At 61.0% G+C, this 54,990-nt stretch carries 60 protein-coding genes and 2 tRNA genes (1 of these 62 only partly in view); 38 read left to right on the top strand and 24 right to left on the bottom strand.

Going from position 1 to position 54,990, the window contains the following annotated elements; genetic code table 11:
- Positions 1-2,375 carry the 5' portion of a type I DNA topoisomerase gene (gene topA, locus HB676_RS29885; protein WP_213742077.1) on the bottom strand. It extends 376 nt beyond the left edge of the window, so the window shows 2,375 of its 2,751 coding nt (coding positions 1-2,375); it begins with the start codon at positions 2,373-2,375; the stop codon falls past the left edge of the window.
- A 223-nt stretch (positions 2,376-2,598) separates the two neighbouring features.
- Here topA and HB676_RS29880 point away from each other — a divergent pair, with 223 nt between their 5' ends.
- On the top strand, positions 2,599-2,841 hold the full coding sequence (locus tag HB676_RS29880) for a hypothetical protein (RefSeq protein WP_213742136.1): 243 nt from the start codon (positions 2,599-2,601) through the stop codon (positions 2,839-2,841).
- A gap of 91 nt (positions 2,842-2,932) precedes the next feature.
- Here the strand turns inward: HB676_RS29880 and HB676_RS29875 are convergent, their stop codons facing one another.
- Positions 2,933-3,400: a helix-turn-helix domain-containing protein gene (locus HB676_RS29875; RefSeq protein ID WP_213742076.1), complete on the bottom strand. Its 468-nt coding sequence runs from the start codon at positions 3,398-3,400 to the stop codon at positions 2,933-2,935.
- Positions 3,401-3,517: 117 nt separating this feature from the next.
- On the opposite strand from HB676_RS29875, the gene HB676_RS29870 reads away from it, so the two are divergent.
- Together HB676_RS29870 and HB676_RS29865 are read left to right on the top strand one after the other, a co-directional pair.
- Positions 3,518-4,291, top strand: a complete 774-nt coding sequence (locus HB676_RS29870; RefSeq protein WP_213742075.1) for a glucose 1-dehydrogenase — start codon at positions 3,518-3,520, stop codon at positions 4,289-4,291.
- A gap of 82 nt (positions 4,292-4,373) precedes the next feature.
- Positions 4,374-4,640, top strand: a complete 267-nt coding sequence (locus HB676_RS29865) for a hypothetical protein (protein WP_213742135.1) — start codon at positions 4,374-4,376, stop codon at positions 4,638-4,640.
- 76 nt (positions 4,641-4,716) lie between these two features.
- Here the strand turns inward: HB676_RS29865 and HB676_RS29860 are convergent, their stop codons facing one another.
- On the bottom strand, positions 4,717-5,325 hold the full coding sequence (locus HB676_RS29860) for an FMN-dependent NADH-azoreductase (RefSeq protein WP_213742074.1): 609 nt from the start codon (positions 5,323-5,325) through the stop codon (positions 4,717-4,719).
- Positions 5,326-5,402: 77 nt separating this feature from the next.
- On the opposite strand from HB676_RS29860, the gene HB676_RS29855 reads away from it, so the two are divergent.
- A complete protein-coding gene (locus HB676_RS29855; RefSeq protein ID WP_249780532.1) occupies positions 5,403-5,804 on the top strand; it encodes a helix-turn-helix domain-containing protein in 402 nt (133 codons plus the stop codon).
- Here HB676_RS29855 and dprA read toward each other — a convergent pair.
- Together dprA and HB676_RS29845 are read right to left on the bottom strand one after the other, a co-directional pair.
- Complete coding sequence (dprA, locus tag HB676_RS29850) at positions 5,801-6,871, bottom strand: DNA-processing protein DprA (RefSeq protein WP_213742128.1); 1,071 nt, start codon at positions 6,869-6,871, stop codon at positions 5,801-5,803. The two genes, HB676_RS29855 and dprA, sit on opposite strands and share 4 nt — an antisense overlap.
- A gap of 33 nt (positions 6,872-6,904) precedes the next feature.
- Positions 6,905-7,507: a hypothetical protein gene (locus HB676_RS29845; protein WP_213742072.1), complete on the bottom strand. Its 603-nt coding sequence runs from the start codon at positions 7,505-7,507 to the stop codon at positions 6,905-6,907.
- Between the two features lie 380 nt (positions 7,508-7,887).
- Here HB676_RS29845 and HB676_RS29840 point away from each other — a divergent pair.
- Positions 7,888-7,982: transfer RNA gene (locus HB676_RS29840), tRNA-Leu, on the top strand.
- A gap of 22 nt (positions 7,983-8,004) precedes the next feature.
- Positions 8,005-8,463, top strand: coding sequence for a hypothetical protein (locus tag HB676_RS29835; RefSeq protein WP_346347453.1), 459 nt, complete (start codon positions 8,005-8,007; stop codon positions 8,461-8,463).
- A gap of 236 nt (positions 8,464-8,699) precedes the next feature.
- Here HB676_RS29835 and HB676_RS29830 read toward each other — a convergent pair whose 3' ends face one another.
- A complete protein-coding gene (locus HB676_RS29830; RefSeq protein ID WP_213742071.1) occupies positions 8,700-8,957 on the bottom strand; it encodes a helix-turn-helix transcriptional regulator in 258 nt (85 codons plus the stop codon).
- Positions 8,958-9,065: 108 nt separating this feature from the next.
- Here HB676_RS29830 and HB676_RS29825 point away from each other — a divergent pair, with 108 nt between their 5' ends.
- Positions 9,066-10,052, top strand: a complete 987-nt coding sequence (locus HB676_RS29825; protein ID WP_213742070.1) for an IS1595 family transposase — start codon at positions 9,066-9,068, stop codon at positions 10,050-10,052.
- Here the strand turns inward: HB676_RS29825 and HB676_RS29820 are convergent.
- The 4 genes from HB676_RS29820 to HB676_RS34305 all read right to left on the bottom strand — a co-directional run bounded on the left by HB676_RS29820 (position 10,049) and on the right by HB676_RS34305 (position 11,623).
- Entirely contained in the window at positions 10,049-10,528 is a 480-nt protein-coding gene (locus HB676_RS29820) for an ImmA/IrrE family metallo-endopeptidase (protein WP_213742069.1), read from the bottom strand. The two genes, HB676_RS29825 and HB676_RS29820, sit on opposite strands and share 4 nt — an antisense overlap.
- Positions 10,525-10,902, bottom strand: a complete 378-nt coding sequence (locus tag HB676_RS29815) for a hypothetical protein (RefSeq protein ID WP_213742068.1) — start codon at positions 10,900-10,902, stop codon at positions 10,525-10,527. Before HB676_RS29815 ends, HB676_RS29820 begins: the two co-directional genes overlap by 4 nt.
- A gap of 109 nt (positions 10,903-11,011) precedes the next feature.
- Positions 11,012-11,458 carry a hypothetical protein gene (locus HB676_RS29810; protein ID WP_213742067.1) on the bottom strand — a complete coding sequence of 149 codons (447 nt, stop codon included), beginning with the start codon at positions 11,456-11,458 and terminating at the stop codon, positions 11,012-11,014.
- 39 nt (positions 11,459-11,497) lie between these two features.
- Positions 11,498-11,623, bottom strand: coding sequence for a hypothetical protein (locus HB676_RS34305; protein WP_346347452.1), 126 nt, complete (start codon positions 11,621-11,623; stop codon positions 11,498-11,500).
- 241 nt (positions 11,624-11,864) lie between these two features.
- Between HB676_RS34305 and HB676_RS29805 the strand changes: the two genes are divergently transcribed.
- Together HB676_RS29805 and HB676_RS29800 are read left to right on the top strand one after the other, a co-directional pair.
- Positions 11,865-12,518, top strand: a complete 654-nt coding sequence (locus HB676_RS29805; RefSeq protein WP_213742066.1) for a hypothetical protein — start codon at positions 11,865-11,867, stop codon at positions 12,516-12,518.
- Between the two features lie 124 nt (positions 12,519-12,642).
- A complete protein-coding gene (locus tag HB676_RS29800; protein WP_213742065.1) occupies positions 12,643-13,887 on the top strand; it encodes an amidase in 1,245 nt (414 codons plus the stop codon).
- A gap of 3 nt (positions 13,888-13,890) precedes the next feature.
- Here HB676_RS29800 and plsY read toward each other — a convergent pair whose 3' ends face one another.
- Genes plsY through HB676_RS29785 form a run of 3 tightly spaced genes read right to left on the bottom strand, consistent with a single transcriptional unit; the run spans position 13,891 to position 16,782 of the window.
- Complete coding sequence (gene plsY, locus HB676_RS29795) at positions 13,891-14,484, bottom strand: glycerol-3-phosphate 1-O-acyltransferase PlsY (protein ID WP_213742064.1); 594 nt, start codon at positions 14,482-14,484, stop codon at positions 13,891-13,893.
- 38 nt (positions 14,485-14,522) lie between these two features.
- The gene (locus HB676_RS29790; RefSeq protein WP_213742063.1) at positions 14,523-15,824 is read right to left on the bottom strand and encodes a dihydroorotase; all 1,302 of its coding nucleotides are present in this window, start codon (positions 15,822-15,824) and stop codon (positions 14,523-14,525) included.
- Positions 15,825-15,828: 4 nt separating this feature from the next.
- Entirely contained in the window at positions 15,829-16,782 is a 954-nt protein-coding gene (locus tag HB676_RS29785) for an aspartate carbamoyltransferase catalytic subunit (RefSeq protein ID WP_213742062.1), read from the bottom strand.
- A gap of 190 nt (positions 16,783-16,972) precedes the next feature.
- On the opposite strand from HB676_RS29785, the gene HB676_RS29780 reads away from it, so the two are divergent.
- From HB676_RS29780 to HB676_RS29765, 4 genes are all read left to right on the top strand, one after another.
- Positions 16,973-17,122: a hypothetical protein gene (locus HB676_RS29780; RefSeq protein WP_213742061.1), complete on the top strand. Its 150-nt coding sequence runs from the start codon at positions 16,973-16,975 to the stop codon at positions 17,120-17,122.
- A 90-nt stretch (positions 17,123-17,212) separates the two neighbouring features.
- Positions 17,213-17,962, top strand: a complete 750-nt coding sequence (locus HB676_RS29775) for a M15 family metallopeptidase (protein WP_213742060.1) — start codon at positions 17,213-17,215, stop codon at positions 17,960-17,962.
- 67 nt (positions 17,963-18,029) lie between these two features.
- On the top strand, positions 18,030-19,673 hold the full coding sequence (locus HB676_RS29770) for an acyl-CoA dehydrogenase family protein (RefSeq protein WP_213742059.1): 1,644 nt from the start codon (positions 18,030-18,032) through the stop codon (positions 19,671-19,673).
- 97 nt (positions 19,674-19,770) lie between these two features.
- Positions 19,771-20,592, top strand: coding sequence for a CPBP family intramembrane glutamic endopeptidase (locus tag HB676_RS29765; RefSeq protein WP_249780531.1), 822 nt, complete (start codon positions 19,771-19,773; stop codon positions 20,590-20,592).
- Between the two features lie 2 nt (positions 20,593-20,594).
- Here HB676_RS29765 and ruvX read toward each other — a convergent pair whose 3' ends face one another.
- Positions 20,595-21,077, bottom strand: coding sequence for a Holliday junction resolvase RuvX (gene ruvX / locus HB676_RS29760; RefSeq protein WP_213742058.1), 483 nt, complete (start codon positions 21,075-21,077; stop codon positions 20,595-20,597).
- A gap of 157 nt (positions 21,078-21,234) precedes the next feature.
- Between ruvX and gatC the strand changes: the two genes are divergently transcribed.
- From gatC to gatB, 6 genes are all read left to right on the top strand, one after another.
- Positions 21,235-21,522, top strand: a complete 288-nt coding sequence (gatC, locus tag HB676_RS29755; protein WP_213742057.1) for an Asp-tRNA(Asn)/Glu-tRNA(Gln) amidotransferase subunit GatC — start codon at positions 21,235-21,237, stop codon at positions 21,520-21,522.
- A gap of 32 nt (positions 21,523-21,554) precedes the next feature.
- The gene (locus tag HB676_RS29750) at positions 21,555-21,761 is read left to right on the top strand and encodes a hypothetical protein (protein WP_213742056.1); all 207 of its coding nucleotides are present in this window, start codon (positions 21,555-21,557) and stop codon (positions 21,759-21,761) included.
- Positions 21,758-23,230, top strand: a complete 1,473-nt coding sequence (gene gatA, locus HB676_RS29745; RefSeq protein ID WP_213742055.1) for an Asp-tRNA(Asn)/Glu-tRNA(Gln) amidotransferase subunit GatA — start codon at positions 21,758-21,760, stop codon at positions 23,228-23,230. Before HB676_RS29750 ends, gatA begins: the two co-directional genes overlap by 4 nt.
- Positions 23,227-23,526 (top strand): hypothetical protein, encoded by a 300-nt coding sequence (locus HB676_RS29740; protein ID WP_346347451.1) that lies wholly within the window; start codon positions 23,227-23,229, stop codon positions 23,524-23,526. The genes gatA and HB676_RS29740 overlap by 4 nt, the downstream gene beginning before the upstream one ends.
- Positions 23,527-23,653: 127 nt before the next feature.
- Entirely contained in the window at positions 23,654-25,036 is a 1,383-nt protein-coding gene (locus tag HB676_RS29735; RefSeq protein ID WP_213742053.1) for a patatin-like phospholipase family protein, read from the top strand.
- A gap of 148 nt (positions 25,037-25,184) precedes the next feature.
- Complete coding sequence (gene gatB / locus HB676_RS29730) at positions 25,185-26,669, top strand: Asp-tRNA(Asn)/Glu-tRNA(Gln) amidotransferase subunit GatB (protein WP_213742052.1); 1,485 nt, start codon at positions 25,185-25,187, stop codon at positions 26,667-26,669.
- A 46-nt stretch (positions 26,670-26,715) separates the two neighbouring features.
- On the opposite strand, the gene HB676_RS29725 is transcribed toward gatB, so the two are convergent.
- Positions 26,716-26,862, bottom strand: coding sequence for a hypothetical protein (locus HB676_RS29725; protein WP_213742051.1), 147 nt, complete (start codon positions 26,860-26,862; stop codon positions 26,716-26,718).
- A gap of 1,324 nt (positions 26,863-28,186) precedes the next feature.
- Here HB676_RS29725 and HB676_RS29720 point away from each other — a divergent pair.
- Complete coding sequence (locus HB676_RS29720) at positions 28,187-28,456, top strand: hypothetical protein (protein ID WP_213742050.1); 270 nt, start codon at positions 28,187-28,189, stop codon at positions 28,454-28,456.
- A 33-nt stretch (positions 28,457-28,489) separates the two neighbouring features.
- Positions 28,490-28,825, top strand: coding sequence for a hypothetical protein (locus HB676_RS29715; protein ID WP_213742049.1), 336 nt, complete (start codon positions 28,490-28,492; stop codon positions 28,823-28,825).
- A gap of 126 nt (positions 28,826-28,951) precedes the next feature.
- Here HB676_RS29715 and HB676_RS29710 read toward each other — a convergent pair whose 3' ends face one another.
- The 3 genes from HB676_RS29710 to HB676_RS29700 all read right to left on the bottom strand — a co-directional run bounded on the left by HB676_RS29710 (position 28,952) and on the right by HB676_RS29700 (position 32,024).
- The gene (locus HB676_RS29710) at positions 28,952-30,109 is read right to left on the bottom strand and encodes an AAA family ATPase (protein ID WP_213742048.1); all 1,158 of its coding nucleotides are present in this window, start codon (positions 30,107-30,109) and stop codon (positions 28,952-28,954) included.
- Between the two features lie 67 nt (positions 30,110-30,176).
- A tRNA-Ser gene (locus HB676_RS29705) sits at positions 30,177-30,270 on the bottom strand.
- A 608-nt stretch (positions 30,271-30,878) separates the two neighbouring features.
- A complete protein-coding gene (locus tag HB676_RS29700) occupies positions 30,879-32,024 on the bottom strand; it encodes a tetratricopeptide repeat protein (RefSeq protein ID WP_213742047.1) in 1,146 nt (381 codons plus the stop codon).
- A 680-nt stretch (positions 32,025-32,704) separates the two neighbouring features.
- Between HB676_RS29700 and HB676_RS29695 the strand changes: the two genes are divergently transcribed.
- Entirely contained in the window at positions 32,705-33,715 is a 1,011-nt protein-coding gene (locus HB676_RS29695) for a transporter (RefSeq protein ID WP_213742046.1), read from the top strand.
- Between the two features lie 167 nt (positions 33,716-33,882).
- Here the strand turns inward: HB676_RS29695 and HB676_RS29690 are convergent, their stop codons facing one another.
- Positions 33,883-36,105, bottom strand: a complete 2,223-nt coding sequence (locus tag HB676_RS29690; RefSeq protein WP_346347450.1) for a lytic transglycosylase domain-containing protein — start codon at positions 36,103-36,105, stop codon at positions 33,883-33,885.
- Positions 36,106-36,361: 256 nt separating this feature from the next.
- On the opposite strand from HB676_RS29690, the gene dapA reads away from it, so the two are divergent.
- From dapA to HB676_RS29670, 4 genes are all read left to right on the top strand, one after another.
- Positions 36,362-37,252 (top strand): 4-hydroxy-tetrahydrodipicolinate synthase, encoded by an 891-nt coding sequence (dapA, locus tag HB676_RS29685; protein WP_213742045.1) that lies wholly within the window; start codon positions 36,362-36,364, stop codon positions 37,250-37,252.
- 65 nt (positions 37,253-37,317) lie between these two features.
- Entirely contained in the window at positions 37,318-37,734 is a 417-nt protein-coding gene (gene mscL / locus HB676_RS29680; RefSeq protein ID WP_213742044.1) for a large conductance mechanosensitive channel protein MscL, read from the top strand.
- Position 37,735: 1 nt separating this feature from the next.
- The gene (smpB, locus tag HB676_RS29675) at positions 37,736-38,209 is read left to right on the top strand and encodes an SsrA-binding protein SmpB (RefSeq protein WP_213742043.1); all 474 of its coding nucleotides are present in this window, start codon (positions 37,736-37,738) and stop codon (positions 38,207-38,209) included.
- 102 nt (positions 38,210-38,311) lie between these two features.
- Complete coding sequence (locus tag HB676_RS29670; protein WP_213742042.1) at positions 38,312-38,890, top strand: peroxiredoxin; 579 nt, start codon at positions 38,312-38,314, stop codon at positions 38,888-38,890.
- 118 nt (positions 38,891-39,008) lie between these two features.
- Here HB676_RS29670 and HB676_RS29665 read toward each other — a convergent pair whose 3' ends face one another.
- On the bottom strand, positions 39,009-39,707 hold the full coding sequence (locus HB676_RS29665; RefSeq protein ID WP_213742041.1) for a uracil-DNA glycosylase: 699 nt from the start codon (positions 39,705-39,707) through the stop codon (positions 39,009-39,011).
- A complete protein-coding gene (locus HB676_RS29660; protein WP_213742040.1) occupies positions 39,685-40,314 on the bottom strand; it encodes an NYN domain-containing protein in 630 nt (209 codons plus the stop codon). Before HB676_RS29660 ends, HB676_RS29665 begins: the two co-directional genes overlap by 23 nt.
- A gap of 355 nt (positions 40,315-40,669) precedes the next feature.
- Here HB676_RS29660 and rpoZ point away from each other — a divergent pair, with 355 nt between their 5' ends.
- The 9 genes from rpoZ (at position 40,670) to recO (ending at position 49,206) form a co-directional block, all read left to right on the top strand.
- Complete coding sequence (gene rpoZ / locus HB676_RS29655; protein WP_024512695.1) at positions 40,670-41,062, top strand: DNA-directed RNA polymerase subunit omega; 393 nt, start codon at positions 40,670-40,672, stop codon at positions 41,060-41,062.
- A 262-nt stretch (positions 41,063-41,324) separates the two neighbouring features.
- The gene (locus HB676_RS29650; RefSeq protein WP_213742039.1) at positions 41,325-43,625 is read left to right on the top strand and encodes a bifunctional (p)ppGpp synthetase/guanosine-3',5'-bis(diphosphate) 3'-pyrophosphohydrolase; all 2,301 of its coding nucleotides are present in this window, start codon (positions 41,325-41,327) and stop codon (positions 43,623-43,625) included.
- 165 nt (positions 43,626-43,790) lie between these two features.
- Entirely contained in the window at positions 43,791-44,555 is a 765-nt protein-coding gene (locus tag HB676_RS29645) for a pyridoxine 5'-phosphate synthase (RefSeq protein ID WP_213742038.1), read from the top strand.
- Positions 44,552-44,971: a holo-ACP synthase gene (gene acpS / locus HB676_RS29640; RefSeq protein ID WP_213742037.1), complete on the top strand. Its 420-nt coding sequence runs from the start codon at positions 44,552-44,554 to the stop codon at positions 44,969-44,971. Before HB676_RS29645 ends, acpS begins: the two co-directional genes overlap by 4 nt.
- A gap of 280 nt (positions 44,972-45,251) precedes the next feature.
- Positions 45,252-46,010, top strand: a complete 759-nt coding sequence (lepB, locus tag HB676_RS29635) for a signal peptidase I (RefSeq protein ID WP_213742036.1) — start codon at positions 45,252-45,254, stop codon at positions 46,008-46,010.
- Complete coding sequence (gene rnc / locus HB676_RS29630; RefSeq protein WP_213742035.1) at positions 46,007-46,819, top strand: ribonuclease III; 813 nt, start codon at positions 46,007-46,009, stop codon at positions 46,817-46,819. The genes lepB and rnc overlap by 4 nt, the downstream gene beginning before the upstream one ends.
- Before the next feature lie 13 nt (positions 46,820-46,832).
- Positions 46,833-47,783, top strand: coding sequence for a GTPase Era (gene era, locus HB676_RS29625; RefSeq protein WP_213742124.1), 951 nt, complete (start codon positions 46,833-46,835; stop codon positions 47,781-47,783).
- Positions 47,784-47,823: 40 nt separating this feature from the next.
- The gene (locus HB676_RS29620) at positions 47,824-48,207 is read left to right on the top strand and encodes a hypothetical protein (RefSeq protein WP_213742034.1); all 384 of its coding nucleotides are present in this window, start codon (positions 47,824-47,826) and stop codon (positions 48,205-48,207) included.
- 231 nt (positions 48,208-48,438) lie between these two features.
- Positions 48,439-49,206 carry a DNA repair protein RecO gene (gene recO / locus HB676_RS29615; RefSeq protein WP_213742033.1) on the top strand — a complete coding sequence of 256 codons (768 nt, stop codon included), beginning with the start codon at positions 48,439-48,441 and terminating at the stop codon, positions 49,204-49,206.
- A 7-nt stretch (positions 49,207-49,213) separates the two neighbouring features.
- On the opposite strand, the gene HB676_RS29610 is transcribed toward recO, so the two are convergent.
- Positions 49,214-49,456 (bottom strand): hypothetical protein, encoded by a 243-nt coding sequence (locus HB676_RS29610; protein ID WP_249780530.1) that lies wholly within the window; start codon positions 49,454-49,456, stop codon positions 49,214-49,216.
- A 122-nt stretch (positions 49,457-49,578) separates the two neighbouring features.
- Between HB676_RS29610 and parC the strand changes: the two genes are divergently transcribed.
- Positions 49,579-51,834: a DNA topoisomerase IV subunit A gene (gene parC, locus HB676_RS29605; protein WP_213742032.1), complete on the top strand. Its 2,256-nt coding sequence runs from the start codon at positions 49,579-49,581 to the stop codon at positions 51,832-51,834.
- 274 nt (positions 51,835-52,108) lie between these two features.
- A complete protein-coding gene (locus HB676_RS29600) occupies positions 52,109-52,948 on the top strand; it encodes an N-acyl homoserine lactonase family protein (RefSeq protein ID WP_213742031.1) in 840 nt (279 codons plus the stop codon).
- 21 nt (positions 52,949-52,969) lie between these two features.
- Here the strand turns inward: HB676_RS29600 and HB676_RS29595 are convergent, their stop codons facing one another.
- Positions 52,970-53,203: a hypothetical protein gene (locus tag HB676_RS29595; RefSeq protein WP_346347448.1), complete on the bottom strand. Its 234-nt coding sequence runs from the start codon at positions 53,201-53,203 to the stop codon at positions 52,970-52,972.
- Between the two features lie 11 nt (positions 53,204-53,214).
- Positions 53,215-54,399: an MFS transporter gene (locus tag HB676_RS29590; protein WP_213742030.1), complete on the bottom strand. Its 1,185-nt coding sequence runs from the start codon at positions 54,397-54,399 to the stop codon at positions 53,215-53,217.
- A 126-nt stretch (positions 54,400-54,525) separates the two neighbouring features.
- Here HB676_RS29590 and arsC point away from each other — a divergent pair, with 126 nt between their 5' ends.
- A complete protein-coding gene (gene arsC, locus HB676_RS29585; protein WP_213742029.1) occupies positions 54,526-54,933 on the top strand; it encodes an arsenate reductase (glutaredoxin) in 408 nt (135 codons plus the stop codon).
- The last annotated feature ends 57 nt before the right edge of the window (positions 54,934-54,990 follow it).

Raw genomic sequence — 54,990 nt, 5'->3', positions numbered from 1 at the left:
ACACCGCCAAGCGTCGGGTGATCGCCAAGCGGCTTGCCGGGATCGGCGCCGAAGCGGCGGCCGCTCGGGCCCTTGGCGATTTTCTCGGCAATCAGCGTGACCGCGCGATTGAGGCCGATGTCGAATACCTCGTCGCCGGCCTCGAGGCTGGCATAGGTCTTCTCATGGCGCACGAACGGACCGAAGCGGCCGAGACCCGCTGTGATCGGCTCGCCGGTCTCCGGGTGTTTGCCGATTTCGCGCGGCAGCGACAGCAGTTTCAAGGCGAGCTCAAGCTCGATATCGCCGGGCGACATGTTCTTCGGGATGCCCGCGCGCTTGGGCTTTTCGCCCTCGGCGTAATCCTTTTGATCGCCGAGCTGGATGTAAGGGCCGAACCGGCCGGCCTTCACCACGACGTCCAGGTCAGACACCGGATCCTTGCCGAGGATGCGATCCACACTGGCTTCGCTGTCGGCGGCGAGCGGACGGGTGTAGCGGCATTCCGGATAATTGGTGCAGCCGACGAAGGCGCCGAACTTCCCGGCCTTGAGGTTGAGCTTGCCGGTGCCGCAGGTCGGGCACTGGCGGGGATCGCCGCCATCCTCGCGCGGCGCGTAGATGTGCGGACCCAGCATGTCGTCGAGCGCATCCAGCACCTGGGTGACGCGCAGGTCCTTGATCTCGTTGACCGCGCCGATGAAGTCGCCCCAGAAATCCTTCAGCACCTGCTGCCAGGAAATCTCGTTGTTGGAGATGCGGTCGAGTTGCTCTTCGAGCGCGGCGGTGAAATCATATTCGACATAGCGCGCGAAGAAATTTTCCAGGAACGCGACCACGACGCGGCCCTTGTCCTCGCCGTGCAGACGTTTCTTCTCGAGTTTGACGTAGCCGCGGTCTTTCAGCACCTGCAGGATCGAGGCATAGGTCGAGGGACGGCCGATGCCGAGTTCTTCCATGCGCTTGACCAGCGACGCCTCGGAAAACCGTGGCGGCGGTTCGGTGAAGTGCTGGGTGACCGCGAGTTCCTTGCGCTTGAGCGCCTCGCCCTCGCTCATGGCGGGGAGGCGGCGCGAATCCTCGTCGTCGGCGTCGTCGTCGCGGCCTTCCTGATAGAGCGCGAGGAAGCCGTCGAATTTCACCACCTGGCCGGTGGCGCGCAGTTCGAGCACGCGCGATCCCGCTTTCGCTGTGATGTCGACAGTGGTGCGTTCCAGTTCGGCCGATTCCATCTGGCTCGCGATGGTGCGGGTCCAGATCAGCTCATAGAGCTTGGCCTGATCGGTATCGAGGCGGTGGCGCATATCGGCCGGGCGGCGCGACAGGTCGGTCGGCCGGATGGCTTCGTGCGCTTCCTGGGCGTTCTTGGCCTTGGTCTGATACTGGCGCGGGGCGTCCGGCACATAAGCGTTGCCGTAATCCTCGCCGATCACCTTGCGGGCCTGCGTAATCGCCGAGCCGTCGATCTGCACGCCGTCGGTTCGCATATAAGTAATGAGGCCAGTGGTCTCGCCGCCGATATCGATGCCCTCATACAGCCGCTGCGCGATCCGCATGGTGTGCGCGGGCGCAAAACCCATCTTGCGGCTGGCTTCCTGCTGCAGCGTCGAAGTAGTGAAGGGCGCGTGCGGATTGCGGCGCGCGGGCTTCGCTTCGACCGTCGAGACCGAGAAGTTGGCGGCCTCGATCGCCTTCTTGAGATCTTCCGCCTCGGCGCCGGTACCGATGTCGAGCCGCTGGATCTTCTTGCCGTCGGCGCCGATCAGACGCGCCTCGAAGGCGTCGCCGCGCGGCGTGGTCAGGGTTGCGACCAATGACCAGTATTCGCGGGGTACGAATTTTTCGATTTCGAGTTCGCGGTCGCAGACCAGCCGCAGCGCCACCGACTGCACCCGCCCGGCGGAACGCGCGCCCGGCAATTTACGCCACAGCACCGGCGAGAGCGTGAAGCCGACCAGATAGTCCAGCGCACGTCGCGCCATATAGGCATCGACCAGCGCGCCATCGATCTGGCGCGGGTTTTTCATCGCGTCCGTCACCGCCTGCTTGGTGATGGCGTTGAACACCACGCGTTCGATCGTGTGATCCTTGATCGCACGCTTCTCCTTCAGCACCTCCAGCACATGCCAGGAGATTGCTTCGCCCTCGCGATCAGGGTCGGTTGCGAGGATCAGCTTGTCGGCGCCCTTGAGCGCTTTGGCGATATCATTGAGTCGGCTGGCGGCTTTGGGGTCGACTTCCCAGATCATCTGGAAATTGGCGTCCGGATCGACCGATCCGTTCTTGGCCGGGAGGTCGCGGACATGGCCGAAAGAAGCCAGAACCTCATAGGAGGCGCCGAGATATTTGTTGATTGTCTTGGCTTTCGCCGGCGACTCGACAATGACGATATTCATGTCATTCCAATAGCTTACGGGAAAAATAAAGGCCGGTTCCGCGAGACTCGCGTCGGCCGTTTCGAAGCGAACATGGGTGCAGGAGAGGCCTCTGTCAAATCGCCAGATGTTGAACTCGTGCCCGATGGCAGCGTGCTACCGTCCAAAAAGTTGTGAAATACCGTCCTAGAGTTGCGCTCTCGAAAAGGGTATCTTTCAATATTACACGGCATTGGATGTTTTTTTGACCAAGAAAGCTGCCCGGCGGACACGAGCATCCCTCCAGAAGGGTGCGGGATCGCCAACCGACGAACTGCCGGGAGACGGTGGGCCTGACGAGGCCACGGCGTTCATTGCGGAGACCGCAGCCGCCTTGGCCAAGCTCGCGCGCCGGCACAGGCTCGGCATGCTGGTGCGTTTGCTTGAGATGGCGCAGATGGAAGCGGAGGAACGCGTCCGGCTTCGCGGCAAGCGCAATTTGTCTTAAGGCTCCGTCATTGCGAGGAGCAACGCGACGAAGCAATCCATGCTTTCTTTGTTGCGCTATGGATTGCTTCGCTTCGCTCGCAATGACGGCTTTAGGCGCTTCGGCGGCGTTTCAGCTTCGGATTGGGCCGCAATTCGGTATCGCCAAGGCCCAGTAGCCGGCCGTCATCGGCGTGCAGTTCGAGTTTTCGCACCGGCCGGCCGGTGTGGCGATCGACCAGCAGTGTCGCAATTCCGCTGACGTCGCCGAACTCCTCGCTCCACTGCCGCAGCGCGACCAGCACCGGAAATACGCCGCGGCCCTTCGGGGTCAGCAGATATTCCTGATAGGCGCTGCCATCGGAGGCGGGCGCGGTCGTCAGGATGCCGTGATCCACCAGGGTGCGCAGCCGCACCGTGAGAATATTCTTCGCGCAGCCCAGGCTCTTCTGAAATTCGCTGAAGCGGCGTTTCCCCAAGAGCGCGTCGCGAATGATCAAGAGCGACCACCAGTCGCCGAGCACGTCGAGCGATCGCGCTACCGGGCAGTCGGCGTCTTCAAAACTTGTCCGTTTCACCATGCCCATCCTTTCCGGAGCGCCCGGCTCCGATCACGGCGTTGTGTAGTTGCAATATGAAACCATGTACCCTAGATGGCAACTTAGTTTAATAATGCAACCACTTCACAGGAGATCATCATGCGGCTCGCGGGCAAGACGGCACTGATTACAGGCGGAAACAGCGGTATCGGGCTCACGACGGCCAAGCTCTTCATTGCGGAGGGCGCGAAAGTCGCCATCACCGGCCGCAATCAGGCGACGCTGGAAGCGGCCGCCAAGGAATTGGGGCCGAACGCGATCGCCATCGTGGCCGACGCGACCGATATCGCGGCGACCGAAAAGGCCGTCGCGCAGGCGGCCGCCAAATTCGGCAAGCTCGACATTGTCTTCGCCAACGCCGGCATTGCCGCCAACACGCCGGTCGGCGGGACGACGCTCGAAACGTTCGAGTCGGTGCTCAAGACCAACATCACCGCCGTGTTCTTCACCGTGCAGGCGGCGGTCCCCCATCTTAATGACGGCGCCTCGATCATCCTCAACGGTTCGGTGATCTCGGTGCTCGGCAATCCCGGCTATGCTGCGTATGCCGCCAGCAAGGCCGGCGTGCGGGCGATGGCGCGGGTGATGGCGTCGGAACTCTCGCCGCGTCGTATTCGCGTCAATGTCGTATCGCCCGGCGGCACCAGCACGCCGATCTGGAATCGCAACGCGCCGACGCCGGAAGCGATCGTGGCGCTGGAAAGCCACATCTCGAAAGCCATTCCGCTCGGACGCTTCGGCAAGCCGGAGGAGGTCGCCAAGACCGTGCTGTTCCTGGCCTCCGACGATGCATCGAACATTCAGGGCGCGGAGATCTTCGTCGATGGCGGTACGACGGGTTCGCCGGCAGGCGCGCCGATCTATCGCGGGTAAGGATTTTCAGGAAGTCATAAATCCGGTCGGTGCAATTCGATGAAAATTCCATCGAAGTTGTGCTGACCGGATTCATCATCCAGTGGATATTTTCAAATTCAGTGCTGAGACGTTGAACCTTTGCCGCAGTGCACCGACCCCTTTATGGGCCGGGATATTTGAGCACTTTTGCATCGGGGAATTTGAAATGCCGAAAGCCGCACGCATCTCTCAATCGATACTTGTGTCAACGGCGTCACCGCAGCAATTAGACGATCATCCGCTCGTGCCCATCGCGTTATTCTCCGGAATTGGTCTCCTGGCATCGCTGATCGCGATCCTGATGGATGTCCCCGGCGCCTGGTACTAACTCCGCTTAATTGTAGTTTCCCTCGGCGACACCGGCCCGCCGCCGTAGTTCGGCGACGGACTGGGTCTCATCTCAATCAGGCCGCGTTGAGATTGGTTGCGGCGTGCAGCGCGCCGGCCAGCGCTTTCTCGCGATGTTCCGGTCCCATCTGGATGCCGTCAGCCGGAATGAATTCGAGGTTGGTGACGCCGATGAAGCCGAACACCCAGCGCAGATAGGTCTCAAGGTGTTCGCCGACGGCCATGGGCGTTCCGGCGCCGTAGAAGCCGCCGCGCGAGACCGCGATGATGGCGCGCTTGTTGCCCGCCAGACCCTCGACGCCCTGCGCGCCGTATTTAAATGTCTTGCCCGCGACCACGATGCGGTCGATCCAGGCCTTGAGCTGGCTCGGGATGGTGAAATTATACATCGGCGCCCCGAGCACCACGATGTCGGCGGCAAGGAACTCCTCCATCACGGCCTGACCGGCGGCGAGGTCTTGCGCAAGCGCGGCTTCCGGCGGCGCGCCCTGGGCGGCGGCAAGATGCGAGCCGGACAGATGCGCCAGCGGGGTCGAGGAGAGGTCGCGGTAGGTAACGGTCAGATTTGGCGTTTCCAGCCGGAGCCGGTCGACAATCGCCGCCGAAACCTGGCGGCTGACGGAGTGGGGGCCGAGGACGCTGGAATCGATATGCAGGAGTTTCATGGTGGTCACCCTTGGTATATGTTTGTAACTCGGACTATATGAGTGACTGTCCGCAAACCCCGCAAGAAGGCACATTTTTGAAACCCGAGCACATCAAAGTGCCTGTCCTGCCACCCCTCGCGCATCAGGAAAGCGATTGCCGCGGCGTGGCCTCGATCCTGGCAAGGGTCGGGGACAAATGGAGCGTGTTCGTCATCATGCTGCTCGGCAACGGCCCGCGGCGCTTCAACGAGATCAAGCGCATGGTCGGTGGCATCTCGCAGCGGATGCTGACCCTGACGCTGCGCGGACTGGAGCGCGACGGCCTCGTCACGCGCACGGTATTCCCCACCATTCCGCCGCGGGTCGATTACGAACTGACGGATCTGGGGCGAGGGCTGTGGCAGCCGGTGGAAGCACTGGGCAAATGGGCCAGCGAGCATCAGATCGAAATCGAAGACGCGCGAACGCGGTTCGACCGGCGGAATGACGCGGATTAAATCAGCGACACCAGCCCGCCGCCGTGACGCTCCAACCGTCCGGCCAGTTCCAGCTCCAGCAGCACCGTGCGCACGATCGCGGGTGACGTGCCGGCCATCCGGATCAGATCGTCGAGCAGCAGCGGTGTCGGTCCGAGCAAGCCGACAATGCGGGCGCGATCGCCAGCCTCAGGTTCGAAATTTATCGGCGCATTTTCGTCGGGTTCGCGCAGCTCGATCGGCCGGCCCATGATCGGCTCGACGGCCTGGATCACGTCGGTAGCCTCCGTGATCAGCGTCGCGCCTTGCTTGATCAGATCATTGGTACCGGCGGCGCGCGGATCGAGCGGCGAGCCCGGCACCGCGAATACTTCGCGGCCCTGTTCGGCGGCGATGCGCGCGGTGATCAGCGATCCCGAACGATGCGCGGCTTCCACCACGACCACGCCGAGCGCCGCGCCTGAAATGAGCCGGTTGCGCCTCGGAAAATCGCGGGCGCGCGGCACGTGCCCGAGCGGCATTTCGGAAATCGCGCCGCCCGATGCGAGGATCGCGGCCAGCAGATCCACATGCTCGGGCGGATAGATCTTGTCATGACCGCCGGCCAGCACCGCCATGGTGCCGCCCGCGATACTCGTGCGGTGCGCGGCCTGATCGATGCCGCGCGCCAGTCCCGAGGCGATCACAAATCCGGCGTCGCTGAGATCGCGCGCCAGGGTGCCAGCGAATTTCAGTCCCGCACCCGAAGCATTGCGCGAGCCGACAATCGCGATCATCGGCCGCATCAGCGTGCCCAGCGCGCCGCGCACGCCGAGCAGAGGCGGCGCATCGTCCAGCATCGCCAGCCGCGGCGGATAACCGGCTTCGCCCGGCGCCAGCAGGCTGACACCGAGTTTTCTGGAGGCCGCGAGTTCAGCGCGGGCATCTTCCTCGCTGTAAATCCGGCCGGGACGATCGGCACCGCCGCGTCGCGCCAGATCGGGCAGGCGTTCCAGCGCCGAACGCGCGCTGCCGAAATGATTGATCAGGGAACGAAACGTATGCGGCCCCGGTATTATGGCGCAAACGCCACAAACCTTGTTGTTGATATGATCGGCGTCATTCGCCGCGGTCTTAGGAGATTACGATTCCGAAGTAGGTAGAGTCGCCTTAGGACGATAACGGGCCACTCCTCCCGTTTGGGACTCTTCTTCAGCCGCGACGGGCGCCTCCTTGGAAGGCGCTGACGTCTTTCTCGGACGTCCACGCTTCTTCTTTGCCTTTTTCTTCCCCGTTGCTTGCGCGCCTTCATCCTTTGCGCGCGGGTACCATTTCAGCAAACCATATTCGTTGTTCGGCAGACGATGAAATATTGCCGACGCCTTCCGCAACGTATTGCGGACGCCTGTGATAGCGTTGTTCTCAATTTTAGTATCAAACTTAAAGCCACCCTGCTTCAGCGCCTCGTAAATTTCGCGCGGGCTTGCAGGCCCAAGGCCAGCAGCCTTTCGCATCTCTAGATATTCTCTAGAGGCCGTTGTGATGACCTTTCCATAGAACGTATCCGCTTGAATAGAACTCAGCGTTTGCGGAGCGCTGCTGGTCTGAATGTCGGCATACATCGGCGGCTCGCCAGCGAGTTCGCACAGGCGATTGATCATCGATTTCGTTTCGGAGATTTTCTTCTCTAATTCGGCGAGGTCTTTTTGAAGAGCATCAATCGCCGGCAAAAATTGTTCGCGCATAAAACAATCCTACTTAAAAACATTGAATAACGCTGTTTTCTGGCGTGATCGTATAGCACTAATTCGGGTCGTAAACAAATCTTTCCCCGTAAAATTGAAATTGGCCGCCGCGGGGAGAAACGAAATGGCGATTCATACCATAACAACCTAGTAATTTTTAACCCGTTGAAAATGAAAGAAAAAAAGAAAGAAAGAAGAAATTAAGATTTGCAATCCATCCATTTCGTTTCTCCCCGCGGCGGCCAATTTCAATTTTACGGGGAAAGATGATGTGCTCCATAGCTTGCTTCCGCAAATACGATGACGGTTTTGTTGCAAGCCAGGATTAGGGATGATATGTAAAAAGCCGGGCATTGGGTGCCCGGCTTTTAAACCACCATGGAGCGGTGGCAGAGGTAGGTTGATTGCAGCCGACTTAAAATCGGTAGTCCGACGTTCGCGCGTCGGATCGTGGGTTCAAATCCCACCCGCTCCGCTTATATTCGGAAGGGCGTTAAGTGCGCCACGACGTTGATATTAAAGCAGATTCCGAGGTCGCCGTCAACATTGCGGAACGGCATGCTATGGCTGTCAAAAAGGTTGATTTAGTAATTTGTGCCCTCCCGTGCGACACGGTGAATTGCACAATCGAAACTGAATTAGAGGCTGGCGAGGTGATTCTCAGCCGTGCCGCCCAAGCCCACGCCGAGCGGCGCCATCCGGTGGATTATCCGCTGTGTCTTCCCCACTTGGCGGTAGTCGTCGCCGATCCGCTTTATATCGGGGATGATCTACAGAATGAGGGAATCGAGTTGATTGCCAGGGTCCCTGCAATCGGTGAGTTTGTCCTGGTCGCCGTCAATATCGTCCCCGACGCTTCCGGCCGGTACCATATCGCCAGTTTTTACATGGTATCGGAGAAGAAGATCGCGAGCCGACGCGAAAAAGGCTACTTAAAGGTCGCCAAAAAAGCCTAAGGGCCCCCGAAGGAGCCCTTAGACCAGATTAGGCCGGAAACGAAATATTGCCGGGATGCCCACTTCCGGATCTCTTCACTGATTGCTCAGCTACTTTGCCTAGTTGCCTAGGCGCGTGAGGAGGCCGTTCTCACCTCAAAACCCGTTTCCACTACAGACAACTAACACTCTTTGGGGTTGGTTTCAATATTTTTTAGATGGGAATAGAAAATAGAAGAACGAAAAGTGAATGAGAATCAACTATTTGGGCCATTTGAAGAATTACCCAGCGTCTTTTTATTGATCCCAATGGGAGCACCGAGGGGATCGAAAATTAGGTCAACCCCGCCTGATTCCAAGGCTTTTTGGATCGCACTTAAGTTGTTCGCAATCGGAGTTCGGTTCCCGCTCTCAAAGTCTTTAACGGTGCTAAGACCGACGCTCGCCTTTTTGGCTAAGTCCTGTTGGGACCAGCCTAACCAACCTCTTGCAGCGCGACTTTGCTCGGGTGACATCAGTCGTAACTAGGGATCAAAATCATTTTTGTCAACGTCAGCTATTTTAGTTGACGTAATCTAAATCGGCCAATATAGCTACAGTCAACCAAAATGGTTGAGGTAGTCATGGCCCAGCATTTCTTACTTTCCCGCGAAGCAAAGACCCTCAGCCTTCCCGCTATTCTCAAAATGGCCGATGCAGAAATCGAAACTACGTTCCGCAAGGTTCGTTGGTCTGCAACGGACGGCGCGCCGGTTTGCCCCTGTTGCGGCGGACTTGACGCTTACGATTGCAGGCGCCCGCAAGGCGCGCCGCGCTTCCGCTGCCGCGCCTGCCGCAAGGATTTTAGTATCACGTCCGGGACGCTGTTCGCTTGGCACAAGATGCCACTGCGCTCCTATCTGTTCGCAATCGCGATTTTTGCAAACGAAGTGAAGGGCAAGAGCGCACTCGCATTGTCTCGCGATCTTGGTACGTCATACAAAACCTGCTTCGTGCTGGCGCACAAGTTGCGTGAAGCAATGGCCGAAGAAATGAAGGGCCGCGTTGTTGGCGGTGAAGGCAAAATTGTTGAAGTCGATGGCGGTTATTTCGGTGGATACGTGAAGCCTGCCAATCGGAAAGAGGACAGGATCGACCGTCGATTTTCTGTCAATCAAAACGGCAAGCGCAAGGTCGTTGTCATCATTCGCGAGCGTGGCGGCAATTCGGTCCCGGCAGTGTTCAATACCGAAAGCGCGGCGGCCTCATTCATCAAAGCGCGCGTTGCCAAAGGCACCACGGTTCACGCCGACGAAGCCGGTTCATGGGATGGTCTGCATGAGCGTTTCGAAATGAAGCGCATCAACCATTTAGAGGCGTACAGCGCGGACGGCGCTTGCACCAATCAGGCGGAGTTATTTTTCTCCCGCTTACGCCGGGCTGAGGTTGGCATTCACCACCACATTGCTGGCGCGTATCTTCTCCGCTATGCGCAGGAGTCATCATGGCGAGAGGACAACCGCCGCGTCTCGAATGGGGATCAGGTAACCCGCATTGCCTCGCTGGCATTGAAGCGCGGCAAGTCTGTAGACTTCACAGGGTATTGGCAGCGGCATATTCCAGCGAATTAATCGGCTATACCGAGACGAATCCGAAGTGCCTCCACCGATACTTGAAGCTGTCTTGCCATTTCTGGAATAGGAGTTTGTTTTGCCTGCAACTGATCCAGTAGCACTGTCGGCATCAAGATTATGGCTGCAAAGCGATTAGCCTGCGTTTCATATTCAGGGCGAATCTTGCCGCCATACTGGCCGATACGTTCGCTTCGATATGCGGCATCGTCAACTATGCCGTCCCCAATGATATCGCGATGATAGACGTAGTGGCCTAGCTCGTGCGCCGCTGTAAATCGCCGACGAACAAGCGAATGATCGGAGTTCACTACTATGCGGTAGCCACCACCATAGGCCTCAATTAGCCCTGAAACCGAAGACGGCTTGGGCATTTCTTTATATTCAACGCCAGCCTCTCTAATAATTGCCTGTACATCCACAGGGGCTCCCTTAGCCCAATGACGTTCTGCGATTTGAAAGATATTGGTCGTCATGGCTTGTCTTCTTTCGACATCTCTGCCGCTATCTCATCACCGGACGTCTTGATGCCCTGCAATTCAAATCTCACTTGCTGTTGAACGAGACTGGGTAGCATCGCCTCAGTTCGTTCCCGGGCGGCCTTTTCAGCACTTTCCCGCGTTTCACGTCTCAAAAATTCAAATCCCCAAATGGCCGCAACGGCCGCAAAAATTGCCCCGACGGCAATCATGACGCCTAACGCGGTCAATAGGATCGTGACGAAGTCTTTATATTCAATGACCGGGGTAGTCGGACTGCTCAGGTCGCCGCGTGCAACGAAATGCAGGATGAGGACTGTTTGTCCGCAAACAAATAAAACGGTGACCAGATTTAGCGCGCGTCCTAACATTTCCCCACTATCATTATGGCCGTGGGCTTGACACCCAACATATAGGGACGGTGTAGCGATTCGGCTACACTAAACAGCAAGCGGCATGACGGAGCAATGGGTTGTCTCACTAAGAGGTCGTCCCGCGCAGGCTCCACCGCGTCGGCGTACCCTCGCCAACCACGGCCGTTCCGTCCCGCTTCTGCAATGCCGCCAGAATGGCCGCCTGTACGTTGATGGCCTGCTGGCGGGTCGGCTGGGGCGTCTTGCCCTCAAGTACAGCGTCTGTGATCTCCCGGCACGTCAACGGCTTGCCAGCCCGCCGCATGGCGTCAACGGCACTGCGAAACATCGTCCCGCGCTTGAACCAGGGATTGCCGATCACCCGCCGCTTGATGGATATCCCCCGGACGTTCACTTCCGGGTCCAACATCTTCATGACGGCTTCAACCTGGATCATCTGGGCGCGGAGCTTGTCGCCGGACTTCTGGTTGCTGTCGATCTTGCCGCCCAATTCAGCGTGAAGCTGGGTCAGGGTCTTTAGCGCGTGGTATGGTAGTATCTTTCCAACTGGCATGGTCGTCTCCTTTGATCGCGGAGACGTAATTCTTGCCCGTCAAAATTCTTGTGGCGTTTGCGCCATAATACCGTGCGGCCCGACGCGGTCCGAGCGAATGAGCCGCAGCCAGTCGATGCGCTGGGCGTCTGTGAGATGGGGCGTGTTGGGAGTTTGTTTATCCATTCGGTCCTCGGCGGGCAGAATGGATCAACCTGAGGGCGTGGGGAAGGGGGCGCCGATCCTGGTCCCGGTTGGTAGAATAGAGGCGACCCCGCTAGACTAGCAATCATATTTTGCGGTCCATAAGCTACGCCGCGAAGGTCACGCGGCTTGAGCCTATCTAAAAGCAAATAACCGTTGCTAAATAGCCGCGATGGATGCGACTCACAGTGAAAACACCACAGCTTCCAAGAGGGTGAGACGGATGTTTGGTCTCGATCTAGACGCTTGGAATGTTGTGATGGTTTCATTTCTTGGCGTCGCCGCAATTGCGGCGGTTGTCGTCGGCATATCGACCGCTGTCATAATAAAGTTGCAGAAACAGTCCGAATTAGAATCCAATGAGCGGATAGCTTCGCTTGTGACCCAGGGCGACGAACTGCGCAAGGATACGGCTGAGGCAAACAAAGGGGCAGCTCAAGCCCGACTCGAATTGCAAAAGCTACAAGCTTGGCGAATGGTCAACCCTGAGAAGTTCAACTCCGAACTGGTTGGCGTTGAAGCTCCCACCTCAATTGAAATTCTGTATGTGCCGGAATGCTCGGACTGCTTCATGGTTGCAGGTATGATCGCCGTTCTGCTCAAAGACAAGAACTGGCCGTATTCTCTCTCCGAACTAAAGAAATTGCAGTCACCGCCCGATTGGATGAAGGGCTTCCCAGCGACCTTGCAACATCGCGCCAACCCCACGGGAGTCAGCGTCCTGTCCAAAACCGCAGCCGGCAATCCGCAGGAAATGACACCAGCCAAGGCCCTGATGTTTGCGATTGGAAAATCGCTAGACGCGGGAGGTTTCATTGCCGCCGATGAAGCGATACCAGATGGCACTGTCAGAGTAGTTATCGCGCCAAAGATATAGGCCGCCAGCATTACGAGTATGGTCTGTTCCTATGTGCATGTACTCGGCGGTCACGCTTGTGGCGCTTGCCCGATCTTCATCCGCTTCGTAAAACCACTCCAGTCCACGTCAGGAAACCCCACCGATGATCTCGCTCGCCGATCTCCAGCGCCGCATCGATGCCGGCGAATTGTCTCCCGATGCGGCGATTGCCCAGACGCGGGAGGCGATCGGGGCGCGGGAAAAGACTGTCGGCGCGTTTGTTCGGCAGAATGAGAACGCCAGCGCTGCGAGCGCCGATCCGTTGCGCGGCATCGCCGTCGGCATCAAGGACATCATCGATACCGCTGACTTGCCGACCGAGATGGGCTGTGCGGCGATTTACGGCGGCTGGCAGCCGCGTGCGGATGCGCCCATCGTGATGATGCTCAAGCAAGCCGGCGCGACCATCATCGGCAAAACGACCACCACGGCATTCGCGGCCAACGATCCGACGCCGACGGTCAATCCACACAATACCGGTTACACGCCCGGTGGATCGTCGTCGGGTTCGGCGGCAGCGGTGGGCGGCGGCATGATTCCGCTGGCGCTGGGAACGCAGACCGGCGGCTCGGTGATCCGGCCGGCCTCGTTCTGCGGCGCGGCCGCCATCAAACCGTCGTTCAATCTGTTGCCGAAGACCGGCGTGAAATGCTTTTCGTGGACGCTGGATACGCTCGGGCTGTTCGCGGCCGGCGTCAGCGATCTGGCGCACGGGCTTTCGGCCATCACCGGCCGGCCCGAATTGTTACCGGGCGCCGCGCTGCAGGCGCCGCGCATCGGCATTGTGACACAGGATTTTGCCGGTGCGCCCGAGGCGGCGAGCGGAGAGACGTTGCAGGTCGCGGCCAAGGCGGCGGAGCGGGCCGGGGCTTCGGTTCGCACGCTGGCATTGCCGGAGATCATCGGCGAGGCGTGGCGCGCTCATAACATCGTGCAGTTTTTCGAGGCGCATCTCGCGATGGCCTGGGAATATCGCACCAAATACGACCTCGTGCCGCCGCTGCTGCGCAAGCGACTGGACGATACGCGCGACATAACCCCCGCAGCCTATGACAATGCCTGCGCGATTACTTACCGCGCCCGTGCTGCATTGGCTGAGGTGTTCAAAGAGGTCGATGTGCTGCTGACATTCTCGGCGCCCGGCGCCGCGCCTAAGGGCCTGGATTCGACCGGCGATGCGCGCTTCAACCAGCTCTGGACCCTGATGGCCGTTCCCTGCGTCAACGTTCCCGCCATCATCGCGGAGGGCGGATTGCCGGTGGGGGTGCAGGTGATCGCGGGCGTGGGCGACGATGCCAAAGCGCTGGCGGCGGCGCGTTTCGTGGAAGACGCGCTGGCGCGACGATAAGGATTACTTCGCGCCGATCCGCCCTTCGGTGCCGGCTTGCAGCCGCTTGATATTTTCGCGGTGCATGTAGAACAACAGCAGCGTCAGCACGACGAACAGCGATGCCAGCGCGGCGTGGCCGAACCACCACAGGAAGATCGGCGTGACGAAACTGGCCACCAGCGCTGATAGTGACGAGTAGCGCGAGGTCAGAGCAACCGCGAGCCACATCACGCAGAACACCACGGCGGCCGGCCAGAACAGGCCGATCAAGACGCCGATATAAACCGCGACGCCTTTACCGCCTTTGAAATTGAGCCACACCGGAAACAGATGGCCGAGAAAGGCGCCGAGCGCAGCTAGCATCGCCGCATCAGGACCGCCGTAATAGCCCGCGATGATCACCGCGACCGTGCCCTTGAGCATGTCGCAAAGCAGCGTCGCCGCGGCGAGACCCTTGCGGCCGGTACGCAGCACATTGGTGGCGCCGATATTGCCGGAGCCGATCGAGCGGATGTCCTGCGTGCCCGCGAGCCGTGTGAGGATCAGTCCGAACGGGATCGATCCCAGCAAATAACCCAGGATGAAAGCGACCGGCAGGAACGCGTTAAGCGACATCTGCGCTGCTCCTTCTGCGCCCGCGAATTTGCCGCGCATTAGACATGCTCGAACACGGTTCTTCCGCCCACGATAGTCCGCACGACGCGCCCCGAGAACCGGGCTTCGTCGAACGGCGTGTTCTTGCATTGCGATTTCAGATCGGCGGGGTCGAGCACCCAGGGCGTATCGGTATCGATCACGATCACGTCGGCCGGCGAGCCCGCGCGCAGTGATCCGCCGGGCAGGCCGAGCAGCTCAGCGGGGCGGGTCGACATTGCGCGGATCAGGGTTTTGAGGTCCGTCTCGCCATTATGGACCAGCCGCAGCGCGGCCGACAGCATGGTCTCGAGCCCGATCGCGCCGGAGGCGGCTTCGGCGAACGGCAGGCGCTTGACTTCGACGTCCTGCGGATTGTGATCGGACATGATCACGTCGATCAGGCCCGACGCGACGGCGGCGACCAGCGCCAGCCGATCGTCCTCGGTGCGCAACGGCGGCGACAGTTTCAGGAACGTCCGGTACGGGCCGATGTCGTTTTCATTCAGCGTCACATGGTTGATCGAGACCGAAGCCGAAACGGCCAGACCGGCATCGCGGGCGCGCTTGAGGATTTCCAGCGATTCGATGCAGCTCAGCGACGCCGCGTGATAGCGCCCGCCGGTCAGTGCCACGAGACGCATGTCGCGCTCCAGCATCACGGCTTCCGCCGCGTTGGGAATGCCGCCGAGGCCAAGGCGCGCGGCGAACTCGCCCTCGTTCATGACGCCTTCGCCGACCAGATGCGGATCTTCGGTGTGGTGCACGATCAGTGCGTCGAAATCGCGCGCATAGGTGAGGGCGCGGCGCATCACCTGCGCATTGGTGACGCTGCGGTCGCCATCCGTGAACGCCACGGCGCCTGCTGCCTTCAACAAGCCGATCTCGGTCATTTCCTCGCCGCGCATGCCTTTGGTCAGCGCCGCCATCGGGTGGATGTTGACGATCGCGGTATCGCGGGCGCGGCGCAGCACAAAATCCACCGTCGCGGAATTGTCGATGACCGGCGAGGTATCCGGCTGGCAGACGATGGTGGTGATACCGCCGGTCGCCGCCGCCTGGCTCGCCGAGGCAAAGGTTTCGCGGTGGCTGGCGCCGGGCTCGCCGACAAAAGCGCGCATGTCGATCAAGCCGGGCGCGACGATCCGGCCGGCGCAATTGATGATGTCGGTGCCTTCGGGCACGCCGGCGGCGCCGATGCCGCGCTTTGAGTCGCGGATCATGCCGTCGGCGATCAGTACGTCGCCGGGACCGTCGAAGTCGCGGGAAGGATCGACGACGCGGGCATTGGCAAGCAGGATCGGGCGGCGGTCGGTCAGCATGATGTCACGCGTTCGGCAGGTTACGGGCGAGTGCTTCGAGCACCGCCATCCGCACCGCCACTCCCATTTCGACCTGTTCGCGGATCAGCGATTGCGCGCCGTCGGCGACGATAGAGTCGATTTCCACACCGCGATTCATCGGCCCCGGATGCATCACCAGTGCGTCGGGTTTGGCATAAGCGAGCTTCTTCTGGTCGAGACCGAAATAATGAAAATACTCCTGGCTCGACGGCACGAATGATCCGTTCATGCGCTCGCGCTGCAGCCGCAGCATCATCACGATATCGGCGCCGTTGAGCCCCTCGCGCATGTCGCGGGCCACCTCGACGCCCATCCGCTCAATGCCGCGCGGCAACAGCGTGGAGGGGGCGACGACGCGTACCCGGGCGCCCATGGTGTTGAGCAGCAGGATATTGGAGCGCGCGACGCGCGAATGCATCACATCGCCGCAGATCGCGATAACAAGCCCTTCGAGCCGGCCCTTGTTGCGGCGGATCGTCAGCGCGTCGAGCAAGGCCTGCGTCGGATGTTCGTGCGCGCCGTCGCCGGCATTGATCACGGAACCGTCGACCTTGCGCGCGAGCAATTCGACCGCGCCGGAGGCATGATGCCGGACCACCAGAATATCCGGGTGCATCGCGTTGAGCGTGACCGCCGTGTCCATCAGCGTCTCGCCCTTGCGGATCGAGGACGAGGACACCGACATGTTCATGACGTCGGCGCCGAGCCGTTTGCCGGCCAGTTCGAATGAGGATTGCGTGCGGGTCGAGGCCTCGAAGAACAGATTGACCTGGGTGCGACCGCGAAGCGAGGTGCGCTTCTTGTCGACCTGGCGGTTGAGCTCGACATATTCCTCGGAAAGGTCGAGCAGCCCGGTGATCTCGGGCGCAGAAAGGCCTTCGATTCCCAGCAAATGCCGGTGACCGAGGACGAAGGTCGATTTCGATGCAGGGGTCATTAAAACGAGAGCTATAGGGGCGGATGGCGGATCGGGCAAGCGCGAATAGGGCGCCCGTGAGTTATCCCCTGAGATGTCTCACTTTCGTCCAGCAGTCACATGCCGGTCCGGCCGTGGTTTCCCGCGGAATTAGCGCCATAAAACGGAACTTGCGTCGTCCGCTGGCATTGTCCTGTTCAAGGAGAAGCACATGGCCGACAACAAGAATCCGAACGAGAAGCAGTCCGGCGAAAAACCGGAGGGAAAGTACCATTACAACCCGGGCAATCAGTCCGGCAAGGAAGCCGAGATCGTCCCCAAGGAGGACGCAAAAAAAGAGGGTGAACCGAGACGCGCATAGCGTTCAGCCATAGTGATAAAGAGGCCGCCTCAGTTGGCGGCCTTTTTCATTATATGCTGTCCAGCTATCCGAGAGGGAGTCGGCCTAATCGTGAAACCTTATCTGATCGCGCTCGTTGTCATCGCATGGTTGTCGCCGGCCCGGGCGCAGACCTTGCCGGGCGGCTTCGTCTTTTTGCGCGACATCGATCCCGGCATTCTCCAGGACATCCGCTATGCCGGGCCGAATAATTTCGTCGGCCGGCCGCTCCCGGGGTACGACGCGGCCGAATGCGTGGTGAAGCGCGACGTCGGACTGGCGCTTAAACGCGTGCAGGCGGAACTCGCGCCGCAAAAACTGTCCTTGAAGATGCTGGATTGCTACCGCCCGGCGCGCGCGGTGCATGAGATGGTGCTGTGGGCGCAGGACGGCCGCAAGACGCCGGCCGAGCATCGGTACAATCCCGCGTTCAGCAAGCAGGACCTATTCCGGCTCGGCTATATCGCCGAACATTCCGGCCATTCGACGGGTGCGGCGGTCGATCTGACGCTGGTTGATCTGACCGCCGGTCGTTCGCCGGCCTTCGATCCCAACAAGGCCTATGCCGATTGTACCGCGCCCGAAGCCGCCCGCGCGCCCGAAGGCAGCGTCGACATGGGCACCGGTTATGACTGTTCCGATCTGAAAGCGCATACCGCGGCCAGTTCGATCACGCCGGCCCAGCGCCGGTGGCGAAATACGTTAATTACCGCGATGGCGAAGCAGGGGTTTGTGAACTACGCCAAGGAATGGTGGCATTTTTCGCTGCCGGGCAGGGCAGGTCCCGCCTATGATTTTCCGATCACAACGCACCGCAACTAGCCTTTGCTGGCGTGAAGTTGAGCCTGTTCCGGCGTAAGCTGATTCTTGGGATGCCGAGGGAAAAGCCATGACGCAGGGTTCATTCGCGACGCATGAAGTGCTGAACCAGTCGCCGCCATTCTGGGACGTCAATTTGTTCGCGGTTGATAAGCCCCTGATGGACGCGGTCGCGGTCAATGGCGGTGGTTCCGCGCAACAGGAATTGTCCGGGTTCGGGCAGCACTGGGGATCAGCCGCGATGGCTGAGCGGGGCAGAGTCGCCAACGAGAACACGCCAAAACTGAAGACGTTCGACTCCCGGGGCAATCGGCGTGACCAGATCGAGTTTCATCCGGCCTATCATGAATTGATGGCGCACAGCGCCCATGCCGGTGTGCACAATTCAACCTGGACTCCTGAGGGCAAGCCCGCCGGCGGCGCGGCCGAGGTGGTGCGTGCGGCAAAGTTCTATATGGCGGCCCAGGTCGAGACCGGGCATCTGTGCCCGATCACCATGACCCGGGCGTCGGTCGCGGCTTTGGCGACGCAGCCGGATCTGCTGGCGAAGACGATGCCGGTGATCGCGACGCGCGCCTATGATCCGACCTTTGCGCCATGGCCGGCCAAGCGCGGCATGACGCTCGGCATGGGCATGACCGAGAAGCAGGGCGGCACCGATGTGCGCTCCAACATGACGCGCGCAGTCCGTGACGGCGACGCCTATCGCATCACCGGGCATAAATGGTTCATGTCGGCGCCGATGTGCGATGCGTTCCTGGTATTGGCGCAGGCCGATGAAGGGCTGACATGCTTCTTCATGCCGCGCTTTACGCCGGACGGATCGGTCAATTCGATCGCGTTCCAGCGCCTGAAAGACAAGCTCGGCAACCGCTCCAACGCTTCGTCCGAAGTCGAATTCAACGGCGCCTATGCGGAACGCGTCGGCGACGAAGGCAAGGGCATCCGCACCATCATCCAGATGGTGCAATTGACGCGGCAGGATTGCGCGATCGCCTCCGCCGGACTGATGCGCTCTGGATTGGCGCATGCGCTGCATCACGCGCGGCATCGCAGCGTGTTCCAGAAACATCTGGCCGATCAGCCGCTGATGCAGGCGGTGCTGTCTGACATGGCGCTGCATGTCGAGGCTTCCATTGCACTGGTCATGCGGCTGTGCCGCTCGTTCGACCGCGCGCCGGATGACGCGGGCGAGGCCGCCTATATGCGGCTGCTGACGCCGGCGATCAAATACTGGGTCTGCAAGAGCGCGCCGGGATTTTTGTACGAGGCGATGGAGTGCCTTGGCGGCAACGGCTATGTCGAAGAGGGCATTCTGGCGCGGCATTACCGGGAATCGCCGGTCAATGCGATCTGGGAAGGCTCGGGCAATGTGATGTGCCTCGATGTGTTGCGCGCGCTGTCGCGCGAGGCGGAGGCGGCGACAGCGGTGTTGCAGGCTCTCGCGGGCGAAACGGCCGGCTTGCCGGGGGCGGCCGAGGCGGTCGCGTTTATCGGCAAGACGTTCCGGCGGCCGGACGGCGAACGGGTAGCACGGCTGGCGGTTGAGAAATTGGCGCTGCTGGCTGCCGCGGCTGCGCTTAATCAAATATCGCCCCGCCACGCCGAATTGTTCGCGGCCACCCGGCTTGCCGGGAATCATCCGAGCATGTACGGCGCGGTCGATCTCGCTCCCGACGATGTCAGGGGATTGTTGGAGCGGGCGCTGCCGTGAATGCTTACCGAACCGTCATTGCCGGACTTGATCCGGCAATCCATCTCTTCATCAGACTCTTTATGAAGATGGATGGATGCCCGGATCAAGTCCGGGCATGACGACAACTGAAAGCCCGCTGATGGATTCCCTCGATCCCGCAAGTCCCGCCGCGCTGACGCCGGACGCGCCTGCGCCCGTCACTCCCGCGCAACGTCCGCCACGGATCTGGAAGTTCTGGGGCACCGCGTTATGGGGCCTGTTCATCTTTGCCGCGATGTTTTTGGGACAGTTGGCGGTGGTGGCCTGGTTCGTGCTGCGGCAGGACGGCCCGATCGATGTCGCGGCCGCTACGCGTGTGCTCGGCAGTGGCTTGACGATTTCGCTGTCCGTGATCACGGGTCTCCCGGCCGTCCTGGCCGCGCTGTGGCTCGCGATCCGCCTGTCGCGCACGCCGTTCGCCGATTATCTCGCGCTGCGCGGCATGAAATGGACCGAGCTTCTGATCGGCATCGTCGCACTCGTCGTACTGGTTCTCGGCTGGGACCAACTGTCGCGCGCGACGGGGCGCGACGCCACGCCGGGCTTCATGATGGATGTGCTGAAATCGGCGAGCGCCGACGGCGCGCTATGGCTTCTGGTGATCGCCTTCTGTGTCGCCGCACCCGTCACCGAAGAACTATTCGCGCGCGGCTTCCTGTTTCGGGGCTGGTCGGAGTCATTTCTCGGACCGTACGGCGCAATCCTGCTGTCGTCTGTCGTGTGGACCTCGCTGCACCTGCAATATGAATGGTTCTTCTTCGGCGAAGTGTTCTCGATCGGGCTGTTGCTGGGGTATCTGCGCTATCGCACCCGCTCGACCTGGCTGACGATCATCCTGCACGGGCTCAATAATCTTGGCGCGGTCGTGCAGACCTTTCTGCTGGCGGGGACGAATTAGCTTCAGTCCGTTTCGCGCAGCCGGGCCAGCCGATCCAGCGCGCCCTGCAGAATAAAAATCGCGGCGTGTTCGTCGATCACCTCTGCGCGCCGGGCGCGGCTCATGTCCATACCGATCAATTCGCGTTCGACGGCAACAGTCGAGAGCCGCTCGTCCCACAGCGCGATGGCCAGACGGGTGAGGGCAGAGAAATTGCGGGCGAAAGCGCGGGTCGATTGCGCGCGCGGGCCCTCGCTGGCGTCCATGTTGATCGGCAGGCCCAGCACAAAACCCACGGCGTTGCGCTCGGCGGCAATCGCGATCAGGCGTGCCGCATCGGCCTTGAACGCCTTGCGCTGGATGGTTTCGACGCCGGTGGCGAGCCGGCGATCGGGATCGGACACCGCGACGCCGATGGTCTTGGTGCCCAGATCGAGCCCGACCAGCGCGCCGCGTTCCGGCCAGTGCGCGACAGCGTCGATCAGCGGTAATATGGGGGCAGGCATCGCTTCGCATACCACGCGGGCGGCAAGCTGGCCAAACGAGGCGCCGTTTGAGGGTTTCGAGCCCAAATTGGCCGGTTAGGGGCCCCTCGCGGTTGCGGCGCAAAACCACCCTCTGCTATACGGCAGGCTGAAAATCGCCATTCGAGGCACTATTATAATGTCGGTCGATGCTGCCACCGTCCGCCGTATCGCGCATCTGGCGCGAATTGCGGTCACTGAACCGGAAATACCGCATCTGCAGGGCGAGCTGAACGCGATGCTGGCCTTTGTCGAGCAATTGTCCGAGGTCAATGTCGAGGGCGTCGAGCCGATGACCTCGGTGACCCCGATGGAAATGAAAAAGCGCGCCGACGTGGTCAATGACGGCGAGATCGCCGACGATGTGGTCAGGAACGCGCCGGAAACCCAGGATCACTTCTTCCTGGTGCCGAAGGTCGTGGAATAAGCGATAGCGTTTTCGAGCGAAGTGGAAATCCGATGTGCATGCTCTGCGACGATGAAAAGGCCTACGCGGCCTATATGAATTATATCGACGCCATGGAGCGTCAGGGCAAGGCGGCCGATCCCGACAAGGCGATGGATGCCGTGCTCGACCAGTTGGAAGCCGACGACAAGAAGCGCCGCGACGATCCGGCCAACGACAAGACACTGTCTCCCTTCTTCTGCAGCCCGGTTAATAAATGACCGATTTGACATCGCTGACTATCGCGCAGGCCAAGGCCGGCCTCGCGAGCAAATCCTTTACGTCGCTTGAACTGACCGACGCGCATCTGTCGGCGATCGAGGCTGCGCGCGCGCTCAACGCCTTTGTGCTGGAAACGCCGGATCAGGCCCGGGCCATGGCGCGTAAGGCCGACGCTGATATTGCCAGGGGCGACGGCGGTCCGCTCGCGGGCATTCCGCTCGGAATCAAGGACCTGTTTGCGACCAGGGACGTGCGCACCACCGCGTGCTCAAAGATCCTCGGCAATTTCGTGCCGCCATACGAATCCACCGTTACTTCGCAGCTCTGGCGCGACGGCGCCGTGATGCTCGGCAAGCTCAACAACGACGAATTCGCGATGGGTTCGTCGAACGAGACCTCGTGCTTCGGTCCGGTCGTTAATCCGTGGCGGCGCGAGGGTTCCAACACCACGCTGGTGCCGGGCGGCTCGTCCGGCGGTTCGGCGTCGGCGGTGGCGGCGCTGTTGTGCATGGGCGCGACCGCGACCGACACCGGCGGATCGATCCGCCAACCGGCGGCGTTTACTGCGACCGTCGGCATCAAGCCGACTTATGGGCGTTGTTCGCGCTGGGGCATCGTGGCGTTTGCCTCCTCGCTCGATCAGGCCGGCCCGATCGCGCGAACCACGCGCGATGCCGCGATCCTGATGCGTTCGATGGCCGGTCACGATCCCAAGGACACCACGTCGGTGGATCGTCCGGTGCCGGATTACGAAGCCGCGATTGGCAAGTCCGTGAAAGGCATGAAGATCGGCATCCCCAAGGAATATCGCCTCGACGGCATGCCCGCCGAAATCGAAAAGCTTTGGACCGAAGGCGCGGCGTGGCTGAAGGCCGCCGGTGCCGAACTGGTCGAGGTATCGCTGCCGCACACCAAATACGCGCTCCCGGCGTATTACATCGTGGCGCCCGCCGAAGCCTCGTCCAACCTCGCGCGCTATGACGGCGTGCGCTACGGGCTGCGTGTGCCCGGCCGCAGCATCGGCGAGATGTATGAGAACACCCGTGCCGAAGGCTTTGGCCCGGAAGTGCGCCGCCGCGTGATGATCGGCACCTATGTGCTCTCGGCCGGCTACTACGACGCGTATTACCTGCGCGCGCAAAAAGTCCGCACCTTGATCAAGAAGGATTTCGAGGATTGCTTTGCCAAGGGCGTCAACGCGATCCTGACGCCGGCGACGCCGTCGGCCGCGTTCGGCATCGGCGAAAAGGGCGCCGACCCCGTCGAGATGTACCTCAACGACATTTTCACGGTGACCGTGAACATGGCGGGATTGCCGGGCATCGCAATCCCGGCCGGCAAGGATAGCCAGGGTCTGCCGCTCGGTCTGCAATTGATCGGCCGTCCGTTCGATGAAGAGACGCTGTTCTCGCTCGGCGAGGTGATCGAGCAGGAAGCGGGCCGCTTCACGCCCGCGAAGTGGTGGTGACACCGGTGGATTTCAAAGCCAGCCTGTCGGACGCCGCGCCTGCGCCGGATCTGGCGCCGACGCTGGCGGCGATGTGGTGGGCGGCCAAGGGCGACTGGAACAAGGCGCACAGCATCGCTCAGGATGAAGAAACCTCGGAAGGGTCATGGGTGCATGCCTATCTGCACCGTGTCGAGGGCGATCTCGGCAATGCCGGCTATTGGTATCGCCGGGCCGGCAAACCGGTCGCGAACGGTCCGCTTGAAGCCGAATGGGAGCAGATTGTTCAATCCTTGCTCGGAAGCGGGCGGGTATAAGCGCCCCGGTGACGTTAACCCTGTTTGCGCCGGGCAGGCGCGGCCACGTCGGCGCCACCTTGTTCATGATAAGATTATCGTTAGCGGGGCGGGGTCCGCGGCAAGGTTTTGCGTGCGAGTGCTTGATATGCGGGCGTGGGTTCTAGCGGGAGCAGCCGTTGCATGCGCAGCGATCCTTGCCGGATGCGCGACGGTTTACAATTTGCCCGGCAATGCGCCGCTCGGCACGGCGCTCAGCGACAATAATGTTGGCCGCGCGGTTCCCTCTTCCGAGGACGATCTGCTGCTGGGATTGTCGTTCTCCGGGGGCGGCACGCGCGCGGCGGCGTTCTCTTTCGGGGTGCTGACCGAACTCGATCGCTCTCGTTCGGGTTCCAACCAGGCCAAAACGCTGCTCGACCGCGTCGACTTTGTCTCCGGCGTGTCCGGCGGCTCGGTGACGGCGGCCTATTTCGGTCTCAAGAAGCGCGCGGCCCTGGACGATTTCCGCGAACGTTTCCTGCTTCGCAACGCCGAGGAGGGCCTCAACACACGAGTATCGCTCGGCAATATCGGCCGCGCGCTGGGCGGCGGCGTCAATGACAGCCAGTTCACCAATTGGCTCGACCAAAACCTGTTCGATGGCGCCAAGTTCGATGTGTTCGGCGAGGAGCGGCGGCCGCGGGTCTGGATCAACGCTTCCGACATCTATAACCGCACGCCGTTCGTGTTCGGAAAGACCGCTTTCGACGCGTTGTGCAGCGACATCCGCTCCTACCGCGTGGCCGAAGCCGTCGCGGCCTCGGCGGCGGTGCCACTTGCCTTTGCGCCGATCGTGCTGGAGACCTATCCCGGCGGCTGCGCAACGCAATCGCCCGCATGGATCGAGCGCGCCCGTAGTGACCCGAACGCGCAACCGCTGTTGAAGGCATTCGCGGAAGCCAACGCGCGTTATCACGACGGCTCGATGCGCTACGTCAAACTGCTCGACGGCGGTCTCGTGGATAATTTCGGCCTGTCCGGGTTCAGCATCGGGTTGCTGGCGGCGCAGCGTCCGTTCGAGCCGATGACCGAGCGGCAGGCAGTGAGAGTACGCCGGATCATGTTCCTGGTGGTCGATGCCGGGCGCGACATCTCCGGCGACTTTGCGCAGCGGCTCGAGGGTCCCTCGGGCGTCGAACTGGTCGCAGCGACAGCCAATACCGCCATCGATGCCAGCGTGCGATCGAGTTACGCGGCGTTTTCGACCTTGATCAACGATTGGTCGGGCAAGGTGAAGCGCTGGCGCTGCGGATTGTCGGCAGCCGAGCGGTCGCGCCTCGGCGTCGGCCCGAACTGGCGCTGCGGTGACGTCAGCGTCCTGGTCGACCGGGTGAATTTCGACCAGCTAGGTCCCGCACGCGCCGGCATTCTCGGCGCCATCCCGACTCGTTTCGCACTGCCGCCGGAGCAGGTCGATCTTCTGATCGAAGGCGGCGCCGACGCGCTGCGCCAGAACAAGTCCTACCAGACGTTTCGCCGCGGACTTTGAACGATCTTTTGTTTTTACGCGTTTTCTTTACGCGAACCGGTACCCACTTCGCTCGAAAACGCTCTAAAAACGGCCAACTCTGCCGCTTGACTGGCGCCAGCCACGAAGCCAAATGATCCAGTACATTGCCTCCGGAAGCCGAAACGCCATGAACGCACCTGTAAAGCCGTCCAAACTGATCAAAGGCGCCACAGGCGACTGGGAAATGGTGATCGGGCTGGAAGTCCATGCCCAGGTCACCTCGCACTCAAAACTGTTTTCGGGGGCCTCGACCGAGTTCGGCGGCGAACCGAATGCCCATGTCTCGCTGGTCGATGCGGCGATGCCGGGCATGCTGCCGGTCATCAACGAGGAATGCGTCAAGCAGGCGGTTCGTACTGGTCTCGGGCTTAACGCCAAAATCAACCTGCGCTCGGTGTTCGACCGCAAGAACTATTTCTATCCGGATCTGCCGCAGGGCTACCAGATCAGCCAGTACAAGTCGCCGATCGTCGGTGAGGGCGAAGTGGTGATTGAACTGGCGGGCGGCGAAAGCGCCACCGTCGGCATCGAGCGGCTGCATCTGGAACAGGATGCCGGCAAGTCGCTGCACGACCAGAGCCCGAGCCTGTCGTTCGTCGACCTCAACCGCTCCGGTGTGGCGCTGATGGAGATCGTCTCCAAGCCGGATATCCGCTCGTCCGAACAGGCCAAGGCCTATGTGACGAAGCTGCGCTCGATCCTGCGCTATCTCGGTACCTGCGACGGCGACATGGAGAAGGGCAGCCTGCGCGCTGACGTCAATGTCAGCGTGCGCAAGCCGGGCGGCCCGCTCGGCACCCGCTGCGAGATCAAGAACATGAACTCGATCAGCTTCATCGGGGACGCGATCGAGTACGAGGCGCGGCGCCAGATCGAAATCCTCGAAGATGGCGGCGCCATCGACCAGGAAACCCGGCTGTACGATCCCAACAAGGGCGAGACCCGCTCGATGCGCTCCAAGGAAGAAGCGCATGACTACCGTTACTTCCCGGACCCTGATTTGTTGCCTCTGGAATTCAGCGAGGCCTATGTCGCCGCACTGAAAGAGCATTTGCCGGAATTGCCGGACCAGAAGAAGGCCCGCTTCATCGCCGAGTTCGGCCTCTCGTCCTACGACGCCAGCGTGCTGGTGGCCGAACGTGAGAGTGCGGACTTCTTCGAAACTGTGCTAGCGGGTCTCGCGAACAAGTCGCGCGATGGCAAACTCGCCGCCAACTGGGTGATCAACGAACTGTTCGGACGGCTGAACAAGGAAGGTCGTGATATTACGGGCTCGCCGGTGTCGGCGATCCAGTTGGCTGCCATCGTCGATCTGATCGGCGAGGGCACCATCTCCGGCAAGATCGCCAAGGATCTGTTCGAGATCGTCTGGCAGGAGGGCGGCGACCCGCGCGCGCTGGTCGAAGCACGCGGCATGAAGCAGGTCACCGACCTCGGCGCGATCGAAAAGGTGGTCGACGACATCATCGCGGCCAATCCCGACAAGGTCGCGCAAGCCCAGACCAAGCCGGCATTGATGGGCTGGTTCGTCGGTCAGGTGATGAAATCATCCGGCGGCAAGGCCAACCCGCAGGCCGTCAACGATCTGCTCAAGGCCAAACTCGGTATCTGAACCGCGCGCGATGTGACGCGGACGTCTTCCTGAAGTGATGCCTTCATCACTCCGACGCGACGGTTTCGTCGTTCACGTGACGCCGTTGCCATCGCCGTCGGCCGTTCATGAGCACGCTCGCGTGCATCAATTGTTCACCATAAGCGGCGATGCATCGCGCGAAATCGGAAATCGCGGCCAGCGAATCAGCCATGGCGATTCCCGCAAAAATCCGGTTTTGGCGAGCGAGGATGAGACGTAAGGCCGGCCAGCACGAAAATTTTTTCATTGCCAAAAATCGCGACTCAGAGTCCGCGCGGCGCGTTTTTTCGGGCGCCGATGAGTCGCGATGACGTCGAATTCGTGTCGCACGATCAATGCGTGAATTACGAAAACACTTGCAGCGCAGTGGTTTCCTGCGGTGTTGACAATCGAAAGCGTAACGTTTCCGCAGGCTACTTGCATCGCGATGTGGATGCGTTGTCGTGTCGTCGATCGACGCGCGTCGCGCGCTCTGCCATCGCTGCGTCAACACTTCCTTAAGCGAGACGCTGTTTTTTTAGATGCGTTGGTGTATTCGGGATGTAGTGCATTTCGATTCCCGAGTGCACGCAGCGATTAAGCCATCTCACTACATTAGGAGGGCAACATGGCCAAGAAAGCTAAGAAGGCAAAGAAGGCGAAGAGCGCAGTGAAGAAGACTGCGAAGAAGACCCGCAAGGTCGCCAAGAAGAAGAAGTAATCTCGCTTCTGAAAAATTGCCGGCGGCTTGATGCCGGCACGTCACAAGAGCCTTCAGGATAGTTTGCTTCTCGAAGCGGATTTTGAAAGCAGGCTCTGGTCGACGAAAGAGGGTGTCGGCGAGACATCAGGTCAAACGGCTGGATCGTCACTTCCGGGAGTTCGCTCTTGGAAACCGGTCCGGCAGAAGAAACAAGTTTTCTTCGTTCGGTGCGGATCTTGAGGTCCGCAATTTCGCGGGGCCGCAAAGCCCGGTTGAAATCTGGTCCTGACGTGTTCGCCGACGCCCTCGTTCCCTGCCGGTGCCGATAGCGCCCGGCGCGGCGCCAAGATCGAAATCCTTTTAATCCTTAAATGCATGTCCTGATCAGCCACGGCATCGAGCCGGGGCTTTTATGCGTTGGCGTTCCGTAATGGCAGGGCGGGCCGGACGACGCACCCGTGCAGTTTATCCGGGAAGTGCCAGCTTCGACCCGGCGGCGGGCGACGATGACGGCGGATGCCAAGGCGTTTGCGGCCAATGGTTATCGTTTAGCGAAATGGCACGGTAAACCAAATTCCCGAAAGCGGCAGTAAGCCCTGCAAAACCGCGGCTTTTGCGATTTCTCAGGCATGCGCGACCGCCAATCGTTTACGCCGCATTCATCGCGATACTTAAACTGCTCTTCAAATTTGATGGGTCATGATGATCCCAACAAGCCGGCAAACGGCGGTTGGGTAACAAGGGCGTTTTTAACAGTTGGACGGGGGCCGCGCTCGGAGCAGCGCGGTCAAAAAATCAAAAAAGGGGATAACAGATGTTTCAGGGGCACATCGATCTGGATACCGCAACGCCGGTGGACGCAAACGCGATCCCGGATGTGTTGTTCGAGCGCGGACTGTACTGGGCAAGCGGCCGTTCCGGCGTGGTCAATCTGGTCGCCGCGCATAAATGGTTCAACCTCGCCGCCGTGAAAGGCCGCGCCGATGCCATTGCGATGCGCCGCGAGGTCGCCGAGATGATGTCGGAAGTTGAAATCGCCACCGCCCAGCGCGAAGCCCGGGCCTGGATGACGACGCAGCATTGAGCCTGTCAGGGGAGGGCTGTCGCGCCCCTTCGCTTGTTGCTTCGATTACCGTCGCTTCCGGGCGGCGCCGAAGCCATCGATGCCGGCATATGCGCGGCGGCGTTCTATCTGCTGACAGTCATACCGGTGCGCGCTTGCCTCGTGGCACGCGCCGAAGAGCTACGCGTAATCGCTGCGGGGCCGGTGTTCCTCCACGTCGGTACCACGTTCGAAGAACCGATAGAGGTCTGGTATGACCCGACCGAAGGCGCCACGACGGATCCGTATCCCTCCGTGCCGGTGGTTTGCGCCAGCGCAAACGTGCTGGTGAGCGTGAGCGCCGTTGCCAGCGCGATGGTTGTGACTTTGGTTGTAACTTTCATGGGGTGATCTCCGTCTCCATTAGATAGGAGACAACCGCGTCATCCGCTCATCCGTTCCGTTCAACTCTTCTTTAGCGAGCCGCCATTTACTTACGGTTCTGTAATCCGGCTGGATGGCAGAGCGTCGGTAGAATTATCGCGAAGGCCACGTCCAGTCGGGCGTTGTGCCGTCCCGGTCGATGGTTTCGCCCAATTGCTTCTCCAGTACGATCTGCCGGCTTTCGGTTTCGGCGTCCAGCGCGGAAACCAGCGCCTGCGCGTGTGAAACCAGGATCATCTGCGAATGTTTCGACGCCTGCGCAATCAAGCGGGCGAGCGGCGGCAGCAAATCCGGATGCAGGCTGGTTTCCGGTTCGTTGAGGATCATCAAGGCTGGTGGCCGTGGCGAGAGCAGTGCTGCGACGAGCAGAAGATAGCGCAGAGTGCCGTCAGATAATTCGGCGGCACTGAGCGGCCGAAGCAGGCCGTGCTGATACATTTCGAGTTCGAAATATCCGTTTGTGTCGTTCACCTCGATATGCGCGCCGGGAAAAGCATCGGCAATGGCGGTGTCCATTGTTTCGGCGTCGCCGATTTCGCGGATGGTTTGCACGGCTGCGGCCAAATCCGATCCATCACTCGCCAGTACCGGCGTGTAGGTGCCGATCTGCGGCCTGCGCGAAGGCGCTTCCCGATCAGTTCGGAGATGGTCGTAAAACCGCCAGTCCCGCATCCGCTCGCGCAGCGTCAGAAGTTCGAGCCCGTCGCGGGGATCGCCGCAGTGGGTCATCATGCTGTCGAAAGAGGCGAGGTGTTGGTAGGCTTGCCGCCATTCGCCGCTGTCGTTTCGAATCCGCACCGAGGGACCGTTACGAACGGCAAATGCGTTGGCCCGTCCGAGCCGTTCACCGGTCCATAGGCTTTCAACCTTGATTTCCGGATCGCTCGAGAATTTCGAACGCGAATCCGGCAATGGCAGGCCAAGATCGATGGCATAACCATAATCGGTCCCGGAAAATCCCAGCTTCAGACCAACGGGATTTTTGCGGACCAGACCCTGCACCGGCTGCGCGCCGGCCTTCATGGCCCGGGAAAATGCTTCGGGGCCCGCCCACAATGTCGATTGCAGGCCTCCCTCGGAGGCCAACGAGTGAATGATGCGACCCTGTGCGACGTCTGCCAGGAGCCTCAGTCCGCGATATAGGCTGGATTTACCACTGCCATTGGCACCAGTGACGACATTAAGCGCGCCGATCGACAAGCGGATGTCGCGCAGCGAGCGATAGCCGGAAATGGCAAGTCTAGTCATCATGAAACAAGACCCGGATCGATCGTGCGCCGGCCGGCTATCTTGTTCGTGGAAAGCAAAATCGCAGGGATGGCGGAGCCGGAGGGATTCGAACCCTCGATAGGGCTTTACAACCCTATAACGGTTTAGCAAACCGCCGCCTTCAGCCACTCGGCCACAGCTCCGTTGGCGCCGATATGCCCGACGCGGGGGCGAGCCGCAAGCGGCCAATTGCGCTCCGGCGAATTCCCGGCGATTTAGTTCCGAGGAGGCGCCCGATGATAGCGCCCCAGATCAAAGCAAAAGCCCTGGAAAGGTCCCGATAGACCTGCGACCCCGTATTACAACGGGGTTTCGATCACGCGCGCGTGTTATTTGTGCAACATCGGTCCGAAAACAGAGGGTTGGGGGCGCTTGGAACGCCTCCTTTATGTTGCGTGTGCAGAGACGTTCGGTAAGTGTGGTGTCGCGACGGAGGGGGGCACCCAAGGTCGTTCCGTTCTAAGTAGTTCGCTGTCCCGTTGTGGGTATGTGCGAACACGAAGTAGCTGAGCAGTGTTCCTCTTTCGGGGGGACGAGGGACCTGCTCAGCGACGACGGCCTGACCGCCGGCTAATCCGTCCGGCAATTCCCGCCAATCCCGAAACGTCAGCATATAGCCTCGCACCGTACGATTGGCTCTGAATGAATCAGAACCAACGCTTCGATTCCATGTGTGACGCGCTGCTTTATCCCTGAACGACCGAAGCCACCCGGCCAAAAGGGGGGCTGAGGTAACTCTCTTTCAAAACGCCTAGCGGATCTGGATCGACTCCGCGATCGCGGCAGTCGACTCGACGAAGCTTCGCGGACAATTGTCGGCCGCGAGCTTCAACAGGCGCAATGCTTCCTTCTTGTTCTTCTTCACCAGCGCCAGTTCTCCGCCGTAGAAATTGGCTTCGCAAGTTTGCGCCTGCTTGGTTCGCGGATCGTTATCGGCGGCAGCCGCGACGGTCTGTTCGGCGTTCAGCTCGCCAAGGAATTGACGGATCACCGGCGCCGGCCACACCGTCATATCCAGTTGCTTGGCGGCCTCCGCCAGATGCCCCGTGACATTGTTGGTGCGCCGCTCGGCGAGCTCTCGCCAAAGCGCGGCATAGGCGTCCTTTGGATTAAGCTCGCTGGCCTTCTTGAAATCCGCGACCGCATCCGCAAGACGACCGCCGACGACAAAATACGCGACACCCCGGTTGAAGTAGGCTGTCGCATCTTCGGTGTCGAACTTGATCGCCTTGGTGAAGTCTTCCAGCGCGCCGGGGTTATTGCCCAGCATGTAGGACAGACGCCCCCGCGTGAAATAGGCCGAGGCATAATTGGAGTCGAGCCGGATCGACTCGTTCAAGTCGGTCATGGCGCGGTTGAGGTCACCCTGGCTTCTGTACACGTCGCCCCGGGCGAGGAAAACCATGGCATAGTTGGGATCGAGCCGGATCGCCTCGTTCAGGTCGGCTAAAGCGTGCTCGAAGTCGCCCTTGTTTTTGTAAAGATTGCCCCGGTTGGTATAGGCCCATGCGTTTTTTGGATCGAGCCGGATCGCTTCGCTGAAGTCAGCGAAGGCGTGATCGACGTCGGATTTGAGCAGGTAGGCATTGCCGCGATTGACGTAGGCGGCGGCGTAACGGCTGTCAGCCTTGATGGCTTCGTTGCAATCCGACAACGCGCGATCAGAATCTTTCTTGGCCCACCACCATCCACAGCGGCTGGCGAATGCGACGGCGCGGTTGGCTGCAGTTACCTTGAGATCATTGATGACGCGGTCGCACGCCGCAATACTTTCATCGGCCTTGCCGATCTGTCCGGCAAATTTGCAAAGATTGAGATCGCTTTGACTGTCGGCCAGAACCGGCCCGGAGAACGCAAGCGATGTGACCAATGCAGCGAGGAGCATCGAAAAGCGCATATTCCCTCCGGTTTTCCCGTCGCTACGGACGGTTCAAATCCCATCCGGTTACCTACGTCGCGAAGCGGCTGTCGCGCAACAAGCTTGAAGCGATCGATGCGCACCGTGCGCGACAGAATGCGGCCATTAGCCCAATCGACAATAATTTCGACGTCTGTGTGTGGAGCGGCACGTGATAGATGCGGGTCCGCAAGCGAGCGATAAGGCCGCGGCACGCGTCGACGCATCATTTTTTCGTTGCGTTCGCTTGGCCCATCTTGAGCCTTCCATATGACGGAAAATAGGGCAATGAACGGCGTCTCCTTGCGCCGATTCGAAGCACCAATAATCGCGTCTAATGAGGATGTTTTTTCCCGCGTTGCAACGAACGGTCGTGCTGCAAAGAGTCCGGTTTGTCTCTCGCACAGCGAAATAGGAGAGAGAAAGTACATATATAATCAGTTACTTAGAATGATTTTCGATCCGCCAGCCATGCATGCAGATTTGCAACACACGCCGGAAAAAGGGTGCGGATCGAGTTTCACATGACAAGTTTAAATTGCGTTTCATTTGGCACAGGGCAATCCTAGTCCAACAAATAGGCATCTTCAGTTCGTCCGTCGGTGACTTTTCGTAGGCGAAACTAAAGTGACCGCAAGACGGACAGGAGTCCGCGTTTCACAGCATCATTAGGGGGACACATGAAATTAAACAGTAAAGCGCTCCTTGCGGCAGCGGGTCTCGCCGCGTTCGCATTTTCGCCGGCGCATGCAACCGAGGGCGGCAACGTACTAACGAAGGCGGGTGCTTTTATCGGAGCGAGCGCCGGTGTTCCGCCGCCGGGCATCTATATGTTCAACCAAATATTCACGTATCAATCGAACCTGACCGGCCCGGGGACCGCTTTGCTTAATGCTCCTGGCTCAAGAAGGACCGGAGTTCAGGGAAGCGTTGACGTTCAAGGCTTCCTGTTCGTTCCTGGTTGGACCTTCTTGGGTGCGACCTATGATGCTGTCTTCGTGCAACCCTTTATCTCGCAGAGCCTCGGTAGTCCCATCAACTCGCAAGCTGCCGGCATGTTCAATAGCTATGTCGTGCCGATCGAATTGAGCTGGAAGCTCGGCACCAGCGGCTTTGCCGTCAAGACCGGTATTGGCATTGGCTTGGACGATGGAACTGTGACGGGTGCCAATGGTCTCGGCAACGTCGCTAATCCATACTACACATTCCAGCCCGAATTGATCCTTTCGTATCTGAAGGATGGCTGGAACCTGTCGGTCGCCATGTACGATGAAATCAATACTGAAAACAGGATCACGCACTACACGACGGGTAATATCTTCCATGCGGACTTCACCGCTACCAAGACCTTCGGGAAGTGGACGGTTGGTCCGGTAGCTTATTTCGTCGGCCAGGTTACGGATGACAAATGTCCGATCTCCTGCCTTGCAACTGGCGAGAGCACGCTGCTTCACTCTTCAAAATATTCGGTTTGGGCAGTTGGTGGCCTCGTCGAATATAATTTCGGACCAGCGAGCTTGTCGGTTTGGGCGACGCAAGAGGTTTCGGCGAAGGTTTCAAATCCCGCTGCCCTCGCAGCTATCGGCTTCGATCCTTCTGTGGTTACTCAGGGCGCGACGGTCTTCGCGACCCTCAGCTATCGTCTGTGGGCTCCTGAGGAACCGCCAAAGCCGGCTATGTACCACAAGTAAGCTCTGGCTAACAAAAGTCCCCCTTTCGATAGACGGTTTATCGTCTATCGGGAGGGGGATTTTCTTTTGTGTTGCGGCATGCCCGCACGCGAAGCGCCCACCCAGCGCGCATCCATTGCCGGGCAAGTTATCGCTCAACCCTCAAATGAATAAGCGGCAGGACGGATCTATTCGAGGCTGCCGCGGTGCAGGTCGGCCTCGATCTGGAGCCGCGTTCCGCCGCCAAATCGCGCACGATAGACCTGCAGATTTTCCATGATCCGCTGCACGTAATTACGCGTCTCGGAGAACGGAATCTGCTCGACCCAGTCGACCGCGTCGACCTTGGGGTCGCGCGGATCGCCATAGCGATCGACCCACTTCTTCACGCTGCCGCGGCCGGCATTGTAGGCCGCAAATGTCATGATGTAGGAGCCGCGGTAGTCCTCGATCAGGCCGCCGAGTTCGGCCGCGCCCAATGCGGCATTGTAGACCGGATCGTTCTTGAGCCGGCCGAGGTCGAAACTGGCGCCGTATTTCTTGCAGACATATTTGCCGGCATCGGGCGTCACCTGCATCAGCCCATAGGCTTGCGCGGGCGAGACCACGGCGGGATTGAACGCGCTCTCCTGACGCGCGATAGCGAAAATGATGCTTTGCTCGACATCGGGCCCGATCGACTTGAACGGCGGAATTCCGTTCACCGGATAGGCATAGAAATCAAACGGCAGTCCGCGGTTGAGCGCAGCCTTGCCGGCCAGCAACATCGCGCGCGCATCGCTGTTGCGCCCGGCCAGTTCGCCAAGTCCCACCAATACATCGGGATCGCCGTTCTCGCCCATGTCGCCGAAAATCGGGATCGCAATTTCGCGCTCATCCAGCGCATAGAGCAGCGCTACGGCGCGAACCACCTCGAGCCGTTCGATCGAGCGCCCGCGGGCGGTGGGCACGTCGTTCAAGTCGATCTGCGGCAGGCCGAGCTTGGCGCGCGCAAGTTGGCCGTAATAGCTGGTGGATTGCTCTGCCGCTGCGGCGTAAGCGGTGCGGGCATCCTGGGAGCGGCCTGCGGCTTCGGCGGCGCGGCCCTGCCAATAGCCGGCCCGTGCCAGCGCGGTCGGGTTGACGCTGCCGACGCCGATACGCGCAAAGTGCTGCGCGGCTGTTGCGGGATCGTTGAGAAAGCGCAGCGCAATCCAGCCTGCAGTGAATTCTTGTTCGGTCTTGTAGATATCGCGCGCGGGCAGGGCGGCGTCGCGCGCGATCAGGTAAGCGTTGCGATGCTCGCCGACGTCGAGCATTTTGCGCGCCAGCAGCCGCCGCTCGATCCACCATTCATCCAGATTGTAGAGCCGATTGGGATCTTTTGGTGCATTCAGCATCAGTTGCGCGGCCTCGGGGAATTTCTCCTCCCGCCGCAGCAACTGGATCCTGCTGAAAATGTAGCCGGGATCGCTGCGCAACTCGCCGGGGACCGCTTCGAGCAGAGCGCGGGCGTTGGAAGCCTTGCGATTGGAGGCGATCCGCGCTTTCACCAGCGCGACCTCGCCGCTGCCGAGCCGTTTGGCGGCGCGCAGCGCGGCGGCCTCCTGCTCGGTGCCGTACGCCATCAGGTCCATGCGCGCCTTCTGATCGCCCGGCGTCAGCAGCGCGCCGAACAGATCGAGCGCGGTGTTCTCGGTGTCCTCCGACATCGCATCGTTGCGCCAGGCCTCGCGCACCAGGCGCTCCGCATTGGCCCGGTCGCCGCGCCCGATCATCGCCCGCGCCAGCGCGAAGCGGCCTTTGGCGGACAAAGGCGAGTCGTTCTCGAACCACGCCCATACGGTCGCGTCGTCGCGATGGTCGTCCCACAGCGCCGCTTCGCCGCGCCGGCGCAGGAATGTCTGCGAAGGCCAGCTCGGATTGGCCGTGATGAAGGCGCGGTAGCGCTCGACCGACGCGCCATTGTCGTCGCTGCGCAGGATGATCCACTCGGCGAGTTTTCGCGCAACCGGGTCCGATATGTCAGCTTCGGCCTGCGTCGCATCCGCCGGCTTATGCTTGCGCACGAGTTCGATGACATTCTCCAGCGCGTCGGTATCGGCCTGCGAGGTCGACGACGTCGCGGCCACCGCCGCAGTCGCCGGCGGTTTGCGGGCGGGCGGCAAAGCCGCATGCTGGCGCGTCGCGGGCATGATCGCGGCCGTGGCCGGCACGGCGGGAGAATTTTTGGCAGCGGTGGTCGACGCAGGCGCCGTTGCGGGCGTGGTTTTGGGTATGACGTTGCGTGCGATCGGACGGGGCTTCGGCAAGGGAATCTTGGGCTTGGCCGCCGACGCATCGCTCGCCCACGCCGCCAACCCCAGAACCAGCGCCAGGGTTGTCGTCATTGCCGTCGATCGCAATGCGGCGGCACGGGCAGATTTGGTCACGGCGTTCCTTTGCGGCGAATCACGGAATGGCGCTCGTCTAGGTCTATTTGATTGAATATGTGGACAAAATAACAAATACGTTCGCGCGGCCCAATGTTTGCGCCATCACCGCGGCAAAATCGCGGCTGTCGGGGTGGTCCTTGGCCGCGGAACACGGGTGGGATAAGGCCGCGGGATGGCTCAGGCCTTTCGCGGCATCGCCGGACCCGGTATGAATAGGGGCGGCAGGGTCCGCAGCGCGCGTTTGGAGAAGTACATGGCAGCCAAGACAAATTTCCGGGGATCGTTCACCGCCTTGGTCACGCCATTCAAAAACGGCTCGCTCGACGAAGCCGCGTTTCGCGGGCTGGTGAGCTGGCAGATTTCCGAGGGTACCCACGGCCTGGTGCCGGTCGGCACGACCGGCGAAAGCCCGACCGTGAGCCATGACGAGCACAAGCGTGTCGTCGAATGGTGCATCGACGAGGCGGCGGGCCGCGTTCCCGTGATCGCGGGCGCGGGTTCCAATTCGACCAAGGAAGCCGTCGAGCTGGCGCAGCACGCCGAGAAGGCGGGCGCCGATGCGGTGCTGGTGGTGACGCCGTATTACAACAAGCCCACGCAAGAGGGCATGTACCAGCACTTCAAGGCGATCAACGACGCCATCGGCATTCCGATCATGATCTATAACATCCCGCCGCGATCGGTGATCGACATGAGCGTGGACACCATGGCGCGGCTGTTCGAATTGAAGAACATCGCCGGCGTCAAGGACGCCACCGCGAGCATGGTGCGGGTGTCGCAGCAACGTGCTGCGCTCGGCGAGGATTTCAACCAATTGTCGGGCGAGGACGCCACCGTGCTCGGTTACATGGCCCATGGCGGCCATGGCTGCATTTCCGTGACCTCCAACGTCGCGCCGCGGCTGTGTTCGGAGTTTCACCAGGCCTGGCAGAAGGGCGACGTCGCCACCGCGCTCAAGGTGCACGACAAGCTGATGCCGCTGCACACCAATCTCTTCATCGAGTCAAACCCGGCACCGATAAAGTACGCGTTGTCGCTGCTCGGCAAGATGGACGAGACGCTGCGCCTGCCGATGGTGCCGGTGTCCGAGCCCACCCGCGTGGCGGTGCGCAACGCGATGGTGCATGCAGGTCTTATTAACTAAAGGCTCTGATCAACTAAGTCCTCGAATTATTGACGACCAATATTCTGGATGGGGAGGGTTTGCATATGCTCAAGGAATTTCGCGAATTTGCCATGAAGGGCAATGTCGTCGATCTCGCGGTCGGCGTCATCATCGGCGCGGCGTTCGGGGCTATCGTGACCTCGCTGGTCGGCGATATCATCATGCCGATCATCGGATCGATCACGGGCGGTCTCGACTTCTCCAATTATTTCACGGGCCTGTCGAAAGCCGTTACTGCGACCAATCTGGCCGATGCCAAGAAGCAGGGCGCTGTACTGGCCTGGGGCAGCTTCCTGACCCTGACAATTAACTTCCTGATCGTTGCCTTTGTACTGTTCCTGGTCATCCGCGCGATGAATACGCTAAAGCGCAAGGATGCCGCCGCTCCGGCCGCGCCGCCGAAGCCGACCCGCGAGGAAGAACTGCTTACCGAGATCCGCGATCTCCTGAAGAAGGCATGACGTGGCCGAGAAGAACGAACGCCCGATCAAGATCGTCGCCGAAAACCGCAAGGCCCGCTTCAACTATGCCATCGAGGATACGATCGAAGCGGGCATCGCGCTGACCGGGACCGAAGTAAAGTCGATCCGCAACGGCAAGACCACGATCGCGGAATCCTATGCCGATACCAAGGGCGGCGAGATCTGGCTGATCAACGCCAACATTCCCGAATATCTGCAGGCCAACCGCTTCAATCACGAGCCGAAGCGGCCGCGCAAACTGCTGTTGCACCGAAAGCAGATCAACAAGTTGATGGGCGCGGTCGATCGCGACGGCATGACGCTGATTCCGCTCAAGCTCTATTTCAACGAGCGCGGCCGCGCCAAGCTGTTGCTGGCCGTCGCAAAGGGCAAGAAACTGCACGACAAACGCGAGACCGAGAAAAAGCGCGATTGGGGCAGGGAGAAGGGCCGCCTGCTGCGCGCGCGGGGGTAGGATTTGAATTTTGTAGGATGGGTTGAACGTAGTGAAACCCATCACCACGAATATTGATGGGTATCGCTTCGCTCAACCCATCCTACGAAGAACGAGAGTGCGATGAACCAGAAAAACCTGCTCGAAGTCGACTGGAGCAAAATACCTGCACCGACCGACGACGGCGCCGCGAAGCATCTTGTGGGCATGACGATTCCGCCGCTCAGCCTGCTCGCGACTGACGACAATGCGGTGACGCTGTCGGCGCTGCCGGGCCGCATCGTGGTGTTCGCCTATCCGCGCACCGGCGAGCCCGGCAAGATCGGCCTGGTCGATGATTGGGACATGATCCCGGGCGCGCGGGGCTGCACGCCGCAGACCTGCTCGTTCCGCGACCTGTTTGCGGACTTGAAGTCGGCGGGGGCAAGCCATGTGTTCGGGCTGTCGACGCAAAGCAACGAATACCAGACCGAAATGGCCTCCCGGCTGCATCTGCCGTTTCCGGTTCTTTCCGATGAAAAGCTGACGCTGACACGCGCGCTGAATTTGCCGACCATGGAAGTGGCGGGACTGACCTTGATCAAGCGGCTGGCGCTGATCATCGACGATGCGCGCATCACGCATGTGTTCTATCCGGTGTTTCCTCCGGACTCGAACGCCGGCGATGTGCTGGCGTGGCTGAAGAAACATCCGGTGGCTTGAATCGTAGGGTGGGCAAAGCGCAGCGTGCCCACCATCTTGTTTCGCGGATAGACGGTGGGCACGGCGCAAGCGCGCCTTTGCCCACCTTACGAAGCCACGAAGTTAGGTCCGATTGGCCCTACGGAGCCTGATCCAGATCCGCTCTTACCTTTGCAAACACGTTGCGAAACATCTCCGGGGTCAGCACCCGCGTATTCGTGTTGTAACGCGAGCAATGATAGGTGTCGTAGAGCTTCCGCGTCCCCGCCGGATGGATCGCACCGTGTTTAAACGGCGCGGCGGCGCTGCGGATACCCAGCGCCTTGACCGTCGAATCATGTGCGATCCGGCCCAGCGCCACGATCGCCCGCAGGTTCGGCATGCCCTCGATGGTCGACACCAGAAATGGCCGGCAGGTATTGATTTCCACCGGCAGCGGTTTGTTCTGCGGCGGCACGCAATGCACCGCATTGCCGATCCGGCAATCCACCAGTTTCAGCCCGTCGTCGGGTCGTGCTTCATATTTGCCTTTGGCAAAGCCGTATTCCAGCAGCGTCGCGTAGAGCAAATCGCCGGCGTAATCGCCGGTAAAGGGCCGGCCGGTGCGATTGGCGCCCCGCAATCCCGGCGCAAGACCGACGATCAACAGCCGCCCGTCGGGATCGCCGAACGCCCTGACCGGTGCGTTGTACCACTCCGGTTCGCGCGCGCGCGCGTCCTCGCGAAACGCGACGAGCCGGGGACAGAGCGGACAGTTACGGTCGGGTTCGGTGCGGAGGAGGGCGCCGGCGGGCGGGTTTTGGGCCGGTTTGGTCTTAGTCCTCGAAATCGTCGTCATCGCCCCTCGGCGCCATAGTCGTCGCGCGCTGCAGGAATTGCGGCGCGTGATGGCGCGGCTCGCGCGGAGCCGGACGCTCGGAGGGGTCGCGGCCGAGCTTGGATTGCAACTCGACCAGATCGGTAAAGACGTCGGCCTGGCGTCGCAATTCATCGGCGATCATCGGCGGCTGGCTCGAAATCGTCGAAACCACGGTTACCCGCACGCCGCGACGCTGCACCGCCTCGACCAGCGAGCGGAAATCGCCGTCGCCGGAGAACAGCACGATCTGGTCGACATGCTCGGCGAGTTCCATAGCATCGACCGCGAGTTCGATGTCCATGTTGCCCTTCACCTTGCGGCGACCGCTGGCGTCGATGAATTCCTTGGTCGCCTTGGTGACGACGGTGTAGCCGTTGTAGTCGAGCCAGTCGATCAACGGGCGTATCGACGAATATTCCTGATCTTCAATGATCGCGGTGTAATAGAAGGCGCGCAGCAAGGTTCCACGACTCTGGAATTCCTTGAGTAGACGCTTGTAGTCGATATCGAAACCGAGCGTCTTGGCGGTTGCATAAAGGTTTGCGCCATCAATAAAGAGTGCGATCTTGTTGGAAGCAGGGGACATTCAGTTGTTCTCGCGTGGTTGTTGTTATCCATAAACTTTTTTTTGGCGCGGCGGCAGTAGACCACGCATTTCAAAAGAACCGCCGAAGACCGGCGGCGCCTGTTTGAACAGGTGTCGCCGCGCGTTAGGAGAGTCAGCGCAATAGATGAGACTTTTACGACGCAATGAAGCGTTTTCTTGTCCGCCCGGCCGATTTGTGTCGGCTTCGAACGCTCCACTGCTATGCCCCCACGGATTGGTTAGCAGACCAGATTACCGACGCCAAATCACAATTTTGTCTTGCGAAACGCCCTCTGCACCTATAACTAGCCCGCATAACCAGCATATTCGGTCCCATTTAACGGAGCGACAGTCGATGGCGCGCGTCACCGTAGAAGATTGCATTGATAAGGTTGATAACCGGTTCGACCTGGTCCTGCTGGCGGCGCATCGCGCCCGCATGATTTCGTCCGGTTCGCAGCTGACGGTCGACCGCGACAACGACAAAAACCCGGTGGTTTCATTACGTGAAATCGCCGACTCGACCATTTCTCCGGAAGATTTGCGGGAAGAACTGGTTCATTCCCTGCAGAAATTCGTCGAAGTGGACGAGCCGGAACCCGATACGGTGCCCTTGATCGGATCGGCCGGCGCCAGCGTCGATGCCGACGATACCGAAGTCGCCGTCGAGCGCATGACGGAAGAGGAACTTCTGAAGGGCCTCGAAGGTCTGGCGCCTCCGGAAGAGCAGCCCGAAGAGGACGAGTAAATCTCACCTATTACAGCTTGGGGTTTAGCGCTCCGCCCACCGATTTACCGAAGGCCCGGACATTTTGTTCGGGCCTTTGCTTTTATTGGTATTTTCATGGTTACCATGCGCTCCTGGGTTTGGTCTTGGGCGTAGATGGATTCTGCGACGGCTGTCTCTCATGTGATCGGGAGATTGGCGGTTTAGCGCTAGACTGCACCCGGATGTCTGAAATCGAGCGGTTCCACGGACCCGATCCCGGGTCTGTATGAGGTAATGATCAATGGCGTATTGGCGCCGCCCAGGGCAAATGCAGGCTGCGACCGATTCGGTCGCTGTGGTGCCTGCGTCGCCCGTACCGGCGCCGGCGGCCAAGCCGGCCAAAACGCCGCGCACGCGCATGATGCGGCAATACGATCTGGTCGAACGCGTCCGCTCCTACAATCCCGATACCAACGAAGACCTGCTGAACCGCGCCTATGTCTACGCCATGAAGGCGCATGGCTCGCAGACCCGCGCCTCCGGCGATCCCTATTTTTCGCATCCACTCGAAGTCGCGGCGATCCTGACCGGCCTCAAGCTCGATGACGCCACCATCGTCGCGGCGCTGCTGCACGACACCATCGAGGATACCGAGGCGACCCGCGCCGAAATCGATCAGGTGTTCGGTCCGGAAATCGGCGCGCTGGTGGAAGGTCTCACCAAGCTGAAGCGGCTGGAGCTGGTTTCACGCGAGGCCAAGCAGGCCGAGAACCTGCGCAAGCTGCTGCTGGCGATCGCCGACGACGTCCGCGTTCTGCTGATCAAGCTCGCCGACCGTTTGCACAATATGCGCACGCTGGAGTTCGTGCCGCCCGCCTCGCGGCACCGGATCGCGGAGGAGACGCTCGATATCTATGCGCCGCTGGCCGGCCGCATGGGCATGCAGGAAATGCGGGAAGAGCTCGAAGACCTGTCGTTCCGCTCGCTTGATCCGGAAGCCTATTCAGTGGTGATGCAGCGGCTGGATGCGCTGGCCGACCGCAACCGCAATTTGATCGGCGAAATCGAAACCCAGCTCTCCAAGAACCTGCAGAAGAACGGCCTGACGGCGCATGTCTATGGCCGGCGCAAGCAGCCGTTTTCGATCTGGACCAAGATGGAGCGTAAATCGGTCGGCTTCGAACAATTGTCGGATATTTTCGGGTTTCGCGTCGTGATGAAGGACGTCGAGGCCTGTTACCACGCGCTCGGCGTCGTGCACACGACCTGGCCGGTCGTGCCCGGCCGGTTCAAGGACTACATCTCGACGCCGAAGCAGAACGATTATCGCTCGATCCACACCACGGTGATCGGCCCCGGCAAGCAGCGCGTCGAACTACAGATCCGCACGGAAGATATGGACCGGATCGCGGAATTCGGCATCGCCGCGCACGCCTTTTACAAGGACGGGGTGGGATCGCCGACCGAACTCCTGAAACGCGAATCCAACGCCTTTGCGTGGCTGCGCCACACCATCGCGGTGCTGTCGGAAAGCGCCAACCCGGAAGAATTTCTCGAGCATACCAAGCTCGAGCTGTTCCACGACCAGGTGTTCTGTTTTACCCCGAAGGGAAAACTGATCGCGCTGCCGCGCCAGGCCAATGTGATCGACTTCGCCTATGCCGTACATACCGATGTCGGCAACAGCGCGGTCGGGAGCAAGATCAACGGCAAGTTCGCGCCGCTGTCGTCCGAACTGCAGAACGGTGACGAAGTGGAGGTCTTGACCTCGGAGGCCCAGTCGGCGCCGCCATCGGCCTGGGAATCGCTCGCGGTTACCGGCAAGGCGAGGGCGGCGATCCGGCGCGCCACGCGCACCGCGGTGCGCGATCAATATGCCGGCCTCGGCCGCCGCATCGTGGAACGGCTGTTCGTGCGCGCAAAGATCGAATATGGCGACGACAAGCTCAAGGGCGCGTTGCCCCGGCTGGCGCGCGCCTCGATCGACGATGTCATGGCGGCGGTGGGCCGCGGCGAGATGAAGGCCTCCGACGTCGCGCGCGCGATGTACCCGGACTACAAGGAAGAGCGGGTCGCGCGGTTTGGCGCCAAGAAGAGCCTTGCGGACAAGCTGAAGCAGAAATCGCCGCCGGACCCGGCGCGCAGTCCTTCGGCGATCCCGATCCGCGGCATCAATTCGGATTTGCCGGTCAAATTCGCCCCGAACGGCGGCGCGGTGCCGGGCGATCGTATCGTCGGCATCGTTTCGCCGGGCGAAGGCATCACGATCTATCCGATCCAGTCGCCGGCGCTGAAGGATTTCGAGGAAGAACCCGAGCGCTGGCTCGACGTGCGCTGGGATGTCGACGAATCGACGCCGCAGCGCTTTCCGGCGCGAATTCGTGTCGACAACGTCAACGAGCCCGGCAGCCTGGCCCAGGTCGCCACCGTGATCGCCGAGCATGACGGCAATATCGACAATATCAGCATGCACCGGCGCTCGCCCGACTTTACCGAGCTCACCATCGATCTTGAGGTCTATGACCTGAAGCATCTCAGCGCTATCATCAACCAGTTGCGCGCCAAGGCCGTGGTCGCACGGGTCGAGCGCGTCAATGGGTAAAACAGTTCGTCATTGCCGGGCGTAGTAGTCTGCGTTACGCAGACTGCGTACACTTGTCTGCGCTCCCGGCAATCCATCTTTACGAAGAGGATGGATGCGCGGGTCAAGCCCGCGCATGACATTCGGAGTATTCCAGTCGCTTTCTAATTCGTCCGCGAGTCCTGCATGGCCCTTCCTCCGCTGCGTCTCGGAGTCAATGTCGATCACATCGCCACGCTGCGCAACGCGCGGGCGGGGCGTAATCCCGATCCCGTGCGCGCCGCGCTGGTCGCGATCGAGGCGGGCGCCGACGGCATTACCGCGCATCTGCGCGAGGACCGCCGCCACATCCGCGATGAGGACATGGCGCGGCTGAAGGCAGAAATCTCAAAGCCGCTCAATTTCGAGATGGCGGCGACGCCGGACATGCTCAGGATATCGCTGGCGACCAAACCGCATGCGGTGTGCCTGGTGCCCGAGCGCCGGGAAGAACTCACGACCGAGGGCGGTCTCGATGTGGTTGGGCTGCACAATGCCCTGGCGCCTTTTATCGCCCGCCTGAACGATGCCGGGATACGTGTGTCGCTGTTTATCGCCGCCGATCCCGCCCAGATCGAAATGGCCGCCAGGCTGCGCGCGCCGGTCATTGAAATTCACACCGGCGCCTGGTGCGATGCCGTGGTCGATGGCCACACGAAGAAAGCGGACTCCGAGTGGCAGCGCATTGTCGCGGGCGCGGCGCTGGCGCGCTCGGCCGGGCTCGAAGTCCATGCCGGCCATGGTCTGGATTACGCGACTGCCGAGAAGATCGCGTCATTGCCTGAGATCATGGAGCTCAATATCGGCTACTACATGATGGGAGAAGCACTGTTCGTCGGCCTCGGCGAGACGGTTCGCACCATGCGCGCCGCGATGGATCGCGGACGCCAGAAGCTTGCGAGCGCAACATGATCCTCGGCATCGGCTCTGATCTGATCGACATCCGCCGCGTCGGCAAAGTCATGGAGCGCCACGGCGAGCGGTTTCTCGACCGCATTTTCACCGATGCCGAGCGGGCCAAGGCGGAACGCCGCGCCAAAAGCGAGAAAATGGTGGTGGCGACCTATGCCAAGCGATTTGCCGCCAAGGAAGCCTGTTCCAAGGCGCTCGGCACCGGCATCCGGCGCGGCGTCTGGTGGCGGGACATGGGGGTGGTCAACCTGCCGGGCGGGCGGCCGACCATGCAATTGACCGGCGGGGCGCTGGCCCGGCTGCAGGAAATGACGCCGGCGGGACACGAGGCGCGGATTGATCTGAGCATCACCGACGACTGGCCGCTGGCGCAGGCCTTTGTCATAATTTCGGCCGTTCAAACCGGCAAACCCTGAGCGGGCGGGGACTCACCTGTTCCGGCGTCCGGCAAAACTAAAAATCATAGACTTGTCAGGTGATTAGCAAGTTTTGATGCGGCCGTTGATTGCGCGGTCGCGAACAACCGTCTAAAACGCCGCAGGTAACACCAAAACGGAGTAAATTCGGGTCTGCGCCGGAATTTGCTCTCAATATCAGAATCAGGACCATTTTCTTGACGCGAAAGCCAGTCGCTGCTCGCGTGAGGAAAGTGCTCTGCCACCGCGCGGGAAACGCGACGGGGAAGTTAGGAAAACGATGAGCGTTACATCCGGCACAAAATCAGAAAGCGGCTTGGGTGAAACCGTCCGCGTCGTCATCCATGCGCTGTTGATCGCTCTGGTGATCCGCACTTTCCTGTTCCAGCCCTTCAACATCCCCTCGGGATCGATGAAGGCGACGCTGCTGGTCGGCGACTATCTGTTCGTCTCGAAATATTCCTACGGCTACAGCCACTATTCGCTGCCGATGTCACCGCCGCTGTTTTCGGGCCGCATCTTGGGTTCCGAGCCGCAGCGCGGCGATGTCGTCGTGTTCCGTCTGCCGAAGGATGATTCAACCGACTACATCAAGCGCGTGATCGGGCTGCCGGGCGACCGCATTCAGATGAAGGAAGGGCTGCTCTACATCAACGAGAAGCCGGTGGTCCGCGAGCGCCTGAGCGATTTCATCGGCGAAGACCCCTGCGGGTCCGACGCCACCGCCCGGGTGAAGCGCTGGAAGGAGACCTTGCCGAACGGCGTCACCTACGAGTCGCTGGATTGCGTCGACAACGGTTTCTACGACAACACCATCGTCTACACCGTGCCGCCGGGCAATTTCTTCATGATGGGCGACAACCGCGACAATTCGACCGATAGCCGGGTGCTGTCGGCGGTGGGCTATGTGCCGTTCGAGAATCTGGTTGGCCGGGCCCAGATGATTTTCTTCTCGATTGCCGAGGGCGAACACGCCTGGATGTTCTGGCGCTGGCCCACCGCGGTGCGCTGGAATCGCATATTTTCCATTGTGCGATGAACGACGAAACGCCTGATCTCCAGATTATATCGTCATCCGGCGAAGCAAGCTCCCAGCCTGACGCCGGCCGCGAACCTGCGAAGAAAAAGCGTACCAAGGTCAGCGCCAAGGCGGCGGCGGCCGCGCTAGAGGCCCGCATCGGGCACAAGTTTTCCGATGCCACGCTGCTCACGACGGCTTTTACCCATGTGTCCGCGCTGAAATCCGCGCGCAAGCGCGGCGACAGTTACCAGCGTCTTGAGTTTCTCGGCGATCACGTCCTCGGGCTGATCGTATCCGACATGCTGTACCGCGCGTTTCCCAATGCCGATGAAGGCGAATTGTCCAAGCGTCTTGCCGATCTCGTTCGCAAGGAGAGCTGCGCGGACGTCGCCAAATCGCTCGGGCTGCTCGACGACATCAAGCTCGGCGCGGTCGGGGCGGGGGCCGGCGCGCGGTTGCGCAAATCCGTACTCGGCGACATCTGCGAGGCCGTGATCGGCGCGGTATTTCTCGACGGCGGCTATGGTGCTGCGGCGCAGTTCGTCGAACGCAACTGGACCGAGCGGATGCACAAGCCGCGGCGGCCGCTGCGCGATCCCAAGACCGTGTTGCAGGAATGGGCCCAAGGCAAGGGCCTGCCGACGCCGGTTTATCGCGAGGTCGAACGCACCGGGCCGCATCACGATCCGCAGTTCCGCGTCGCGGTGGATTTGCCGGGACTGGCGCCGGCCGAAGGCGTCGGTGGCAGCAAGCGCGCGGCCGAAAAGGTCGCAGCCTCCGTCATGATTGAGCGCGAAGGCGTCGGCGGCGGCAACAATGATGCATGACATAACGGACGACATGGACGACACTCGCCAGGAAACGACAGAGGAAACCGCAGCGGAAGCCGCACCGGTCGCGACGCGCTGCGGCTTTGTCGCGCTGATCGGCGCGCCCAATGTGGGCAAGTCCACGCTGGTCAATGCGCTGGTCGGCTCCAAGGTCACGATCGTCTCGCGCAAGGTGCAGACCACGCGCGCGCTGATCCGCGGCATCGTGATCGAGAATCACGCGCAGATCATTTTGGTCGATACGCCCGGAATCTTCCTGCCCAAGCGCCGGCTGGACCGCGCGATGGTCTCGACCGCCTGGAGCGGGGCGCACGACGCCGATCTGGTGTGTGTGTTGCTCGACGCGCGTGAAGGTCTCGATGAGGAAGCCGAAGCGATCTTCACCAAGCTCGCGACCGTCAAGCACCAGAAAATCCTAGTGCTGAACAAGATCGATCTGGTGCCGCGCGAAAAACTGCTGGCGCTGGCCAAGGCCGCCAACGACCGGTTGAGCTTCGAGCAGACCTTCATGGTTTCGGCGCTGTCGGGTGACGGCGTCGACGATCTGCGCCGCACACTGGCGGCAATGGTGCCAGCGGGGCCATATCATTATCCGGAAGACCAGATGTCGGATGCGCCGATGCGGCATCTGGCGGCTGAAATCACCCGGGAAAAGATCTTCCGCCAGTTGCATCAGGAACTGCCGTATCAGTCGACGGTCGAGACCGATAGCTGGACCGAGCGCAAGGACAAATCGATCCGTATCGAGCAGACGATTTTTGTCGAGCGCGAAAGCCAACGCAAGATCGTGCTCGGCAAGGGCGGCGCCACCATCAAGTCGATCGGCGCGGATTCACGCAAGGAAATCGCCGAGATCGTCGGCGTGCCCGTGCATCTGTTTTTGTTTGTGAAGGTGCGCGAGAACTGGGGCGACGATCCCAACCGCTACCGCGAGATGGGACTTGAGTTTCCCAAAGAATGATCAGGCAAAGATCAAGGAATAGTCAGGTAATCAGTATCCGATGAATGTACCCAAGAACGTGGTTTGGTTTGAAGTGCTGCTGTATCTGTCGCTGACCCTTGATGCGCTGTCGGTCGCATTCCAGGACCGGTCCCAAACCACCGCCGACATGACGGAATCGGTGATCCTGATCGCGAACGTGATCGCGGCCTGCATGATCCTGCTGTTGTGTTATTTCGTCTGGCTTGCGGCGCAGCGGCGCAAGAACTGGCCGCGCTGGGCCTTGCTGGCCTCGCTCGTACTGTCCTTGATTTCACTGGTGCAGACGGTCGGCGAAAGCGGCATGCAGATCGACAGCGCGATCGAAGTGGTTTCCTGCGCTCTGACTGCGGCCGGAATGTATTTTTCCTTCACCGGCGACGCCCAGGGCTGGTTCAACGGGTGAATAATTTTACGCCGTCATTCCGGGATGGTCCGAAGGACCAGACCCGGAATCTCGAGATTCCGGGTTCGATGCTTGCGCATCGCCCCGGAATGACGGTTGTGAAATCCTGGGAACGTAGGGTGGGCAAAGGCGCGTTTGCGCCGTGCCCACCGTAACGATCTACGGCGCTGGCGGCGATCGCCATGGTGGGCTCGCTTCGCTTAGCTCACCCTACGTGATAGACTTTGCATTATGGAATGGACCGACGAAGGCATCGTGCTCGGGGTGCGGCGGCATGGCGAATCCTCCGCCATTGTCGAGCTCCTGACGCGCAGCCATGGCCGTCATCTGGGCCTCGTGCGTGGCGGCGCCGGCAAGCGGATGCGGCCGATGCTGCAGCCCGGCAACAGCGTGTCGGCGGTTTGGCGCGCCCGGCTTGACGAGCATCTCGGCTATTACGTGATCGAGGGCACGCGGCTGCGCGCGGCCACGGTGCTGGCGTCCTCGCATGCGGTCTACGGCGTGACGCATCTGGCCTCATTGGCGCGGCTGTTGCCCGAGCGCGATCCGCATGAAGACATCTATGAGATGCTGGAACGCACGCTTGACGATTTCGATGACGCCGGCGGGGCCGCCGTTCATCTCGTCCGGTTTGAACTGGCGATGCTGTCGGAACTCGGCTTCGGGCTCGATCTGGAAAACTGCGCCGCGACCGGCGCGACCACCGAATTGATTTATGTCTCGCCGAAATCCGGCGGCGCGGTGTCGCGGCAGGCCGGCGATCCCTGGCGCGAGCGATTGTTGCGGTTGCCGCCGTTCCTGCGTCAGGACTTCCCAGACCAGGACTCCGGCGGCGCCAACGGCTGGTCGGATCAGGATCTGCAGGACGGCTTTGCGCTGACCGGCATGTTCCTGCTGCGTCACGTGCTGGAGCCGCGCGGGCAGGGCCATTCCGACGCCCGCGACGGGTTTATCAATGCCGTGACCCGGCATCAGGCCAAAGCCAACGCGTTGCCGTGATGTGAAGTTACTGGGAAGCTTTTTCGCTCGCGGCGACAATCAGTTCGGATTGGGCGATCTGGGCTTTGAGATGCTCGATCTCGGATTGAGTCTCGGGAAATACGTCCCCGCCGGCGGTGTTTCCCGCTTCCAGCTCTTCCAGAATGGTGCGATTCTGGACGATCTGCTCCCGGTGCCATGCAATTTCGGTATCGTCGGTCATGTCGCTCCCGCCTGTCGTGCCCGCAGGAGAACGGCCCGCGTCGGCCATGGTTCCCCCTGACGCCGGTTGGCGGCGGGCCTGTGTGACGGTTCCGTCATGCGGCCAGGCGGCCTAAATTGCCCGCTGATTCGCATCTTGCCCGATTCACCGCGAGGGTTTAACGCCTCCCCATGGGAAAACGACAGTTACCACCGGAAGAGCCGGCCGAAATTCACGAGGTGATGCTGCGGGATGCGCTGGAAGAGCGCTATCTTGCCTATGCGCTCTCGACCATCATGCATCGTGCGTTGCCCGATGCCCGCGACGGCCTCAAGCCGGTGCATCGCCGTATCCTGTACGGCATGCGCCTGTTGCGGCTCGATCCCGGCACGCCGTTCAAGAAATCCGCCAAGATCGTCGGCGACGTGATGGGCTCGTTCCATCCGCATGGCGACCAGTCGATCTACGACGCGCTGGTGCGTCTCGCGCAGGATTTTTCCTCGCGCTATCCGATGGTCGACGGTCAGGGCAATTTCGGCAATATCGACGGCGATAATCCCGCCGCCTACCGCTACACCGAAGCCCGCATGACCGCCGTCGCGCAGCTCCTGCTCGACGGCATCGACGAGGACGGCGTTGAGTTCCGCCCCAATTACGACGGCCAGTCCAAAGAGCCGGTCGTCATGCCCGGCGGGTTTCCGAATCTTCTGGCCAACGGTGCGCAGGGCATCGCGGTCGGCATGGCGACCTCGATCCCGCCGCACAACGCGGCCGAACTGTGCGACGCCGCGCTGCATCTGATCGACAAGCCCGACGCGAAATCGAAGTCTCTCCTGAGATGGGTCAAGGGTCCGGATTTTCCGACCGGCGGTATTATTATTGATTCCAAGGAGAGCATCGCCGAAGCCTACATGACCGGACGCGGCTCGTTCCGCACCCGCGCCAAATGGAGCACGGAGGAGGGCGCGCGCGGCACCTGGGTCGTGGTCATCACCGAGATTCCCTGGCTGGTGCAGAAGTCCCGGCTAGTCGAGAAAATCGCCGAACTGCTCAACGACAAGAAGCTGCCGCTGGTCGGCGACGTCAGGGACGAATCCGCCGAAGACATCCGCCTCGTGATCGAGCCGAAGTCGCGCGCGGTCGATCCGGAATTGATGATGGAATCGCTGTTCCGCCTGACCGAGCTGGAAAGCCGGATTCCGTTGAACCTCAACGTGCTGGTAAAGGGCCGTATCCCGAAGGTGCTCGGCCTTGCCGAATGCCTGCGCGAATGGCTCGACCATCTGCGCGACGTGCTGTTGCGCCGTTCCAATTATCGCAAGGAGCAGATCGAGCACCGGCTGGAGATCCTCGGCGGCTACCTGATCGCCTATCTGAACATCGACAAGGTGATCAAGATCATCCGCACCGAGGATGAGCCGAAGCCGGCATTGATGGCGGCGTTCAAGCTCACGGAAATCCAGGCCGACGCGATCCTCAACATGCGGCTGCGCAGCTTGCGCAAGCTCGAGGAATTCGAGATCCGCACCGAGGACAAGAACCTTCGCGCGGAATTGAAGGGCATCAAGAGCCTGCTCGGATCCGAAGCTGAACAATGGTCCAAGATCGGCGAACAGGTCCGAAAAGTCCGCGACATGTTCGGGCCGAAGACGCCGCTCGGCAAGCGCCGCACCCAATTCGCCGATGCGCCCGAGCACGATCTCGCCGCGATCGAGGAAGCGTTCGTCGAGCGCGAGCCGATTACGGTGGTGATTTCCGACAAGGGCTGGGTACGCACGCTTAAGGGTCATGTCGCCGATCTCTCGGGGCTTACTTTCAAGACCGACGACCAGCTCGGCTCGGCGTTCTTTGCCGAGACCACGTCGAAACTGTTGCTGTTTGCGACCAACGGCCGCTTCTATTCGCTCGACGTCGCCAAATTGCCGGGCGGCCGCGGCCATGGCGAGCCGATCCGCATGTTCATCGACATGGAGCAGGACACTGCGATCGTGTCGCTGTTCGTCAACAAGGGCGGCCGCAAATTCCTGGTCGCGAGCCTTGAGGGGCAGGGCTTTATCGTCAACGAGGACGATTGCGTTGGCAACACCCGCAAGGGCAAGCAGGTGCTCAACGTCGAGATGCCGAACGAAGCCTGCGCGATTGCGACCGTCATGGGCGATACCGTTGCGGTGATCGGCAGCAACCACAAGATGGTGATCTTCCCGATCGATCAGGTGCCGGAGATGGCGCGCGGTCGCGGCGTGCGCCTGCAGAAATACACCAGCGCGTCGCTGTCCGACGTCGCGACCTTCGAATCCAAGGCCGGTCTGACCTGGAAGGATTCGGCCGGCCGCGATCAGGCCATGAGCTGGAAGGATTTGTCGGACTGGCGCGGTAACCGCGCCGACGCCGGCCGCCTTGCGCACGGTCTGCCGAAGTCGAACAAGTTCTTGCGCGGCGTGGAGTAGGGGCGGTGAGTGTTTCCTCGGCGCGCAAAGGCTGTCCCCTGGTAGCCCGGATGAGCGAAGCGACATCCGGGATTTGCCCGCATCTCGCGGAGCCTGTCATCGGGTGCGCCGTCGCGCGACCCGTTGGCTCATGCGATGGGCTACTTGTTGTCTTTCCGCCCCGATAATACCCACCCGCCGGCTACAATTGATCGTGAGATGGACGGAGCACAGCAATACGGTAGTATCCGACCATTAGAACGAAACCCGGAAAAACCGGCAGGGGAGAAACAATATGAACAACAGGACTCGCGCACTCGGTTTCGTGGCGGCCCTTTTGCCCGCGGTCTTGCTGGGCACCGTTGCGCAGGCGCAAACCGGCAAGCCGGGTGTTGAAAAACTTTACGTCCTCAACTGCGGCGAAGGCGTCGCCGGCGATATTTCGCGCTGGTCGCCCGGCGTCAACGAAGGCAAGTCGATGGACTTCGTCGACAATTGCTATCTCATCAAGCACTCGCAAGGCTGGTTCCTGTGGGACACCGGCATCACCGACGAAGTTGCGAACATGCCGAATGGTCTCCCGTCGGCCGACCCGAAGGCGACGAGCTGGCGCCGCCCCAAGACTTTGGCAGCGCAACTCGATCAACTCGGCATCAAGCCGTCGGACATCAAGGCGATGGCCGTTTCGCACACCCATCCGGACCATATCGGCAATGTCGAGATGTTTCCGAACGCGATGCTTTACGTGCAGAAGCTGGAATATGAGTGGCCGGGCGCCAACAATGCACCCCGCTTCAAGCCGGAGCATCCGGTCACCAAGCTCGAAGGCGATCGCGACATCTTCGGCGACGGCAGCCTGACCATCCTGTCGACACCAGGCCACACGCCGGGCCATCAGTCGCTGCTGGTGAAGTTGCCCAAGACCGGCCCGGTGATCCTGTCCGGCGATGTCGTGCATTTCAAAAGCAATTGGGAAAACCGCGGTGTTCCCGTCAACAATTTCAGCAAGGAGCAGTCGCTGGCGTCGATGCAGAAAGTTGCCGACGAGCTGACCAAGGACAAAGCGCAGCTCTGGATCAACCACGACAAGGCGCAGCGTGACACGTTGAAGATGTCGCCTGAATTCTACGACTGAGGAAAGCGCAACGCGCGTAAATCAGTTGCGCGGGACCGAGACGGGCGGCGGGCCAAACCCGACCGCCTTTTTCGGCTTCAACGTCCCGACATAGAACGATCCGCCCGCGACCAGAAACAGCGCGACCAGATAGACCGCATAGGATTGCGGTGGCGTGATCGCCCACTTTACAAAATTTCTGATTTTAGCGACCCCGCCGTTCTGGTTTTCCATGCGCCGGTTTTGCGCGAAATAGACCGGGATGGGAAGGGGCAACGGATCAAAGATCAGCGGCTTTCCACGTTCACGCCCGAAGCATCCTTCCGCAGCAGGAACAGCGCCAGCAGCGCCGCGAGGCTGAGCGCGGAGGAGACGATCAGGATGCGGCTTCCCATGCGGTCGATCAACAGGCCGAACGCCAGCGGCGCGATGGCCTGCGCCATCCGTGCGGGCGCGCCAATGATGCCAAGGCGATAGCCATAATTTTGCGGGCCGAAGATCGCCAGCGGCAGCGTACCGCGCGCGATGGTCAGGATGCCGTTGCCGGCGCCATGAAACAGCGCGAACACGCCGGCGGCTCCGCCACCCGCGAGCGCCAGAATGGCAGCGCCGATCGGATGCGTCAGGCAGGCCAGTTTTGTCGATACCAGCGGATGATAGCGGCTGAGGAAACTCGCCTCGACAATGCGCGCCAGCACCTGCGCCGGGCCGATCAGGGCGCCGGCCGATACCGCCTGCACGGTGGTCGCGCCTGCGGCCTGAAGGATGCGCGGCAGATGTGCGGCCATCGCACCGGTGACGCTCCAGGCCGCGGCAAAGGCGAAGGCGAGCAGCACCATGGTGCGATCGATCGGGATATGCGGCTTGATCGCGGTCGCGGCCGCCGCCTTGGCGCCCTTCACAGCCGGGAGCATCAGCAAATTAATCGGCAGGCCGATCAGGATGTGCGCCGCGGCCCAGGCAAAACAGGTCTCGCGCCAGCCGATGGTTTCCAGCCCCCACGCGGTCAGCGGCCATCCCACGGTGCTGGCGAAGCCCGCCAGTAGCGTGATGCCGGTGATGGCCCGGCGTGCGTTGTCGCCGTAGATCCGCCCCAGCGCCGCGAAGGCGGCATCGTAGAGGCCAAAGCCCATGCCGATGCCGAGCAGGATCCAGGCAACCACCAGCACCGGGATGGAATAGGTGGCGCCGAGCAGCGCCAGTCCCGCGGCCAGCGTGACGTTGGACATCGACAGCACCGGCCGGCCGCCGAACAGATCAATCTGTCGGCCGACGCGCGGGCCGAGCAGCGCCGATATCACCAGCGAAGCCGAGAACGCCGCAAAGATCCAGTTCGAGGATACGCCGAGGTCATGCCCGATCGGATCGGCCAGAATCGCCGGCAGATAATAGCTCGACGCCCATGCCAGCGTCTGCGTCGTGCCGAGCGCCAGGATGATGGGCAACTGGCGGGCGCTCTGCTCAGGCGCCATTCACATTCCTTGCCGGCACGATGCGTATCCGCAGTTTGTCGTTCTGTTGCAATCTATCCGAATAAGCGGAGTTAGCCCGGGTGGCAATTGCTTGACAGGGGGATTGTCGATGAAGGAGGCTCGGGCATGAGCGTTACGATCTATCACAATCCGGCCTGCGGCACGTCGCGCAACACGCTGGCCATGATCCGGCAAAGCGGCGAGGCGCCCACGATTATCGAATATCTGAAGACGCCGCCGGATCGTGCGCGGCTGATCGAGCTCATCAAGGCGATGAATATTCCGGTTCGCGCGCTGCTGCGTGAAAAGGGCACGCCTTATGCAGAGCTCGGGTTGGCCGACCCCAAATGGAGCGATGACGAACTGATCGATTTCATGCTGGCGCATCCGATCCTGATCAACCGGCCGATCGTGCAGACGCCAAAGGGCACCAAACTGTGCCGGCCCTCGGAGGCGGTGCTCGATCTGCTCGACAATCCCGCTGCTTCCTTTGTCAAAGAGGACGGTGAGGTCGTGACGCGGGCAAATTTGTAAGCTGCCTCATGGCGAGGAGGCGCGAAGCGCCGTCTCGAACCATCGGGGAATGTCTCT

It is taken from the genome of Bradyrhizobium sp. dw_411 (genome assembly GCF_018449695.1).
Lineage (GTDB): Bacteria > Pseudomonadota > Alphaproteobacteria > Rhizobiales > Xanthobacteraceae > Bradyrhizobium.
The sequence above is the reverse complement of the archived record's forward strand: the minus strand, read 5'-3'. Positions and strand labels throughout refer to the sequence as shown.

What these genes read in the sequence shown, in the direction of transcription:
- gatC (WP_213742057.1), top strand. Translation starts at nt 21,235, where the DNA reads ATGTCGGTCGATGCTGCCACCGTCCGCCGTATCGCGCATCTGGCGCGA.
- acpS (WP_213742037.1), top strand. Translation starts at nt 44,552, where the DNA reads ATGATCCTCGGCATCGGCTCTGATCTGATCGACATCCGCCGCGTCGGC.
- HB676_RS29800 (WP_213742065.1), top strand. Translation starts at nt 12,643, where the DNA reads ATGATCTCGCTCGCCGATCTCCAGCGCCGCATCGATGCCGGCGAATTG.
- parC (WP_213742032.1), top strand. Translation starts at nt 49,579, where the DNA reads ATGGGAAAACGACAGTTACCACCGGAAGAGCCGGCCGAAATTCACGAG.
- gatA (WP_213742055.1), top strand. Translation starts at nt 21,758, where the DNA reads ATGACCGATTTGACATCGCTGACTATCGCGCAGGCCAAGGCCGGCCTC.
- rnc (WP_213742035.1), top strand. Translation starts at nt 46,007, where the DNA reads ATGAACGACGAAACGCCTGATCTCCAGATTATATCGTCATCCGGCGAA.
- HB676_RS29665 (WP_213742041.1), bottom strand. Translation starts at nt 39,707, where the DNA reads ATGACGACGATTTCGAGGACTAAGACCAAACCGGCCCAAAACCCGCCC.
- HB676_RS29620 (WP_213742034.1), top strand. Translation starts at nt 47,824, where the DNA reads ATGAATGTACCCAAGAACGTGGTTTGGTTTGAAGTGCTGCTGTATCTG.
- HB676_RS29805 (WP_213742066.1), top strand. Translation starts at nt 11,865, where the DNA reads ATGTTTGGTCTCGATCTAGACGCTTGGAATGTTGTGATGGTTTCATTT.
- HB676_RS29750 (WP_213742056.1), top strand. Translation starts at nt 21,555, where the DNA reads ATGTGCATGCTCTGCGACGATGAAAAGGCCTACGCGGCCTATATGAAT.
- HB676_RS29875 (WP_213742076.1), bottom strand. Translation starts at nt 3,400, where the DNA reads ATGGTGAAACGGACAAGTTTTGAAGACGCCGACTGCCCGGTAGCGCGA.
- HB676_RS29725 (WP_213742051.1), bottom strand. Translation starts at nt 26,862, where the DNA reads ATGGCTGATTCGCTGGCCGCGATTTCCGATTTCGCGCGATGCATCGCC.
- recO (WP_213742033.1), top strand. Translation starts at nt 48,439, where the DNA reads ATGGAATGGACCGACGAAGGCATCGTGCTCGGGGTGCGGCGGCATGGC.
- HB676_RS29780 (WP_213742061.1), top strand. Translation starts at nt 16,973, where the DNA reads ATGGCCGACAACAAGAATCCGAACGAGAAGCAGTCCGGCGAAAAACCG.
- HB676_RS29735 (WP_213742053.1), top strand. Translation starts at nt 23,654, where the DNA reads ATGCGGGCGTGGGTTCTAGCGGGAGCAGCCGTTGCATGCGCAGCGATC.
- ruvX (WP_213742058.1), bottom strand. Translation starts at nt 21,077, where the DNA reads ATGCCTGCCCCCATATTACCGCTGATCGACGCTGTCGCGCACTGGCCG.
- lepB (WP_213742036.1), top strand. Translation starts at nt 45,252, where the DNA reads ATGAGCGTTACATCCGGCACAAAATCAGAAAGCGGCTTGGGTGAAACC.
- HB676_RS29810 (WP_213742067.1), bottom strand. Translation starts at nt 11,458, where the DNA reads ATGCCAGTTGGAAAGATACTACCATACCACGCGCTAAAGACCCTGACC.
- HB676_RS29820 (WP_213742069.1), bottom strand. Translation starts at nt 10,528, where the DNA reads ATGACGACCAATATCTTTCAAATCGCAGAACGTCATTGGGCTAAGGGA.
- HB676_RS29650 (WP_213742039.1), top strand. Translation starts at nt 41,325, where the DNA reads ATGGCGTATTGGCGCCGCCCAGGGCAAATGCAGGCTGCGACCGATTCG.
- HB676_RS29600 (WP_213742031.1), top strand. Translation starts at nt 52,109, where the DNA reads ATGAACAACAGGACTCGCGCACTCGGTTTCGTGGCGGCCCTTTTGCCC.
- arsC (WP_213742029.1), top strand. Translation starts at nt 54,526, where the DNA reads ATGAGCGTTACGATCTATCACAATCCGGCCTGCGGCACGTCGCGCAAC.
- HB676_RS29825 (WP_213742070.1), top strand. Translation starts at nt 9,066, where the DNA reads ATGGCCCAGCATTTCTTACTTTCCCGCGAAGCAAAGACCCTCAGCCTT.
- era (WP_213742124.1), top strand. Translation starts at nt 46,833, where the DNA reads ATGGACGACACTCGCCAGGAAACGACAGAGGAAACCGCAGCGGAAGCC.
- HB676_RS29700 (WP_213742047.1), bottom strand. Translation starts at nt 32,024, where the DNA reads ATGCGCTTTTCGATGCTCCTCGCTGCATTGGTCACATCGCTTGCGTTC.
- rpoZ (WP_024512695.1), top strand. Translation starts at nt 40,670, where the DNA reads ATGGCGCGCGTCACCGTAGAAGATTGCATTGATAAGGTTGATAACCGG.
- HB676_RS29860 (WP_213742074.1), bottom strand. Translation starts at nt 5,325, where the DNA reads ATGAAACTCCTGCATATCGATTCCAGCGTCCTCGGCCCCCACTCCGTC.
- HB676_RS29770 (WP_213742059.1), top strand. Translation starts at nt 18,030, where the DNA reads ATGACGCAGGGTTCATTCGCGACGCATGAAGTGCTGAACCAGTCGCCG.
- HB676_RS29670 (WP_213742042.1), top strand. Translation starts at nt 38,312, where the DNA reads ATGAACCAGAAAAACCTGCTCGAAGTCGACTGGAGCAAAATACCTGCA.
- HB676_RS29660 (WP_213742040.1), bottom strand. Translation starts at nt 40,314, where the DNA reads ATGTCCCCTGCTTCCAACAAGATCGCACTCTTTATTGATGGCGCAAAC.
- HB676_RS29720 (WP_213742050.1), top strand. Translation starts at nt 28,187, where the DNA reads ATGTTTCAGGGGCACATCGATCTGGATACCGCAACGCCGGTGGACGCA.
- HB676_RS29695 (WP_213742046.1), top strand. Translation starts at nt 32,705, where the DNA reads ATGAAATTAAACAGTAAAGCGCTCCTTGCGGCAGCGGGTCTCGCCGCG.
- HB676_RS29765 (WP_249780531.1), top strand. Translation starts at nt 19,771, where the DNA reads ATGACGACAACTGAAAGCCCGCTGATGGATTCCCTCGATCCCGCAAGT.
- dapA (WP_213742045.1), top strand. Translation starts at nt 36,362, where the DNA reads ATGGCAGCCAAGACAAATTTCCGGGGATCGTTCACCGCCTTGGTCACG.
- HB676_RS29645 (WP_213742038.1), top strand. Translation starts at nt 43,791, where the DNA reads ATGGCCCTTCCTCCGCTGCGTCTCGGAGTCAATGTCGATCACATCGCC.
- HB676_RS29710 (WP_213742048.1), bottom strand. Translation starts at nt 30,109, where the DNA reads ATGATGACTAGACTTGCCATTTCCGGCTATCGCTCGCTGCGCGACATC.
- mscL (WP_213742044.1), top strand. Translation starts at nt 37,318, where the DNA reads ATGCTCAAGGAATTTCGCGAATTTGCCATGAAGGGCAATGTCGTCGAT.
- HB676_RS34305 (WP_346347452.1), bottom strand. Translation starts at nt 11,623, where the DNA reads ATGGATAAACAAACTCCCAACACGCCCCATCTCACAGACGCCCAGCGC.
- gatB (WP_213742052.1), top strand. Translation starts at nt 25,185, where the DNA reads ATGAACGCACCTGTAAAGCCGTCCAAACTGATCAAAGGCGCCACAGGC.
- HB676_RS29790 (WP_213742063.1), bottom strand. Translation starts at nt 15,824, where the DNA reads ATGCTGACCGACCGCCGCCCGATCCTGCTTGCCAATGCCCGCGTCGTC.
- HB676_RS29845 (WP_213742072.1), bottom strand. Translation starts at nt 7,507, where the DNA reads ATGCGCGAACAATTTTTGCCGGCGATTGATGCTCTTCAAAAAGACCTC.
- HB676_RS29610 (WP_249780530.1), bottom strand. Translation starts at nt 49,456, where the DNA reads ATGGCCGACGCGGGCCGTTCTCCTGCGGGCACGACAGGCGGGAGCGAC.
- HB676_RS29785 (WP_213742062.1), bottom strand. Translation starts at nt 16,782, where the DNA reads ATGACCCCTGCATCGAAATCGACCTTCGTCCTCGGTCACCGGCATTTG.
- HB676_RS29870 (WP_213742075.1), top strand. Translation starts at nt 3,518, where the DNA reads ATGCGGCTCGCGGGCAAGACGGCACTGATTACAGGCGGAAACAGCGGT.
- HB676_RS29590 (WP_213742030.1), bottom strand. Translation starts at nt 54,399, where the DNA reads ATGGCGCCTGAGCAGAGCGCCCGCCAGTTGCCCATCATCCTGGCGCTC.
- HB676_RS29815 (WP_213742068.1), bottom strand. Translation starts at nt 10,902, where the DNA reads ATGTTAGGACGCGCGCTAAATCTGGTCACCGTTTTATTTGTTTGCGGA.
- HB676_RS29830 (WP_213742071.1), bottom strand. Translation starts at nt 8,957, where the DNA reads ATGTCACCCGAGCAAAGTCGCGCTGCAAGAGGTTGGTTAGGCTGGTCC.
- plsY (WP_213742064.1), bottom strand. Translation starts at nt 14,484, where the DNA reads ATGTCGCTTAACGCGTTCCTGCCGGTCGCTTTCATCCTGGGTTATTTG.